41 protein-coding genes (2 of these 41 running past the window's edge) are annotated in these 57,671 nt (G+C 74.3%); 28 read left to right on the plus strand and 13 right to left on the minus strand.

The window, feature by feature from the left end; genetic code table 11:
* The 5 genes from ACIRBX_RS22495 to ACIRBX_RS22515 all read left to right on the plus strand — a co-directional run.
* A protein-coding gene (locus ACIRBX_RS22495) for a DUF3618 domain-containing protein (RefSeq protein WP_402298856.1) crosses the window boundary here: on the plus strand, window positions 1-349 show its 3' portion. 113 nt of this gene lie to the left of the window's left edge; 349 of the gene's 462 nt are visible here — the last part of the coding sequence; its start codon lies off the left edge, out of view; it ends in the stop codon at window positions 347-349.
* Entirely contained in the window at window positions 346-612 is a 267-nt protein-coding gene (locus ACIRBX_RS22500; protein ID WP_402298857.1) for a DUF4235 domain-containing protein, read from the plus strand. Before ACIRBX_RS22495 ends, ACIRBX_RS22500 begins: the two co-directional genes overlap by 4 nt.
* A gap of 146 nt (window positions 613-758) precedes the next feature.
* Entirely contained in the window at window positions 759-917 is a 159-nt protein-coding gene (locus ACIRBX_RS22505; RefSeq protein WP_402298858.1) for a hypothetical protein, read from the plus strand.
* Between the two features lie 323 nt (window positions 918-1,240).
* The gene (locus ACIRBX_RS22510; RefSeq protein WP_402298859.1) at window positions 1,241-2,443 is read left to right on the plus strand and encodes an aromatic acid exporter family protein; all 1,203 of its coding nucleotides are present in this window, start codon (window positions 1,241-1,243) and stop codon (window positions 2,441-2,443) included.
* Between the two features lie 37 nt (window positions 2,444-2,480).
* Window positions 2,481-2,972, plus strand: coding sequence for a flavin reductase family protein (locus tag ACIRBX_RS22515; RefSeq protein ID WP_402298860.1), 492 nt, complete (start codon window positions 2,481-2,483; stop codon window positions 2,970-2,972).
* A 247-nt stretch (window positions 2,973-3,219) separates the two neighbouring features.
* Here ACIRBX_RS22515 and ACIRBX_RS22520 read toward each other — a convergent pair whose 3' ends face one another.
* A complete protein-coding gene (locus tag ACIRBX_RS22520) occupies window positions 3,220-3,840 on the minus strand; it encodes a hypothetical protein (protein WP_402298861.1) in 621 nt (206 codons plus the stop codon).
* An 851-nt stretch (window positions 3,841-4,691) separates the two neighbouring features.
* Here ACIRBX_RS22520 and ACIRBX_RS22525 point away from each other — a divergent pair.
* From ACIRBX_RS22525 to ACIRBX_RS22545, 5 genes are all read left to right on the plus strand, one after another.
* Complete coding sequence (locus ACIRBX_RS22525; protein WP_402298862.1) at window positions 4,692-5,273, plus strand: hypothetical protein; 582 nt, start codon at window positions 4,692-4,694, stop codon at window positions 5,271-5,273.
* 210 nt (window positions 5,274-5,483) lie between these two features.
* Window positions 5,484-6,278 carry a ferritin-like domain-containing protein gene (locus ACIRBX_RS22530; RefSeq protein ID WP_402298863.1) on the plus strand — a complete coding sequence of 265 codons (795 nt, stop codon included), beginning with the start codon at window positions 5,484-5,486 and terminating at the stop codon, window positions 6,276-6,278.
* Window positions 6,275-7,120 (plus strand): ferritin-like domain-containing protein, encoded by an 846-nt coding sequence (locus tag ACIRBX_RS22535; RefSeq protein WP_402298864.1) that lies wholly within the window; start codon window positions 6,275-6,277, stop codon window positions 7,118-7,120. Before ACIRBX_RS22530 ends, ACIRBX_RS22535 begins: the two co-directional genes overlap by 4 nt.
* Window positions 7,121-7,209: 89 nt before the next feature.
* Window positions 7,210-7,623 carry a cupredoxin domain-containing protein gene (locus tag ACIRBX_RS22540; protein ID WP_402298865.1) on the plus strand — a complete coding sequence of 138 codons (414 nt, stop codon included), beginning with the start codon at window positions 7,210-7,212 and terminating at the stop codon, window positions 7,621-7,623.
* Between the two features lie 228 nt (window positions 7,624-7,851).
* On the plus strand, window positions 7,852-8,481 hold the full coding sequence (locus ACIRBX_RS22545; protein ID WP_402298866.1) for a sigma-70 family RNA polymerase sigma factor: 630 nt from the start codon (window positions 7,852-7,854) through the stop codon (window positions 8,479-8,481).
* Window positions 8,482-8,540: 59 nt separating this feature from the next.
* Here ACIRBX_RS22545 and ACIRBX_RS22550 read toward each other — a convergent pair whose 3' ends face one another.
* From ACIRBX_RS22550 to ACIRBX_RS22560, 3 genes are all read right to left on the minus strand, one after another.
* Window positions 8,541-9,476 carry a lysostaphin resistance A-like protein gene (locus ACIRBX_RS22550; RefSeq protein ID WP_402298867.1) on the minus strand — a complete coding sequence of 312 codons (936 nt, stop codon included), beginning with the start codon at window positions 9,474-9,476 and terminating at the stop codon, window positions 8,541-8,543.
* Window positions 9,477-9,779: 303 nt separating this feature from the next.
* Window positions 9,780-10,394, minus strand: a complete 615-nt coding sequence (locus tag ACIRBX_RS22555) for a hypothetical protein (protein WP_402298868.1) — start codon at window positions 10,392-10,394, stop codon at window positions 9,780-9,782.
* Between the two features lie 152 nt (window positions 10,395-10,546).
* Window positions 10,547-12,682, minus strand: a complete 2,136-nt coding sequence (locus ACIRBX_RS22560) for a glycosyl hydrolase family 18 protein (RefSeq protein WP_402298869.1) — start codon at window positions 12,680-12,682, stop codon at window positions 10,547-10,549.
* Window positions 12,683-13,259: 577 nt separating this feature from the next.
* Between ACIRBX_RS22560 and ACIRBX_RS22565 the strand changes: the two genes are divergently transcribed.
* From ACIRBX_RS22565 to ACIRBX_RS22575, 3 genes are read left to right on the plus strand one after another with little or no spacing between them, the layout of a single operon-like run.
* Entirely contained in the window at window positions 13,260-14,228 is a 969-nt protein-coding gene (locus tag ACIRBX_RS22565; RefSeq protein ID WP_402298870.1) for a lysostaphin resistance A-like protein, read from the plus strand.
* Window positions 14,225-15,469, plus strand: a complete 1,245-nt coding sequence (locus ACIRBX_RS22570; RefSeq protein WP_402298871.1) for a sensor histidine kinase — start codon at window positions 14,225-14,227, stop codon at window positions 15,467-15,469. The genes ACIRBX_RS22565 and ACIRBX_RS22570 overlap by 4 nt, the downstream gene beginning before the upstream one ends.
* The gene (locus tag ACIRBX_RS22575; RefSeq protein ID WP_402298872.1) at window positions 15,466-16,149 is read left to right on the plus strand and encodes a response regulator; all 684 of its coding nucleotides are present in this window, start codon (window positions 15,466-15,468) and stop codon (window positions 16,147-16,149) included. Before ACIRBX_RS22570 ends, ACIRBX_RS22575 begins: the two co-directional genes overlap by 4 nt.
* Window positions 16,150-16,267: 118 nt before the next feature.
* Here ACIRBX_RS22575 and ACIRBX_RS22580 read toward each other — a convergent pair whose 3' ends face one another.
* Together ACIRBX_RS22580 and ACIRBX_RS22585 are read right to left on the minus strand one after the other, a co-directional pair.
* Entirely contained in the window at window positions 16,268-19,444 is a 3,177-nt protein-coding gene (locus ACIRBX_RS22580) for an SNF2-related protein (protein WP_402298873.1), read from the minus strand.
* Window positions 19,441-21,018: a hypothetical protein gene (locus ACIRBX_RS22585; protein ID WP_402298874.1), complete on the minus strand. Its 1,578-nt coding sequence runs from the start codon at window positions 21,016-21,018 to the stop codon at window positions 19,441-19,443. The genes ACIRBX_RS22580 and ACIRBX_RS22585 overlap by 4 nt, the downstream gene beginning before the upstream one ends.
* 217 nt (window positions 21,019-21,235) lie before the next feature.
* Between ACIRBX_RS22585 and ACIRBX_RS22590 the strand changes: the two genes are divergently transcribed.
* Both ACIRBX_RS22590 and ACIRBX_RS22595 read left to right on the plus strand, forming a co-directional pair.
* Complete coding sequence (locus ACIRBX_RS22590; protein WP_402298875.1) at window positions 21,236-21,664, plus strand: transposase; 429 nt, start codon at window positions 21,236-21,238, stop codon at window positions 21,662-21,664.
* Complete coding sequence (locus tag ACIRBX_RS22595; protein ID WP_402298876.1) at window positions 21,661-22,029, plus strand: transposase; 369 nt, start codon at window positions 21,661-21,663, stop codon at window positions 22,027-22,029. Before ACIRBX_RS22590 ends, ACIRBX_RS22595 begins: the two co-directional genes overlap by 4 nt.
* Window positions 22,030-22,315: 286 nt before the next feature.
* Here the strand turns inward: ACIRBX_RS22595 and ACIRBX_RS22600 are convergent, their stop codons facing one another.
* On the minus strand, window positions 22,316-22,822 hold the full coding sequence (locus ACIRBX_RS22600; RefSeq protein ID WP_402298877.1) for a DUF6624 domain-containing protein: 507 nt from the start codon (window positions 22,820-22,822) through the stop codon (window positions 22,316-22,318).
* A gap of 304 nt (window positions 22,823-23,126) precedes the next feature.
* On the opposite strand from ACIRBX_RS22600, the gene ACIRBX_RS22605 reads away from it, so the two are divergent.
* The 3 genes from ACIRBX_RS22605 (at window position 23,127) to ACIRBX_RS22615 (ending at window position 28,155) form a co-directional block, all read left to right on the plus strand.
* Window positions 23,127-23,672, plus strand: coding sequence for a hypothetical protein (locus tag ACIRBX_RS22605; protein ID WP_402298878.1), 546 nt, complete (start codon window positions 23,127-23,129; stop codon window positions 23,670-23,672).
* A 215-nt stretch (window positions 23,673-23,887) separates the two neighbouring features.
* Complete coding sequence (locus tag ACIRBX_RS22610) at window positions 23,888-26,122, plus strand: SpoIIE family protein phosphatase (protein WP_402298879.1); 2,235 nt, start codon at window positions 23,888-23,890, stop codon at window positions 26,120-26,122.
* A gap of 485 nt (window positions 26,123-26,607) precedes the next feature.
* Window positions 26,608-28,155 carry a sigma-70 family RNA polymerase sigma factor gene (locus tag ACIRBX_RS22615; protein ID WP_402298880.1) on the plus strand — a complete coding sequence of 516 codons (1,548 nt, stop codon included), beginning with the start codon at window positions 26,608-26,610 and terminating at the stop codon, window positions 28,153-28,155.
* 144 nt (window positions 28,156-28,299) lie between these two features.
* On the opposite strand, the gene ACIRBX_RS22620 is transcribed toward ACIRBX_RS22615, so the two are convergent.
* Window positions 28,300-29,073 carry a glycosyltransferase family 2 protein gene (locus ACIRBX_RS22620; protein WP_402298881.1) on the minus strand — a complete coding sequence of 258 codons (774 nt, stop codon included), beginning with the start codon at window positions 29,071-29,073 and terminating at the stop codon, window positions 28,300-28,302.
* 130 nt (window positions 29,074-29,203) lie between these two features.
* Here ACIRBX_RS22620 and ACIRBX_RS22625 point away from each other — a divergent pair, with 130 nt between their 5' ends.
* A complete protein-coding gene (locus ACIRBX_RS22625; protein ID WP_402298882.1) occupies window positions 29,204-29,623 on the plus strand; it encodes an NTP pyrophosphohydrolase in 420 nt (139 codons plus the stop codon).
* A gap of 60 nt (window positions 29,624-29,683) precedes the next feature.
* Here the strand turns inward: ACIRBX_RS22625 and ACIRBX_RS22630 are convergent, their stop codons facing one another.
* Window positions 29,684-30,823, minus strand: coding sequence for a PucR family transcriptional regulator (locus ACIRBX_RS22630; RefSeq protein WP_402298883.1), 1,140 nt, complete (start codon window positions 30,821-30,823; stop codon window positions 29,684-29,686).
* 87 nt (window positions 30,824-30,910) lie between these two features.
* Here ACIRBX_RS22630 and ACIRBX_RS22635 point away from each other — a divergent pair, with 87 nt between their 5' ends.
* The 3 genes from ACIRBX_RS22635 (at window position 30,911) to ACIRBX_RS22645 (ending at window position 33,360) form a co-directional block, all read left to right on the plus strand.
* On the plus strand, window positions 30,911-31,966 hold the full coding sequence (locus ACIRBX_RS22635; RefSeq protein ID WP_402298884.1) for a ferredoxin reductase: 1,056 nt from the start codon (window positions 30,911-30,913) through the stop codon (window positions 31,964-31,966).
* A 7-nt stretch (window positions 31,967-31,973) separates the two neighbouring features.
* Entirely contained in the window at window positions 31,974-33,098 is a 1,125-nt protein-coding gene (locus ACIRBX_RS22640) for a fatty acid desaturase family protein (RefSeq protein WP_402298885.1), read from the plus strand.
* A 121-nt stretch (window positions 33,099-33,219) separates the two neighbouring features.
* Entirely contained in the window at window positions 33,220-33,360 is a 141-nt protein-coding gene (locus ACIRBX_RS22645) for a hypothetical protein (protein WP_402298886.1), read from the plus strand.
* A gap of 66 nt (window positions 33,361-33,426) precedes the next feature.
* Here ACIRBX_RS22645 and ACIRBX_RS22650 read toward each other — a convergent pair whose 3' ends face one another.
* The 4 genes from ACIRBX_RS22650 to ACIRBX_RS22665 form a co-directional block, all read right to left on the minus strand.
* Window positions 33,427-33,762: a hypothetical protein gene (locus tag ACIRBX_RS22650; protein ID WP_402298887.1), complete on the minus strand. Its 336-nt coding sequence runs from the start codon at window positions 33,760-33,762 to the stop codon at window positions 33,427-33,429.
* A 100-nt stretch (window positions 33,763-33,862) separates the two neighbouring features.
* On the minus strand, window positions 33,863-34,774 hold the full coding sequence (locus tag ACIRBX_RS22655) for a YihY/virulence factor BrkB family protein (protein ID WP_402298888.1): 912 nt from the start codon (window positions 34,772-34,774) through the stop codon (window positions 33,863-33,865).
* 108 nt (window positions 34,775-34,882) lie between these two features.
* Complete coding sequence (locus tag ACIRBX_RS22660) at window positions 34,883-35,200, minus strand: hypothetical protein (RefSeq protein WP_402298889.1); 318 nt, start codon at window positions 35,198-35,200, stop codon at window positions 34,883-34,885.
* A 121-nt stretch (window positions 35,201-35,321) separates the two neighbouring features.
* Window positions 35,322-35,765 carry an SRPBCC family protein gene (locus tag ACIRBX_RS22665; protein ID WP_402298890.1) on the minus strand — a complete coding sequence of 148 codons (444 nt, stop codon included), beginning with the start codon at window positions 35,763-35,765 and terminating at the stop codon, window positions 35,322-35,324.
* 168 nt (window positions 35,766-35,933) lie between these two features.
* Here ACIRBX_RS22665 and ACIRBX_RS22670 point away from each other — a divergent pair, with 168 nt between their 5' ends.
* The 6 genes from ACIRBX_RS22670 to ACIRBX_RS22695 all read left to right on the plus strand — a co-directional run.
* A complete protein-coding gene (locus tag ACIRBX_RS22670; RefSeq protein WP_402298891.1) occupies window positions 35,934-36,419 on the plus strand; it encodes a DUF427 domain-containing protein in 486 nt (161 codons plus the stop codon).
* Between the two features lie 155 nt (window positions 36,420-36,574).
* A complete protein-coding gene (locus tag ACIRBX_RS22675) occupies window positions 36,575-37,018 on the plus strand; it encodes an ATP-binding protein (protein WP_402298892.1) in 444 nt (147 codons plus the stop codon).
* A 242-nt stretch (window positions 37,019-37,260) separates the two neighbouring features.
* The gene (locus tag ACIRBX_RS22680) at window positions 37,261-37,677 is read left to right on the plus strand and encodes an SsgA family sporulation/cell division regulator (protein WP_402298893.1); all 417 of its coding nucleotides are present in this window, start codon (window positions 37,261-37,263) and stop codon (window positions 37,675-37,677) included.
* Window positions 37,678-38,165: 488 nt separating this feature from the next.
* Window positions 38,166-38,384: an MbtH family protein gene (locus ACIRBX_RS22685; RefSeq protein ID WP_402298894.1), complete on the plus strand. Its 219-nt coding sequence runs from the start codon at window positions 38,166-38,168 to the stop codon at window positions 38,382-38,384.
* A 187-nt stretch (window positions 38,385-38,571) separates the two neighbouring features.
* Entirely contained in the window at window positions 38,572-52,965 is a 14,394-nt protein-coding gene (locus tag ACIRBX_RS22690) for an amino acid adenylation domain-containing protein (protein ID WP_402298895.1), read from the plus strand.
* Window positions 52,962-57,671, plus strand: the 5' portion of a protein-coding gene (locus ACIRBX_RS22695; RefSeq protein ID WP_402298896.1) for an amino acid adenylation domain-containing protein. It continues 2,838 nt past the right edge of the window; only the first 4,710 of its 7,548 coding nucleotides appear in the window; its start codon is at window positions 52,962-52,964; the stop codon falls past the right edge of the window. Before ACIRBX_RS22690 ends, ACIRBX_RS22695 begins: the two co-directional genes overlap by 4 nt.

Here is a 57,671-nt window from a genome sequence, read left to right on the forward strand (position 1 = left end):
GGCCGACGTGAAGGCGAGACTGCACGAGCAGGCCGCCACCGTGAAGGAACGGGCCACCGCCAAGACCGCGCAGATCACCGACCGGATCCAGGAGGCGGCCGGGCACGGGGTCCAGCTCCTCAAGGACCGCACCCCCGACCCGGTCCTCGACCGGACCGCCCGCGCCGCGCTGCGCCTGCGCGACAGGACGGTCCGAGCCGCTCGCGGTGCGGACCCTACTCCCGACGTCGCGTGGGAGGACGGCGGCCCGGTGGCGGACCCCGCGCGCGCCCGGCGCCTTCCGATGCTCGCCGGGGCCGTCGCCGTCGTGGTCCTGCTCGCCGTGCTCAGGGGCAGGAGGCAGCGATGAACAAGTCCAGGATCGCCTACAAGCCGGTCGGTCTGGCCCTGGGCGTGATCAGCGGCATGGCGGCCGGCGTGGCGTTCAAGCAGGCGTGGAAGGTGATCGGGCACGACGACGACGCGCCCGACGCCACCGACGAGGACCGGACCTGGCGGGAGATCCTCCTCGCCGCCGCCCTCCAAGGCGCGATCTTCGCCCTGGTGAAGGCCGCCGTCGAACGCTCGGGTGCCACCGCCGTCCGGCGCGTGACGGGCACCTGGCCGGCCTGACCAGCCCCCTCCGACGCCTCTCGCCCGAACCGGATGCTTGACGGCCGGATGGCGGCACCGATGGCGGGATGCCGGGGTGGGTGGCAGCGTCTGACGGGTTACCTGATGCCCGCTCTGACGTCGCACCCACCCCTTGGAGGCTGGACATGGCCCTGTTCCTGTTCATCGTTCTGCTCGCCGTGATCTTCGGCTTCGTCGGAGCTCTGGTGAAAGGCATGATCTGGCTGCTGGTGATCGGAGCGGTGCTGCTGGTCCTTGCCCTGGTCCTCGGAGGCATGCGACTTGGCCGACGCAGCCGCCAGTGATCGCGCAGTGGTGAGCCGACCACCCGTACGTCCGGGACTCGCTGATGGTTCGACAGTCCTGGCCACTGAGGTGACTGCGCTTCAGCCGGGCCTGTGCCATGCGAGCGAGGAAGCTGGGCAGGCGGAACCGCCACGGGTGGGCCCGGCACCGCGCACGTCCTGCTGCCGAGCTGCTGCGAGCGAGCCGGGGTGGGACTGCCGGGCCCGTTGGCCGGCCGCCGCGTCGACGCCGGTCCGCCGGGCTCTGCCGGCTGGATGACAGGGGCCACAGCCGGCGACCCGCCGAAGGGATGAGCCGGGCTCCGACGGGACAGACGCGGAGAATGGCCGATGTACGAGCGACCGTGACTTCCAACCTGCGCCGATGCCTCCGCGACCCGGTGGTCCACCTCACCGTGCGCGCCACCCTGGCGGCGACCCTCTCCTACGCCGCAGCCGTCGCGCTGCACACCTCGCCCGCACCGCTCACCGCGCCGCTGACCGCCCTGCTGGTGGTCCAGGTGACGGTCTACACCACGCTGACCACCAGTGTCCGCCGGGTGAACTCGGTCGTGGTCGGCGTGCTGATCGCGATCGCGTTCAGCGCCGTCACCGGGCTGAGCTGGTGGAGCCTCGGGCTGGTGATCCTGACCTCGCTGACCGTCGGTCAGTTCGTCCGGGTCGGAGAGTTCGTGAACGAGGTCGCGATCAGCGCGATGCTGGTGCTCGGGGTGAGCCAACTGGCGGCCCAGGCCTGGGACCGGGTGCTGGAGACCCTGATCGGCGCGGCGGTCGGGCTGGCGTTCAACCTGCTGTTCGCGCCGCCGGTCTGGGTCGACACCGCCGGCGCATCGATCGAGGACCTGGCCCGGCGCGCCCGGCACCTGCTGCTCGGCATCGGCGAACAGCTGTCCGGTCCGACCCCGGTCGCCACCGCGGCGGCCCGGCTCCACGAGGCCAGGGCCCTGGACCAGGCCATCGCCGAGGTGGATGCCGCCCTCCGCCAGGCCGAGGACAGCCTGCGGCTCAACCCGCGCATCTCCGAGGGCGTGCTGTCCAGGCTGGTGCTCCGCACCGGCCTGGACACGCTGGAGATCTGCGTCGTCGTCATCCGGGTCCTGGCCCGCTCACTCACCGACCTCGCCAAGCACCGCGGCCGGGACGAAGCACTCTTCCGGCCCGACGAGGCACTCGCCCTCGGCGAACTGCTGGGCCACGTCGGGGACGCCCTGGTCAGCTTCTCGGTCCTGGTCACCACCCCGGTCAGCCGCAACGCCGAGGCCGCCGAGCTGCGCCTGACCGGCGAGCTGACCGCAGCGCACGCGGTCCGTGACCGAGTCGCCGCGCTCCTGCTGGCGCGCGTCCGACTCCAGCCGCACGCCTGGCAGTTGCACGGCGCGCTGCTCGCGGAACTCGACCGGGTGCTGGACGAACTCGACCTCGAACACCGCTCCCGCCGCCTGATGGAGGAGCTCGACCGGGAGAGCGCCGCCCGCCGCAGCAGACTCACCGCACCCCACCGCCTGCGCCGCCTGCTCGGCGGCTGACCCCGGACCGCCGCCGCCCTTGAGGAGTTGACGCAGGATGGACCGCTTCGAGGACTTCCTGGACCTGCTGGACTACCCCGTGTACGTGGTCACCGCAGCCGCCGACGGCGAACGGGCGGGCTGTCTGGTCGGCTTCGCCGGCCAGACCTCGATCGACCCGGCCCGCTTCACCGTCTGGATCTCCCGCGCCAACCACACCCACCGGATCGCCCTGCGCGCACCGGTGCTCGGCGTCCACCTGCTCGACTCCGGCCGGCCCGGCGGGCGGGCCCTGGCCGAGCTGTTCGGCGGACGCACGGGCGACGAGGTGGACAAGTTCGCCGCCGTCCCCTGGGAGCCGGGCCCGGCCGGCGTCCCGCTGCTCACCGGCGTCCCCGCCCGCTTCGCCGCCCGGGTGGTCGCCCGCACCGACGGGGGCGACCACACCGGCCACATCCTGGAGCCCCTCACCACCCTGGTCCGCGACGGCACGGCCCGGCCGCTCTCCTACCGCGACGTCGCCACCCTCGACCCCGGCCATCCGGCCTGAGAGGCGTCCTCCGAACCCGCCGGTCCGCAGGGGTGGCCGGCGGGTGTGCGCCCTGGACATCCGGGCAGGCGCGGACCGACCGTCTCTTCACCCCGACGGCGACCGCCACGCCCGAGCCTGAACCGACCGGACCGAGGGTCCTGGCCACCGGACGGGCGCGGGAGGTGAGCGAGGCCGATCGTGATCGCAGAGTTCTGTCCGGACCACATTCTTCCGGGCGGTCCTGGTAGCAGGAGTGGCAGCGGGGTCAGGCCTGCTTCTGCCGGGTGGGAAGGGTGTGCGACAGGAGGAACTCGGTCGCTCCTGCGATGGCCTCGGCGGAGGTGGCGTGGACGGCCTCGGACTCCTTCTCCTGCCGGTCCGCGGCGGTGGCAGTGAACCACCAGGCGTCGGCGTCCGGGTCGTGGTGGATGACGGCGGCGCCGCCGGCGTACTGGAGCGGGACGGACTCGCCGGCCGCCTTCCTGGTCACGGCGTGCGGCCACTTGAGGCGGGCCGACTGGCGCTTGATGCCGCCCCAGGCCGCGCCCAGCTGCGCGTAGTTGGCTCCGCTGCGGCCGGCGACGGTGGCGGCGCTCTCGGCCAGGCGGTCGACGGACAGCTTGGCTTCGTAGAGGGACCGCAGCATGGCCAGCTGCACATCGGGAGCGGCCACGAGCGCGGTGTCGAAGGGCTTGTCGGCGGCGCGGTAGGCGCGAGCACGGGTCGAGATCTCCTCGGCCAGTACCCGGACCGCCTCCAACACCTTGTCGTCCATGGCGAACGAGTCGTCCGTGCTGGGCTCACGCCAGGCGGGCTCCACCAGGGTCATCACGGTGGCCCAGAAGTTCTCGTCGTTCCTGTCGGGGGTAGGGATCACGTCGTCCATGCGACAAGGCTACCTGTCGACATCGTTGGCGACAAGAAAAACTGTCGATGATGTCGCGCGGGGAAGTCTGCGGCACCGCCCTGCTGCTCGCCCTGCTCCCGCTCGCCGTCACGGCGGCCCTGTGCCTGAGCGGGCATCCTCACCTTGAAGGACGAGGCGGGCGGGCGGTGGCGGGCGGTCGTGCCCAGCGTCGGGGGCGGGTGCGGAACTCGCCGCTCCCGCAACGGAAGTGACTCCCCATGAACAAGTGCATGTCCCGCTCCGTGGCCGCGACCGCTCTGGCGGCTGGGATCGTCGCCGTCCCGGCCGCCGGCTCAGCCTTCGCGTCCGCCCGGCGCTCGGAGCAGTTCTACGGCCACCAGGTGGAGGCGTCCGCCAGCAACGTGCACCACGGCGAGAGCGCCACCTCCTGCTCCGGAACCGACTGGAACGGCGGCTGGTCGGAGGACTCCCGGGGCGAGCAGGGCCCGTGGAGCCACGGCCACAACAGCCACGGGCACGATGGACACGGCCTGCTGGGCCTCGGGCTGATCGTCCTCCGACAGCACCGAGCACCCCGCGAACCTCCCGCCCGGCAGCCTGAGCCGGGTGGTGGGACCCGGCACCTCCTCCGGGCCCCACCCATGCCCGCCGTCCCACCTGAACCGAACGGCGCGCACACCATCACTTCGGCGATCGCCACGGTCCGGACTGGCCACCTCCCCCGGACGGACCTACGCGGACCGGCCACGCCCACCACCACGGTCAAGCCCTCGACTCCGGACCAAGCCGGCCGCGGTCCCATACCGAAGGCTCCCGCGAGCACCCCCACCTCCTAGCGCGGTGCGGCACCCCGCCGAGGAGTCCCTAGCGTGACGACCGCCCCCAGCACCTGTGGCAACCCCCACCGGCAGCAGTGCGCACTCCTGCTGCGCCGCTCCGTCATCGAGGGCACCGGTTGGACGGCGACCGGGCCGGTCCTCGCCGTCGGCGCCCGCGCCGCCGGCCTCGCCCGCCTGCTCGCCGAGCGCCACAGCCCTGCCCTGCTGCTCGCCGCCACCGATACCGATTCCGATACCGACCGGTCCGGCCAGGCGCAGCACACCACCACCCTCGCGGGCGACCCGCTGCTGCTGCCGACCCTCGGCCTGCCCGCCCTCTCCCTCGCCTTCGTCAGCAACCATCCGCCCGCCGAGGCCCCCCAACTGCTCCTGGATCTGGACGTGCTGCTGCGCCCGGGCGCGGTCGTGGTGTTCGTGCCGACCTGGCGGGCATCCGACCTCCTGCCCTACGCGGAGCCGGCGAGGATGTCGGCCTTCCACCAGCTTCAGGCGGTGCGGCTCGATCACGTGCGGTGCACCGGCCGTCTGAGGCCGCAGTCGACCGCTGTGTCCTCGCACCATGGGGTGACCGCCTTGGTGGCCACCCGTCCGGCTGGCGCCGGGCGCTCCTAGCCGTGCCGGAGTGGTGGACAGGTCGGACCCAACCCTGCGGGCCGACGGTTGCCCCGGGCCGTAACTCCCGTCAACAGCACGACCGTTCGCCCACCCGCTCGGGTGAACTCTGCGGCCGTTGGGAGGTCGGGACCAAGCCGGGCGGTGTGGTGGCCCGAAGGCTGGCTGACGTGTCCGCGTTGGGCGGGTGCCGGAGGAGATGGGGGCGTGATGGCTGAGGATCAGCGCATCGACACCCGCTTGTTGGACGAGTTGACCGAGCAGTCGCAGGATCTGAACAGTGACGCACTGCGGATCACCCGCAGTGCGCTGACCGACTTCGGGCAGGCGGCCGACCCGGTGGGCCGGCGGTGGTGGCAGCGCGGAGGCCTGCTGGCGGGTGCGGCCGGGGCGGTCGCGCTGTTCGGCTCGTCCCGGGCGTTCGCGGCGACCGCGACGGCGGACGACATCATGGCGTTGCAGACGGCGGCGTCGCTGGAGAACCTGGCGGTGAGCGTCTATCAGACGGCCGCCACGCTGCCGTTCATCAAGGACGGCAACAAGACGGTGGCCGCGTTCATCGCGAAGACCACCGAGCAGCACCAGGCGCACGCGAAGGCGTTCAACTCGGCCGCCACGCAGGCGGGTGGCAAGGCGCAGACCGGGCCGGACCCGAAGTACAAGGCGGTGGTGGACCAGGCGCTGCCGACCATCAAGGGGCCGGCGGACGTGGTGAAGCTGGCCATCACGTTGGAGGACGTGGCGGCGCAGACGTACACCAAGAACGTCGGGCAGGTCTCCAACGCGGACCTGCGCAAGCTGTTCGCCTCGGTCGCGCCGGTGGAGGCGCAGCACCGGGCCACCCTGCTGGCAGTTCAGGCGCTGTTGGCGGGCAACGCCGCCGACCTGATCGCCATCCCCGTGGACCCGGCGAAGCTCCCGGCGGCGGCCGGCAGCGTCGGCTTCCCCGACGCGTTCTACCCGACCAAGGACGCCTCCCCGATCAGCGAAGGAGCCGTCAAGTGAGCGGCAGCACGAAGGGCAGCTGGGAGCTGCCGATCAGCGAGGGTCAACTCGCGCGTCTCACCCGGGACATGGAGCAGGCGCACCGCGACACCCTGCCCGCGATGCGGGCGAGCGCGGTCGACCTGGCGGAGGAGATCCGCACCCGCCGCGCCGAGGACGGCAGCGACCGGGCTGATGCGGGGCGCCGGCGGTTCCTGCTCGGCGCGGGCGGGATCGGCGCTGCGCTGGTGCTGGCCGCATGCTCCAGTGATCCGAAGACCGGCAACGCGATGAGCACGCCGTCCGGGAGTGCCGGGATGAGCGGCTCCGGCTCGCCGAAGCCGTCCGCGTCCGGGCAGTACACCGGTGACCTCCAGGTGGTGGCGCTGGCCACGGCGTTGGAGAACCAGGCGGTCGGGGCCTACCAGGCCGCTCTCGACGCGGCGACGGCGGGCAAGCTCGGGACCGTGCCTGCGGCGGTGGCGACCTTCGTGACCACGGCGATGGCCCAGCACGCCGACCACGCGAAGGCGTGGAACTCGGTGCTGACCGGGGCGGGCAAGCCGGCCATCACCGACGTGCCGCTGTCGAACCAGCCGGCCACGCTGGAGGCGCTGGGCAAGGCCGCCACGGTGGGCGACGTCGCCAAGCTGGCCCTGCAGTTGGAGGACCAGGCCGCACAGACCTACCTCTTCGCGACCTACAACGTCACCAGCCCGGCGGGCATCACCACGGCCGCCACCATCGCCCCCGTCGAGGCGATGCACGCCGCCATCCTCCACTACGTCCTGGGCCAGTACCCGGTGCCGGACGACTTCCTGCCCGTCGACAAGGCCGCCAAGCCGAGCCTCCTGACGGTCTGACAGACCCCGGGGGCCGAGGCGGAGGGGAATCCCGCTCCGGCCCCCGGGACCCTCGCGCCCGATGCTTCCGGACCTGGAGAACACCGCCCGTGCACCTGTCCCCCTCCCGCGCCCTGATCGCCGCGACGGTCACCGCCCTGCTGATGCTCGCGGTGGGGTGCTCGGGCTCCACCGGGCCCGCGAACCCGTCGTCCACCGCCGCCGCACCGTCCGCCTCCGGCCCGGCCGGGTCCGGCACGGACACGTCCGCCGCGGCCGTGAACCTCACGATCAAGGACTTCGTGTTCGCCCCCGGCGACCTCACCGTCGCCCCGGGCACCCGGATCACCGTCGCCAACCAGGACAGTGCCCCGCACACCGTCACGGCCACCGACAAGGCCTTCGACACCGGCCGGATCGAAGGCGGCAGGTCCGCCACCTTCACCGCCCCCAGCAAGCCGGGCAGCTACCCCTACATCTGCGACGTCCACCCCTTCATGGCCGGCACCCTCACCGTCAAGTAGCCGTCCACGCCGCCGAAGCAGCCTCGGTGGCCCACCGCGCACCCGTACCGGCACCGGCCCCGTGCCCCGGCCGCCCTCCGACTCCTGCCCGGCCTCCGGATGCACCGCAGACCCGCCGTCTGCCCTCCCGGGCCGTGCCCGCCGCCGGCGGTGCCCGGGTCACCGTGACCGCCGCGCTCCGGTACTGCCTGCCGATCGAAGGGGACGGGACGGCCCGCAAGGGGAGAGATGACACGCCCGCCGCGAAACGCCCGGCCGCAGCCGACCCGGGCCGAGACCCTGGACGTACGGCTGGCGGCTGCTGCGGAGGGTGACGGGGAAGCGTTCCGCCTCCTGTACGGCGAGCTCCTGCCCTACGTCGAGGCGGTGGTGGTCGGTGTGCTGCGCGACCGGGCGCAGGCCGAGGAGGTCAGCCAGGAGGTGATGATCGAGCTGTGGCTGCACGCCGGCCGCTACCGTGCCGCCGTGGGTGGCGTGCGCCCCTGGGTGGCCACCATCGCCCGCCGCCGCGCCATCGACCGGGTCCGTCGGCTCGGCGTGCAGCGTCAGTCCGAGCAGCAGTGGGCGGCCGAGAAGCAGCGCCTCGAACGGCAGGAGGCCGCCGCGGCCCTGGGTGCGGATCAGCGTGACCACGACGCCGTCGCGCGGGCACTCGGCACCCTGACGGCCCTTCAGTTCGAGGCGGTCCACCTGGCCTTCCACGACGGCCTCTCCTACCCGCAGGTCGCCGCACGCCTCGGGATTCCCGTGGGTACCGCCAAGACCCGCGTCCGGGACGCCCTCGTGCGCCTCCGACGCGAACTCACCGTCGGCACGGCCCTGCCGCCCGCCCGCACCGGCAGTCCGCGCGGGCACTGAGTGGCGGCACGGCACGCTGTCGTGCACGTCCTCCGGCAGGGCAGGGACTCCGGCCCACGTCAGCGCTGCGGGTCGACCGGCCGGCCGGTTGTTTCGGAACCCGGGCCCGAACCCGTGGCCGTGGCCGGCTTCGGGCGAGGCCGTAGGCCTCCCCGACGCCGGGCCAGGACGAGCATCGGGACACTGAGCAGAGCGCTGAGGACGACCGGTACGACCGACGCCTCCAGACCGAAGGCGCCACCGGTGAGCAGGGTGGAGCCGTGGGTGGTGACGGTGAACAGGCCGTCGGGGGTGTGCCCGGACAGCGGGACCCCGGCCAGGTGCTGCACGGTGTTCCAGGTGAAGTGCAGGGCGATGACGAACCAGAGGCTGCGCCGCCAGAGGAAGGCCGCACCGAGCAGCACGCCCGCCTGTACGGCGAGTGCCAGTGCGCCCCAGAGGGTCGCGCCCGGTCCGCCCAAGTGGGCCGCGCCGAAGAAGAGCGCGGTCACCGCGATCGCGGCGGTGCTGCCCCAGCGCTGTTCGAGGGCCTGGAGGGCCAGCCCACGGAACATCAACTCCTCGGTGACCGAGGCGTTGAGCTGCATCGCCACGGCCGACCACAGCACCGGCAGGAAGCCGTGGCCCGCCCAGGAGTAGGTGTAGCCGCCGAAGAGCGTGATCAGCGCCAGCGTGACCAGGATGAAGGCCAGGCCGATCCCGCCCCCGAGCAGGGCCTCGCGCACGGCACCGTCCCGGGCGATCTCCGGGGTGGCGCGCCGCGCCAGACGGCGCATCACCGCGGCGTACACCGCGACGGCGGCGACGGCGCCCAGGACCGGGACCGGGCCCGGCCCCGTGGCGGTCAGTGCCGCGACGGCCGAGACGCCCACGAGCCCGCACACGGTCCGGCCGAGCGGGGCGCGTACGGCGCGCCCGAACCGGCCGGGTGCTCCGGCCGGTGAGTGGTCCGGGGCGGCCTGGGCGCCGGTGGTGGGCGGGGAGGTCGGGCTCATGGGGGGTCCTTCGGGTCGGAGGCGGTCGCGGTGCTGCGGCCTGACGCCACGTTAGGCAGCGGGCCGCAGCGGCGGATCACCCGTCGCGCGACAACTGCGGTAGCTCGCACGGGGGATGCGCCGACCGAGGGCGAGGTGGTCGGGTCGTCCGCCGCCGGGCACCTCCCCCCAGGAGGCGCCCGGCGGCGGCCTGCGTCCGCACACCGACCCACGACCGGCGAGGACTGCGGACGAGTTCGAGGACCGGCGCGCACCGGGCCGGTGGCCGGCGGGTGCGGGCTGGGTCAGGTCGGTGAGGGGGCGTCAGGCGGGCCGGGACAGCGGGGTGCGCAGGGCGTCGCCGAGCCGGGCGGCCGTGCTGGGGAACAGGCCGAGGCCGGCGACGTGCAGCTGGGTGGAGCAGGTCGCGATGAGGTCGAGATCGCGGACCTGGCGCCGGAGTTCGGTGGCGATGGCTTCGTCGATCCCGGGGATCTCGTGATCGGGCCACTCGGCTCCGTCGGGGTCGTGGTCGAGGGCCGCGACCGCGTGGCCGCTGACCCAGGAGGCGAAGTCCCGGCAGCCGAAGAGGTGGGCGTGCGCGGCGTCCAGGACCGCCGCCGCAGCGGGTTCGTGCTCGTCGCGCGGCCCGTACGGGCCGTACGGGCCGTCGTGGTGGCCGTGGTCGCCGAGCATGATCTCGGCGACGCCCCGCCGGACGGCCCGGGAGGCGGTGGCGTCGCCCAACGCGCCGGCCCAGACGTGCTCCAGGAGGGGGCGCAGGCTGAGGGTGAAGGGGTCGTGCTCGTGTGCGGGCAGGGCCTCGTGGCTGGCGAGCAGCCGCTCGGCGACACCGGCGGCGAACACCGCGCGCTCGCCCGAGGAGGCGGCGATCAGTCGGGCTTCCACGGCGGCGGCCAGGGGCTCCCACACGGTCATCGGTCCTCTTCCTCGGGGCGGTCGTACACGTCGGGTGGCCCCGGGACGGCCGCCGGGGGGCGGTGGCCGTCCCGGGGCCCCGGGCAGGGAGTCGCCCGGTCCCGGGTGGAGCCGGGGGAGGGGGCCTGGCCCGCCCCCGGCTCCGGTCGGTGCTACTGGAGGCCGGTGTGGACCGCGTTCGCGAGCTCACCGTTGGCGGTGTCGCCGCTGAACTCCCAGTAGAAGGCGCCGCGCAGGCCCTGCTGCTTGGCCCAGCCCATCTTGGTGACGATGGTGGCCGGGGTGTCGTAGCTCCACCAGTTGCTGCCGCAGTGGGCGTAGGCGGTGCCGGCCACGGTGCCGGTGGCGGGGCAGGTGTTCTTCAGGACCTTGTAGTCCTCGTTGCCGGCCTCGTAGGTGCCCGGGGCCGGGCCGGTGGCGGTGCCGCCGGGGGCGTCCTGGGTGACGCCGGTCCAGCCGCGGCCGTAGAAGCCGATGCCGAGGTTGAGCTTGGAGCCGGGGATGCCCTTGCCCTTGAGCTTGGTGATCGCCGCCTCGGAGGTGAACCCGGGGTTGGAGATGCCGGGGAAGGAGGTGAGCGGGGAGTGCGGGGCGGTCGGGCCCTTGGCGTCCCAGGTGCCGAAGAAGTCGTACGTCATGACGTTGTAGAAGTCGATGTACTGGGCGGCCCCGGCGTAGTCCGCCTGGTCGAGCTTGCCGCCGTTGTTGCCGTCGGCGGAGATCGCGGCGGTGACCAGGTTGGAGGAGCCGAAGCGGGCGCGCAGTGCCTGCATCAGGTTCTTGTACGCCGCCGCCCCGCTGGTGTCGCAGGACAGGCCGCAGGCGTTGGGGTACTCCCAGTCGATGTCGATGCCGTCGAAGACGTCGGCCCAGCGCGGGTCCTCGACCAGGTTGTAGCAGGAGTTGGCGAACGCGGTCGGGTTGGCCGCGGCCTGGCCGAAGCCGCCGGACCAGGTCCAACCACCGAAGGACCAGAGGACCTTGATGTTCGGGTACTGCTTCTTCAGCTTGCGCAGCTGGTTGAAGCTGCCGCGCAGGGCGCCGGTGTCCCAGGTGTCGGCCACGCCGTCGACGCTCTGGTCGGCGGTGAAGGCGCGGTCGTAGTCGGCGTAGGCGTCGCCGATGGTGCACTGGCCGTTGGTGACGTTGCCGAAGGCGTAGTTGATGTGGGTGATCTTCGCGGCGGTGCCGGAGGTCACCAGGTTCTTCACCTGGTAGTTGCGCCCGTAGGTGCCCCAGTCGGTGAAGTAGCCGAGCTTGACCGGGCCGCCCGGGTCGACCGTGCCACCGGTGGTGGTGACCGTCACGGCGCCGGAGGCCGGGCCGGTCTGGTCGGCGGTGTCGCGGGCCACGACCGTGTAGCTGTAGGTGGTGCCCTTGGTCAGGCCGGTGTCGGTGTACGAGGTGCCGGTGACGGTGGCGACCTTCACGCCACCGCGCAGCACGTCGTAGTTCTTCACGCCCTTGTCGTCCGCCGCGGCGGCCCAAGTCAGGCCCACGGACGTGTCGTTGACGCTGCCGGCGATCGGGGTGCCGGCGGCGCCGGGCGGGTTGTCGGTCGGATCGGTGCTGCCGTTGGTGGTGGTGACCGTCACGGCGCCGGAGGTCGGGCCGGTCTGGTCGGCGGTGTCGCGCGCCACCACGGTGTAGGCGTAGGCGGTGTTCTTGGTCAGGCCGGTGTCGGTGTACGAGGTGCCGGTGACGGTGGCGACCTTCGCGCCGCCCCGGTAGACGTCGTAGTTCTTGACGCCCTTGTCGTCCGTCGCCGCCGACCAACTCAGGGTCAGCGACGTGTCGTTGACGTTGCTCGCGACCGGGGTGCCCGGCGCGGACGGCGGGAGGTCCGTCGGGTTGGTGGTGCCGTCACAGCTGCCGCCGTTGAGCTTGCAGCCGCTCGGGGCGCCGGAGCCGGTGCCGTTGAAGCCGAAGCTGATGCTGGCACCGGGGGCGAGCGTGCCGTTCCAGCCCTTGTTCTTGCCGGTCCAGTGGGTGCCCGAGCTGGTCACGTCGGCGTCCCAGGCGGAGGTCACGGCGGTGCCGGCCGGGTAGTCCCACTCCACGGTCCAGCTGCTGAGGGTGGTGGTGCCGGTGTTCTTCACCGTCCACTTGCCCTCGAAGCCGGAGCCCCAGTCCGAGCCCTTGGTGAAGGTGGCGGTCGCGGACTCCGCGGCCTGGGCCGGTGCCGCGATGGCCACCAGTCCGGTGAAGGGAAGGGCGAGCGCGGCGACCACGGCCGCCACGCGGGTTCTTCTTCTGCTGCTGCGGAATTGCGGGGGGGAAGAACTCATCGGTCACTCCTCCGTAGTTTTACGGCGGCCGGTGGGACGGTCGCCGAAGTGGGGGTGAGGGCTGCACCTCCGTTGCGCCGGGAGCGCTCTCAATCCCGCCGCTGCAGCCACCTCGGGGAGGCTAGAAAGGTCTGGACCAGTCCGTCAATAGGTTCAGACCAATTGAGGGAGATTGACACTGATCCGCTGGCTGGGGCGGCTCCTGCCGTCGCCGATCCCCGCGCCTCCCGGCAGCCGACGGGGTGTCACGCGCCGTGCCCGCCTGAGGGTGACGCCGCAGGAGAATGGCCATCGGCCGCATAGGGAGCAATTCCCGGAAGTAGGCGTTCCGCGGAATCGATCCGGTCCGGGTGATTGTCAGGAAAGATTCCTGTCCCCCGAGGGCAGTCATGTCACATTCTGAGATTCTCCCTTCTCGCCGGGACCGGCCCGTCCAGTCTGGAAGGCCCGCCCGGGGCGGGGCATCCCCCGTGCGAGCTACCCGAGGTGTCCGAGGACGGGGGATTCGCCGCGCGACCCGTATTCCTACCGTGGTCGCCGAGGTCACCGATCGCCGTGGCCGCGAAGGGAGACCACGATGGACGCCAAGCCTGCCGCCCGATACCGCACCGACGCCGCTCCGGACGCCGTAGGAGCCGATCGGACGGCCGACAGGACGCCCGAGGAGACGCCCGACGGAACGGCCGACCGCCCCGGGGGCGCCGGACGGTTCGAGCGTGCCGCCCGCTCGCCGCTCGGCTGGATGGTGACCGGCCTGCTCGGCGTCGGCCTGGTCTCGGGCCTCACGGCGGCCGGCCCTGGTCCGCTGCCACTGGTGGGCGCGGCGGGGGCGGTGCTGGTGTACCGGTGGGTGATGCGACGTCAGGCGGGCCGCCCGGTACCGGAGATCGCCCGGCGCGGGGCCGGCCGCGAACTGCTGGTCGGCGGCGGGATCGGCCTGGGGTTCATCCTCGTCCCGGTCCTGCTCCTCCTGCTCTTCGGCGGCTACTCGCTCTCGTGGGCGGGCCGTGGACTTCTGCCGGTGCTGTGGACGACGGTGGTGGTGCAGCTGGCCGGTGCGGTGACCGAGGAGCTGCTCTTCCGGGGCGTCGCCCTGCAGGCCCTCGAACAGCTCTGGGGGAGCCGGGCCGCCGTCGCGGTCACCGCGCTGTTCTTCGGCGTCGCGCACCTCGGCGCAGCGGAGGCCACCCTCTGGAGCGCGGTGGCGGTCGCCGTGGAAGCGGGGGTCCTGCTGGGCGCCGCGTTCCTGTGGCGTCGTAGCATCTGGTTCGCCGCCGGGCTGCACTTCACCTGGAACGCAGCCGAACAGCTGCTCGGCATCCCGGTCTCCGGCCACACGCCCGAGGGCCTGTTCACGCTCGACGTCCACGGCCCGGCCCTGCTCACCGGCGGCGGTTTCGGCCTGGAGGCGTCGATCCTGCCCGTCCTGCTCGGCACGGCCATCGCCGTCCCGATGCTCCGCCGCGCCCACCGTGCGGGCGGCGTCAGGCCCCGGGCGCGAGCCGGCAACCGAGCGACCGACCCGTGGGGGAGGCACCGGAAGTGACAGCACGTCGACGACCCTGGAAACCGGTCTCGTGGCCGGCCGTCCGGCAGTGGTGGCGGGAGCGCGACGCACTCGCCAAGGACGGGTTCCTCGCCCTGACGCTGACCCTGCCGGCCTTCGCGCCGAACCTGTCCCAGATCGGGGCACAGATCGGCGACCTGCCGCTGCGGCCGGGGGACGCACTCGCCTCGGTCCTGATCACGGCCCAGGCGGCCCCGCTGGTGGCCCGGCGGCGGTGGCCCGCCGCCACCCTGGTCGTCGTCGCGAGCGCCTTCGCCGCGCACCAACTCCTGGGCTACGCCACCACCTTCGCCAGCTTGGGCCTCTATCTCGCGCTCTACTCGGCCGGCGCCCACCAGCCCCGCTCCCGGCCCGCTCCGGCGGCCCGGCCCGTGGCCCGCCCGCTGCTGGCCGCCGTGACGAGCACCGCCTACGTCCTGCTCGCCGCCGGGCTCCACCGGCTCGGCTCACCGCAGCGCCTCCTGGACTACCTCTCCTTCTACCTCGTGCTGGCCGCGTTCTGGCTGGTGGGGAGTGCCGTGCGCAGACGACGTGAACACGAAGCCGAACGGCGGCTGCTGGCCGCCGAGTTGGCCATCACCGCCGAACGGGCCCGGATCGCCCGGGAGTTGCACGACGTGGTCACCCACCACGTCACGGCCATGGTGATCCAGGCCGACGCCGCGCAGTACCTGCCCGCTGCCGCCCCCGAGCGCCTCGGCGAGGCCCTCACGGCCGTCAGCGACACCGGCCGCCGGGCCCTGACCGACCTGCGTCAGCTGCTCGGTGTCCTGGAGGCGACCGGCGAGCGCAGCCCCGCTGACCCGGCACCGGCCGACCGGGCACCCGTGCACGGGCGGGTCGCCGATCTGGTGGAGCAGACCCGCCGGGTCGGCCAGCCCGTGGAGTTCACCGAGGACGGGGCGCTCCGGTCGGCGGGCGCGGAGGCCGAGCTGGCCGTCTACCGGGTGGTGCAGGAGGCCCTCACCAACGCGCTCAAGTACGCCGCCGGGCAGCCGACCCGGGTGCTGCTGCGGCACGGCGAGGAGCACACCGAGATCGAGGTGACCACCGGCGCGGGCGGCACCGGTCCGGCGGTGGGCTCGGGCGGGCGGGGCCTCGACGGCCTGCGCGCCCGGATCGCCGTGCTCGACGGCCGCCTGGAGGCTGGCCCCCGGCCCGGTGGCGGCTTCCGGGTCCGCGCCACCATCCCGCTGCGACCCCGTCAGGAGCGACCGTGACCCACCCGCCCCAGCCGATCCGCGTCCTGGTCTGCGACGACCAGGCCCTGGTCCGGACCGGCTACGTCACCATCTTCTCGGCCCAGCCCGACCTGGAGATCGTCGGCGAGGCCGAGAACGGCCACGAGGCCGTCCTGATCGCCCGTGAGCAGCGCCCGGACGTGGTCGTGATGGACATCCGGATGCCCCTGCTGGACGGCATCCAGGCCACCCGGAAGCTGGCCGGCCCCGAGGCGCAGGACCCCCCGAAGGTGCTGGTCGTCACCACCTTCAACGTCGACTCCTACGTGTACGAGGCGTTCCGGGCCGGTGCCAGCGGATTCCTCCTCAAGGACGCCCCGCCGGCCGAACTCGTCCACGGGATCAGGACGGTGGCCCGCGGCGAGGCCCTGCTCGCCCCCAGCGTCACCCGCCACCTGATCGGCCACTTCGCCGAACGCCTCCGGCCCGCCGGCGCCGAACGCACCACGATCACCGGGATGCTGACTCCGCGTGAGCTGGAGGTGTTCGGGCACCTCGCCCTGGGACTCTCCAACGCCGAGATCGCCGTGGCGCTGTTCATCACCCCGGAGACCGTCAAGACCTACGTCTCGCGCATCCTGACCAAGCTCGACCTGCGCGACCGGGTCCAGGCCGTCGTCCTGGCCCATCGCACCGGGCTGGTCCCCGACCACTCCTGACCGTGCGGCGCGCGGCGTGCGCGACGGCGACGGCGAGGGCCTGCCGCCGTTGGTCGGGATCGTTGGGCGGGAACCCTGCGATGCGATGCCAACGGTGGACCACTACCGGGAGGATAGTTCAGGATCCTTTTCGGTGAGGGGTTTCGTGAAGCCAGGCAACGAGTTCGACCTGCCGAACGGTGTCGGATTTGCTGATGCCGTTGTGCTGTGCGACCAGTGCGCGGGCACTGTCGATGAGGCTGTGAAAGGTCTTGAGGCAGGAGGAGGGCATGGGGGTGCGAGTCGCACTGGGGGAGGGCAAGTTGGGGCGGCCAGCATTGCGGATCCAGTCGCTCGGGTCGAGGTGCGGCTCCGTCAGGCATCGCTGAGGATCCAGGGAGTAGGCACCATCGCGGTCGGCGGTGCTGACACGGACAAAGGCGGTCTTGGCACGGCTCGCCCCGGGGTGGACGAGACGAAAGCAGAACAGGACGCTGGGAGTTGCGACGTCGCCGGTACAGGTTCCGCCTGCCGCGGAGGGGAGATCGTCGAGGGCCTGTCGGAGCGCCGGAGTGCGAAGTGCCGTGCCCAGCCAGGCGTGCTGGCGGTCGCCCATATCGGGATCGGGGAGGAGCTGGGCCGGTTCGGTACTGGTGGGGTCCGGTACTGCGCGTGTAGGCGAGCCCGCGTACAGAGGAGTGGGCAGGCCGACTGTGGCGGCGGCGATCTGGGCCTTACGGGCGATGATCTCCATGAGGTGCAGGGCGACGTCCAGGCCCGCGTCCGGCTGGACCGTCCAGCAGGTGACTATCTCGTGGTGGCTGCCGAGGCGGTCGATGCGCCCGAACCGTTGGCCGAGGATCTGCGGGTTCCAGGTGAGGTCGTAGTGCACGCAGCAGGCGGCATCCTGCATGTTGCCGCCCAGGGCCATGATGTCGGTGGCGATGAGGACATCGAAGTCATCGCGTGGGGGAGGGGTGGTCAGCCCCTGGTGCGGGGGCCTGTTGTGGTGAGGGTCGAAGCGGGCGACGATGTCCTGGGTCTGCCTACTGTCGGGCGCCACGGCGGAGCCGAGGTTGGCGATGCGGCCGCGCAGAGAGGCCAAGCGCGGGTCGGTGTTGATCGTGTGCTCGAGCCAGGGGCCGAGGTCGGCGGTCGTGGTGCGGGCGCTGGAGAAGATGATGATCTTGCGGCTGCGGGGGTCGTTCACGAGGTCGAACAGGATGTCGCGCAGGACAGCTTTCTTGGAGTCGTCCGTGACGGCCTGCTCGGCGTCGGCTATCAGCCGGGTCATTCCTTCCAGGTCGTGGTCCAAGTCCGCGCGTAGGCGTTCGCTGTCGAACCGGCTGGCCGGCAGTTCGATGGTTTCGGGGATGGTTGCGTAGGCCGCGAGGAGGGCGTCGACATCCTCGGGTTCGAGGTCGGTACCGCTATCGCGTGCCAGGCTCTGTTTCAGGGAGAGGTTGAGGTGGTGGCGGGGCAAACGGACGATGCCACGGTCGAGGTCGGCCAGGGCCTGGACGACGACCTCTCGAATGCGTCGCAGGGTGCTGAGACAGGCCGCTGGGGACGATTCGAGGCGCTTGAGCAGCAGAATGCGGATGAGGGCCAACAGGGCGGGGTTGCGTGACTGGCTGTGTTCGGCGACTTGGTAGCGCTCGCGCTGGTAGACGGCAAGGGTCAGCGGCGAGGGCGGCCTGCTCTCCCCGACCAGGTTGTGGAGTTCACCTGCCAGGTCGGGTGGCAGGTGGGTGGTGTAGCCGACGGCGTGGATGACGTCGGCGAACAGGCGACGCATGGCTGGGGAGAGCTGGTAGGTGACGCGCTTGTGCTCGGGAGTGGGGAAGCGGCCGGGATAGGGGCTGGGTGGGTAGTGGGTGGCGAGGAAGGTGTGGTCGCGCCGCAGCATCCGCTCGCGCAGGCAGCGCGACATCCGCGCCTTTTCCACAGCGCACAGGGTGATCGGGTCGGCCAGGTAAGAGGTGAGCCGTTGGCCGGTGGCGGAGCGTTTGCTCAGGCGGGTGCGGCTGAAGGTGCCGCCGCGCTGCCACTGCTCTTCCAGGCTGGGGTCGATCAAGAGCAGGAGCTCCAGCAGGTCGCCGGCACCGTTGTTGACGGGGGTCGCGGTCAGGAGCAGAACCTTGGGGCGCGGCGTGTGGGCGTCGATCAGTGAGCGGATGGCGAGCATGCGCAAGGTGAGGGGATTACGCAGTTGGTGGGCTTCGTCGCAGATGATCAGTCCGTACCTGGGCCAGGTGTGTCCATGGTCGACGACGTCCTTGTAGTGGTTGGAGATTTGTTCGTAACTGATGATGTCGCAGCGCAGGCGCCAATCGGTCAGGTAGCGCTTCCACATGGGGACCAGGGATGCGAGGCAGACGATCACAACGGGACCCTGGCCGCGCTCGAGGAAGACCCGGGCGATGTCACCGCCGGCGAGGGTCTTGCCCAGTCCGACGGCATCCGCGTCGAGCGCTCCGCCGTACCGGTCGATCATGGCGAGCAGTTGTGCGACCCCGTCGCGTTGGAATCCCACCAGGCCGATGTCGGACGGTGAGGCGTCGACCTCGCCCCCGTACGCCTCCTTCAGCATGCGCAGGAGGATGAGTTCGGCGGGATACTGTGCGCGCCGGGCCCGGACGCATGCCCCTAGATCGTAGGGGAGAGCCCGCTGCCACCAGCGCTCGACCAGCTCGATGGCCTGTCCCACGGCTGACGCGTCCGCAGGGACGCTCAGCTCCTGGTTGAGGTGCAGCCCGGTGTAGGTGAGGTTCGCGGAGCCGACGATGACCTGCGGCTCGGGACCGTCTGCCACGGCTGCCTTGGAGTGCAGGAAACCATCCTCCAGGCGACGGCACTCCAGGACGTGATTGTCGAGCAGGCGCGCGAGGTCCTCCAGGAGCAGCCCGGTGCGGCGGGTGGCGGGAATCGTGTTCAGCTCCGCGTACAGCGCGCGGTCGCCTCGCCGACAGAGTTGTCGCACGGTGTCCTTGTTCGGGATCGCATCCGGTGCAGCGGTGATGCCGGCGAGTGTCGGCGCGGGCTCCTCGCTCATGGGCAGGAGCACCATCGCCTCGTCGTGCGGGGCAACGCCGATGAGCAGGTGCAGGGGACGAAGGTGGGCGGCCCGTTGCCTCAGGGCCGGAACGATCGACAGCAGGCCCCGCAGACTCACATAACCGCTCACCAGTGTCACGTTGCTGTCGGAGTGCTGGGCGCACCATGTGGCGAGGCTACGTGCGACGCTCCATCCGGCGGTGTTTGCCCAGATCTGCGGGGTGCCTCCGTCGGCGGTTTCCTTCTTGTTCGTCGTCATGCCGCCCCCTCGAGGAAGGCGTTGATGAGTGACAGGAGTTTCCGGTCGCGTTCCTTGATCCACATCTGGGTGGGCGCGCGCTCCTGTTCGCCGAGGGGCTGAGGGATGGACTGCGCGTCCAACACGGCGCGCGGGCACTGGAGCTCTTCGGCTGCGGCGGGCGTCCATCCCTTGTTGGCTCGCAGAACCCTGTGGGTGGCTTCGGTGGCGAGGATGTAGTTGCCGAGTCTTTCCGCTGGAGGGTTCGGGTCCCACAGTCGCACGAGCCGCATGGCGGGGTGCGGCGCGCGAAGGTCGGGCTGGGCGAGGTCGTGGACCGGGCGATGGCCGGGCCCGGACAGGGCCATGGCCATCAGGGCCGCGCCTGGGCCGAAAGTGCTGGCCCCCTGGCGGTGCAGGTCATTGGGCCCCACTTTCAGGCCGCTTCCGTTCAGCGCCTCGGCGAGCAGACTGGTGGCCTGCTCGTAGGTGCCACTGGCGGCTATGAGGGCACTGTCGGCGCGGGCCAGCTTAGGGGCGTCTCGATAGCGCTGAGACGCCAGGGCGCGGGCGAGCCAGCGCCAGGCGAAGTCGTCCTGGACGGCGTGAGGGAAGCGAGCGAAGAGCTTCATGAGGACGCGCACCGTTGAGGGCATGCAGACGAAGTCGGAGCCGGATATCCCGTGCCGCACGAGGTAGGCGAGGGTGTCCTCGCAGGCCTGCCCGGTGCGCTTGCACGCTGCACGCACGATGGCCGGGTCGGCGTTGACCACATTCCTGTGCCGGAACGTCTCCGGAAGTTCGGCCTGCACGACTTCGTTGAACGCCGTGGCGGTCACTGCCGAGGAGAAGCCCTTTGCAGCGGCGTCCTCGATGGCAGGGTCGAGGATCTCACTTCTCACACCGGGGCTGACCTGGGCCACCATGGTCGTCTCGATCTCGCCTGCGGTCATCACGGTGGTCGCGCCGCGCCGGCCGCGGATGCAGTACACCTCCGCCGCCTGCTCCGTCGTCCCGGACAGCCACTCGAGCAGAATCGGCGTGCGCGCGAGCCGCTCTTGGATCCCTACCAGAGAGCCGACGCAGGTAGCCAGCTCGCCAGTGCCGACTCCGCGGTCCACGGCCAACTGCTCCAGCGCGGCCGGGTCCGACGTCAGTAGCTCCCGCAGAGTGATCTGCGGGTATCGGCCGTGCTGGTGCGCCGTGATTCGAGGCCGCTGACCCGGCTCCAGCGCGACGGAAACCAGGAGCTCGTCGCCCTTGAGCTGATCCCACTGCTGCTCGGTGAACCACGCCGGCCTGACCCCGGCCCCGACTGCCAAGCCGAGGCACCGATGTTGGCCGTCCAAGATCCGCACCGACACAGCGGCCAGACCGTACCGGCCAGGACGTCCCCGTCCCTCAGAGTCCAGCAGCCACAGAACCACCGAACCGATCGGCCGCTGGGGGACGAGGAGCAGGGACTGCCAAAGCTCGGCGATCCAGAGGAGTTTCGGGACCCACATGCGACCGAAGTCCGCGACATCGATCCTCCCGTCCTCGATCTCACACAAGAGATCCGGCAGGTAGACGAAGGGCGTATTCGGGGTGGGCATCCGAGCTCCCAGAATGAGGCATGCTCCCTTTCCCACGCTACGCAGGTTGGGCGATTCCACAACATCTAGGGTTTAGGGTGCTGGGCGCGGTTCTTGTACGTTGCGGGCCGTTGAGGCCACCGGAGCGCCGCACCCACCTACCGCTCGGGCCGCCTGTACAGCAGTCACCGACTCTGCTGGTACGAGAGCTGGGGAGCTTGCGGTGTGGCGGGGTTGGTTGGAGGAGTTCGCTGCTGGGGTGTTCGCGTCTTTGGCCAGGTCTGATGAGCGGCTCAAGGGCGTGTTGTACCGGTGGGGGCTGTTACTGGAGGACCGGCGCAGGTCGATGGCCGAGCGCCTGGGGGTGGATTACCAGCGCTTGCAGCAGTTCATGACATCCTCGACCTGGCCCGACGGGGAGGCGGGGCTGCGGTTGGCAGGGCGGGCGGTTCGGGCGGCGCGGCCCCAGATGTGGGCGATGGACGACACCGGCTTCGCCAAAGACGGCGCCGCCTCGCCGGGGGTGGTCCCGGCAGTACTCCAGTACGTTGGGCGGGATCGGCAGTACCAGATCGGTCTCAGCGTCCATGCCGTCTCCGACACAGCCTTCTGCCCGATGGCCTGGCGCCTGTTCCCGCCCGAGGCCTGGGAGGGGCCCAGGCCGTGAGTCGGCGGGCGGCCTGCCGTATCCCCGATGACGTCCACCACCAGACAAAACGGCACCTGGCCCTGGACACGCTCGACGAGCCCGCCGACACGGGTCTACGGTCTGCGGTAGTCGTAGCCGGTGCCGCCTACGGCGCGAACTCCGACTTCCGCTGCGGCCTTGAGGACCGCTCGTTGGCCTATGAGCTGAAGGCCAGAGCCGAGATGACCGCCCGCTGCCAGGACGAGGAACCCCACCAGCTCGCCCACGGCGGCTTAGGCCGACGCCCGCTGCCCCGCGCCTGGCCGCTGCTCCTGTGCGAGCACGTGCCGGCCGCCAGGTGGGGCGGAGTATCACTTGGCGCAAGGGCTCGAAAGGGGCGATGAGCTCGCACTTCGTCCTGCTGAAAGTGCGCTTGGCCAGGCGGCGTCCCAGGTCTCCGACGGTACCGGCTCCCTGTCCTGGCTGATCGCGCAGTGGCACCGCCACGTCACCCTCGTCAGTGCTACTCGTCTCTTCCTCGCCGAACAGCGCACCCACCCAAGAGCCCCGTCCAGGATCTGACCTTTCATCAGACCCTGGACCTCCTCCGACATCTCATCGCAACCTTGATGAGAGGACGGCGCGGCGGCGGTGGCTTCCGGTGGGCGGTGTCCGCCGCGTCTCGGGGCGTCAGGCGATGGCGAACCGGGCGACGTACTCGGCGAAGGGCGGGATCCCCACCTCGGCGCGGAGCTCGTCCATGCGCTCGGGTTCCGCGCAGGGCCACGGGACCGGGGCGCCGTCCTTCACGCCGGCGATCTGCGTGCCGTAGACCTGCTCCCGTCCCTCGTTCACGAGGGTGCGGTCCCGCAGGAAGGCGAGATCCCGCGGGTTGGCGGTGCCGTCGGCCACCGTCTGCCCCATCAGTCGCAGCGCGCGCCGCTGGACGTCGAGCTGCCGGTCGGCGTGCTGGGCGATCAGCCACGCGGCCCGGGCCGCGTCCTCGCCGACCAGTTCCGCGGTCGGCCATCCGTGTGCGTCCATGATCTCGCCGAGGCGGTCCGCGTGCTGTGCGGTCAGGCGCCGCCAGGCCAGCTGCTCGGCCGGGTCGTCACTGTTCGCACCGCGCGTGCCCCGGTGATCGGCCGCGGCCATCGCGTTGAGCTCGGCTGCCACTGCGGTCAGGTCGGATGGCATGTTGACTCCAAATCAGATCGGGCTTCTCGCCGTTCATCCGAAACCCTAGGCGTGCAGAGCACCACGGAATCTCCTCCCGCAGGACGGTGACAGGCCCGTCCGGGTCCGGGGATACTTGATCTACTCCCGGAACCGGAGCGGCGCAGTGTCGGCGGTCCGGTGGAGGACGCGGGCCCTCCGGTGGAAGCGCGGCACCCGCCCACCCGGGCCTGATCGGGCGTCACACTGCGCCTGCCACCGCCAGGGTGCGCCGGATTCGGGACCGCCGTTCCGTCTGCCCGCCGCTGTGGTCATCCTGGGACGCATGAGCGGACGCGAGGGGGCGGACGTCTTCCGCTGGGAGACGTACCGGAGCGGGACGAAGACGGCATCCGACCGGAGCACGACCACGGTGGTGGTCCTGGCACACGTGCTGCTGATCGGGCCGGTGCTGCTCGCCGAGCCGTGGGCGGGGCTGGTGATCGGCGGGGCCCTCGGGCTGTTCTGGGGAGCACTGCTGATCCCGCCACGGCTGCGCGAACGCGCAGCCGTGGAGTGGGCGGAGATCCGGCCGGGCCCGCCGGGGGTGCTGGTGCTGGCCCGGGCGAACGGGGCGGAGACCCACCTGCCCCTCGACTCGGTGAGCCGGCTGGGCCTGTTCCGGGTCGGCTACCGGTCCGCCGACAACCCCGACGGGGGCAACCGGGTGCTCGAACTCCGGGCCGGGCGCCGGACCTACCGCACCCGGGCCACGTTCAACCCGCCGCCGAACGACCCCGAGCTGCTGGCGGAGGCGCTGCGCCGGGCCTGCCCGGACGCGGAGGTGACGGCGTACCGGAACCGGACGCAGTGGGTCTCCGAGAGCGAGTGATCCACCCGAGGGGGACGGGTGGGGCGCGCAGGGGATTGCGGAGCGGTCGCGCGGGGCAGACGGGAGGCGCGTGACAGCCGTCGGGTGGCGCGGGGCCGGCTCGAATGATCACCGTTCACCCCAACGGGGAGCGGGTCTTGGCGGCGGGCTCGGGCGGCATGACATCGTGGGGGTCGAGATCAACGGTCCCGCACGGACCCGGAGAGGCTGAGCAGATGACGCGCGTACCGGGGTGGCAAGCCCCGCAGCCCGCCTTGACGGCGGGACCGCGCGGCACGGCCGGCGCGGGGGAGGAGCACGACCTCCGGATGCTGTTCGGGCAGTCCACGGCGGTGTTCGCCTCCCTGGCGGGCCCGGCCCACATGCTCCAGGCCGCCAACGACGCGTTCCTCCGGGCGATCGGCGGCGACCGGGCCCGGACCGGCCTGCCGATCGCCCGGATCGTGCCCGAGCTCGTCGAGCAGGGTCTCGTCGCCCTGCTGGACCGGGTCTACCGCACCGGCGTCCCGTACACCGGCCGCGACACCCGGATCGTCCTCGGGGAGGGCGCCCGCTCGCGCGAGGCGTACTTCGACCTCACCCTCGAACCCCGGCACGACGCGGGCGGCAACACCACGGGCGTACGGGTGATCGGCGTCGAGACCACCCAGGTCAAGCAGGCCCAACGGCTGACCGCCGAGCACCGGGCGCTGCTGGAGCAGATCGCCCGTCAGGCGCCGCTGGCGGACGTGCTGGAGGGCATGGCCCGCGCGATCGAGCAGTTGGCGCCCGAGGAGGTGCTGGTCTCCGTCCTGCTGGCCGATCCGGACGGCCGGCACCTGCGCCACGGCGCCGCGCCCAGCCTTCCGGAGTTCTACAACCGGGCCATCGACGGCATCGCCACGGGCGAGGGCGTCGGCTCCTGCGGCACCGCCGCCCACCGCCGGCAGAGCGTGATCGTCACCGACATCGGCACCGACCCGTTCTGGGACGACTTCCGCGCACTCGCCGACGAGGCACGCCTGGCGGCCTGCTGGTCCACCCCGATCCTGGCCCGGGACGGTGCGCTGCTGGGCACCTTCGCGATGTACCACCGCACCCCGCGCGCCCCGCAGGACGCCGACCTCGCGCTCGCCCAGATCTTCGCCGGCACCGCCGCCCTCGCCATCGAACGCCACCAGGCCGACCTGGCCCGTCAGGCCGCCGAGGCCCGCGAACAGGCCGCCCGCGACGACCTCGCCTTCCTGCTCGCGGCGAGCACCGCGCTGACCGCAGGGCTGGACGCCGACCAGACGCTGCAACGCCTGGCCGAGTCCTGCACCCCCAAGCTCGCCCCGTTGTGCGCGGTCGACGTCGTCGAGAACGGGCGGGTGCGCCGCATCGCCACCAGCGCCCCCACCGAGGACCAGCGGGTCCTGCTCGCCGCCCACTTCCCACCCCACGGCGCCGCCCGCACCGATGCCGGCATCGACGCGGTGGCCCGGGTCCTGGCCACCGGCACCAGCGAGGTCGCCCGCCGCACCCCCGCCGGCCCCGGCCGGTGGCAGGAGCTCGGCGTCACCGGCTACCTCTGCGTCCCGCTCCTCGACCGGGGGCGGGCCTTCGGCACCCTCACCCTGTACTCCACCGGCGAGCACGCCTTCGACGGCCACACCGTCGCCCTCGCCGAGGAGCTCGCCCGCCGCGCCGCCTCCACCGCCCACAACGCCCTGCAGTACACCTACCGCCACACCCTCGCCCGCGACCTCCAGGCCGGCCTGCTGCTGCCCGACCTCCCGCAGCTGCCCGGGGCCGACATCGCCACCCACTACCACCCGGCCGGTGAGGGCCTCGACGTCGGCGGCGACTTCTACGACGTCTTCCCGCTCGACGACGGCCGCTGGGCGTTCCTGCTCGGCGACGTCTGCGGCCGAGGTGCCCACGCCGCCACCACCACCGCGCTGGTGCGGCACACCGCCCGGGCCGTCGCCCCCCTGCTCCCCGGCCCCGAGGAGGTGGCCGGAGCCGTCAACCGGGCCCTGAACAACCGTCCCGCCAGCCACGGCACCGGCTTCGTGACCCTGGTCCACGGCCACCTGACACCCACTCAGGAGGGGCTGGAGGTCGCACTCGTCCGGGCCGGCCACACCCCGGCGCTGCACCTCGCCGCCGACGGCGCCGTCCACCCGATCGCCCCGCCCGGCCTCCTGCTCGGCGTCACCGACGACCCGGTCCTCACCACCCACCGGCTCCACCTCCGCCCGGACGAGTCGCTGGTCCTCTACACGGACGGCATCACCGAGGCCCGGGACGCGAGCGGTGACCAGTTCGGGGAGCGCCGCCTCGCCGCCGCAGTGGCGACGGCGTCGGGCACGCGGACCGCGCGGGGCGTCATTGACGCGGTCGTCCGGGCCGTGCACGCCCACACTGGCGGTGCCGTCATCGACGACGACCAGGCCGTGCTGGTCATCACCGCCACTGCGGGTCCGTAGCGGCGGCGTTCTCCGGGGAGAAGTACGACGCGTCGGAGCGCGCTGTCCGACCTGACCGACGTCGGTGCGGTGCGAGGCCGTCGGAGCGCCCTGATCTGAGGAATCCCTGCACGCGATGGCCGTCCGCATGGGGTGCGGTCCGGCGGCCAGCCAGTGGGGGCAACCTCGTCGCGTACCAGGGGGGCCGCACCGAGGTCGTCCGCCGGGGCGTCATCGACGCCTACACCGTCACGGACCGGGAGGTCGTCGCGCTGACCGACCGGGGCGTCCTGGAGACGGTGCGCTCCTGCTCGGCCGGGACCGGGACCGGGACCGGGACCGGGAGCGGCTGAGAGCTGCGGAGAAGAGGCCTGCCCGGGCCGGTGGCCCCCGCACCTGGTGCCGCTCACCCCGCTCACCCGGATTCCCGGTGGAATTCCTGATATCCGGGTGCGCGCCACGGGTCTCCGAACCGGACGGGTCGGGCAATCCCAGGAGGCGCAGCGATGCAGGCAGAGCACACCGTCGATCCGGAGGTGGTGAGCGCGGCCCGGGCGGGGAGCGACGCGGCGCGGGAGCGGCTGGTCGCCGAGCACCTGCCGCTGGTCTACAACGTGGTCGGCCGGGCGATGAACGGTGACCCGGAGGTGGACGACGTGGTCCAGGAGACCATGATCCGGGTGGTCGGCGGCCTGGCCGACCTGCGTGACCCCGCCGCGTTCCGGTCCTGGCTGGTCGCCATCGCGATGAACGAGGTACGGCGCGCCTGGGCCGCCCGCCGTGCGCGTCCCACCGTCTCGCCCGACCACTCGCTGGAGCAGGTGGTGGACCCGGCCGGGGACTTCGTCGGCCTGACGGTCCTTCAGCTCGGGCTCTCCGGTCAGCGCCGGGAGGTCGCCGAGGCCACCCGGTGGCTGGACGAGCGGGACGCGGACCTGCTGGCCCTGTGGTGGCAGGAGGTGGCCGGCCGGCTCACCCGGGCGGAGCTCGCCGCCGCGCTGGACCTCTCGCCCGCGTACGCGGCGGTGCGGGTCCAGCGGATGAAGGAGCAGCTGGAGGCCGGCCGCCTGGTGGTCCGGGCACTCGCCGCCACCCCGGCCTGCCCGGAGCTGGCCGCGCTCACCGTCGGCTGGGACGGCCGGCCGAGCGCCCTGTGGCGCAAGCGGATCGTCCGGCACGGCCGGTCCTGTGCACGCTGCGGGGCGGACGCGGGTGACCTGGTCCCCGTCCAGGGGCTGCTGGCCGGGCTGGGGCTGGTCGTGCCGCCGCACGGGCTGGTGCCGCACGACCTGCTCGGCGCGGCCGTCTCCTGGGCGCACCGGACGGCCGACGCCCAGGCCGTGACTCCGCCGCACCCGGGCGGCGGCGCGGGCGGGAGTGACGGGGGCGGGACGCTGCTCGGGGCGAAGTCCGCCGTCGCCGGTACGGCCGTCGTCGTGGCGGCCGGGCTGATGGTGCTGATCCCGTACGTGTCCACCAACCCCGGCAGCACCCCCGGCGCCGCGCCGGCCCGGCCGGAGTCCGGCCCGACGAGCGCGCCGCCGGCCCGCCCGTCGAGCGGCGAGCCGTCGGCACCGCCGCCCGTGCCGGTGTTGAGCACGCAGGCCGCACCTCCGACCGTCCCGACGGCACGGCCGACCCCGACCCGGAGCGTGATCAGCTCGCCGCCGCCGGCCTCCGAGCAGCAACTCGTCGACCTGGTCAACTCCGCCCGGGCCAAGCAGGGTTGCCGCCCCGTCCGGGTCGATCCACGGCTGCGGACGGCGGCCCGCCGGCACGCCGCCGACATGGCCGCCCAGCACTACTTCGGCCACCGCGACCCCGCCGGGGCGGACACCGGGGACCGCATCACCGCCGCCGGCTACCGGTGGACGAGGCTGGGGGAGAACCTGAACCAGCACCGGAAGACCGCAGCCGAGGTGCTGAACGACTGGCTCGGCGGCCCCAGCTCCCTGCAGAACGTCATGGACTGCCGGTTCACCGACGCCGGCGTCGGCATCGCGCAGACGCCTGACGGCCCGCTGTGGACGCTGGACCTCGCGGCCGGCGAGTGACCGGGGGACCGGGGCTGCGGCGGACGGCGGCGGACGGGGGCGGGAGTGCGCGCCGCGTCCACCGCCAAGGCCCGGAGGCGGTGGTGACGGATCGTCACCGCCCGCCGGGGCCCCGGTGCCTGGGACCCGGCGGGCGGCGGGAGCCTAGATCTTGCCCTTGCGGACCGAGTGCCACGCCGCACCGGCCAGCGCGCGGGTCGAGCGCACCAGGGACAGGTGCTCGTGCTCGCGGTAGAGCCGCCAGTTGTGGCCGACCAGGTTGAGCTTGTTCGAGGACAGCGACCCCGCCCGTCCGGCCCGGTAGACGGCCAGCGGCTCCTGGAGGCCACGGGCGGGGTGGCCGTCCCGCATGATGTCCAGCCAGAGCGCGTAGTCCTGCCGCTTCGGCATGTCCGGCATCAGCCGGGTGCCGAGCGCCGAGCGGTCGTACATGGCGGTCAGCGCGCCGATGTGATCCTGCGTCAGCATGTCCCGGTACGTCACCCGCTGCCGGGCCTCGACCACCCGGCCGTTCGGGACGAAGTCACGGGCCTCGCCCTCGTGGTCGCCGTCGACCTTGTAGTACGAGGTGAAGGTCAGCGGTGCGTCGCCGGCGGCGGCGAAGGCGAGCTGCCGCTCCAGCTTCTCGGACAGCCACATGTCGTCGCTGTCCAGGAAGGCCACGTACTCGCCACGGGCCCGGGCCAGCGCGAGGTTACGGGCCCGGGCGGCGCCGCCCTGCTCGGGCGCGGCCTCCACGAGCACCCGCTCGTCCTGGCGGGCCAGGTCCTGCAGCAGGTCCATGGAGCCGTCGGCCGAGGCGTCGTCGGTGATCAGGAGTTCGACGTCGGCGTGGGTCTGGGCGAGGACGGAGCGCACCGACGCTCCGAGGGTGGTCGCCGAGTTGTGGACCGGCATGACCACGGAAACCAGGGGCACGGCAGTGCTTCCTCACTCGAAGGGGAGTCGTCGCTGTTCAGGGCCAGCACGTTGATCAGAACCGTACCAAGCGGACGGACCCTGCTGTACCGGGCAGTGGCAGCTGCGGTCCGTGGCAGGCTTGTCGGTCATGGAAGAGGACTACGGCGGACCCGGGCTGCCGCTGCTGGTGGTGGACGCCGCGAACGTGGTGGGATCGGTCCCGGACGGCTGGTGGCGGGACCGCCGGGCTGCGGCGGAGCGGCTGCGCGACGCGTTGGCTGCGGTCGCGGAGCACGGGCTGGAGACGAGCGGGCCGTGGCACGGCGGCCCGCTGGAGGTGGTCCTGGTGGTGGAGGGGGCGGCCCGGGGAGTGCCGGGAGTGCCGGAGGTGACGGTGGTCGAGGCCCCGGGGAGCGGCGACGACCGGATCGTCGAGGTGGTCGGCGCGGCCCTGACCGCCGACCCGGAGCGGGCCTGCCTGGTGGTCACCGCGGATCGCGGGCTCCGCGCGAGGGTGACCGCGCTGGGCGCCGAGGTGACCGGCCCACGCGCCGTCCGCCGGGCCTGAGCCCCGGCCGGGCCCCGGCCCGAGCGACCGCCCCCGGCCCGAGCAGCCGTCCCCGAGCCGTCAGCAGGCCCGGGGCCCCAGGGCCAGGGTGAGTTCGAGGACGCGACCCGGTGAGGTCAAGTCCGGGAAGAGATCCCGGAGTTGGGACATCCGGTAGCGCACGGTCTGCGGGTGGACGAACAGCGCCGCCGCGACCTCCTCCCGCCGCCCCTGGTGCAGCAGCCAGGCCCGCAGGGTCTCCTCCAACCGCCGTGCGGTGGTGGCCGGCAGGGCGCGCAGCGGGGCGAGCGCCCGGGCCCGCAGGTCCGCGAAGGCGTCGGCGTCGGCGGTCAGGACCAGCTCGGGCAGGTGGTCCTCGGTGTCCCGGATGCCGGGGGAGAGGGCCCGCGCCCGCAGCGCCCGGGCGTACGAGGCGGACGCCCGGGGCCACGGCCGGGCCGGGCCGACCACGGCGGCGCGGTCGGCGAGTCGGCGCAGCAGCTGGGGCCGGTCGGCGTCGGGGACGAGCAGCAGGCCGGTTGCGTCCGGGAGGTCGTCGAGGACCAGGGTCGCCGGGTCGAGCGAGCGGTACGCGGCCCGGGCCTGGGCGGCCGGCAGCAGGACGGCGGTGAGCGAGTCCGGCGGCTGCCAGCCGGCCCGCTGTACGGAGGCCTGGAGCTCCTCGGGGGTGGCGTCGGCGAGCAGGTCGCGGGCCAGCTGCTCCAGGTGGCGTTCGTGGGCCCGGCCCCGGGCGGCGAGTTCGTCGGCGTGGCCGGCGGCGCTCGCGGCGGAGAGTTCGTCGATGTAGGCGAAGGTCAGCTCGGCGAACCGGGCCACCTCGGCGGCTGGCAGGCCGGCCGGGACGGCGCCCGCCGCCAGGTAGCGCCAGGCCACCCGGGCACCGACCCGGTAGGCGCTCAGCAGGGCGTCCATCGAGCGCCCGTCGCGCACCTCGCCCCGGCCCAGCTCGTAGGCCGCGTCGCCCGCGTCGCCGCCCGTGGTGTGCCCGCTCGCCAGGTCGAGGTAGTGCCCCAGGGCGGTGCGGACGGCCCGCCGGATGGTGCCGCCCATCCGGCCGGAGAGGGCGTTGGCGTAGGAGGGGACCTCGTCGATGATCGCCCGGACCACCTCCTCGGCGGTGGTGGTCAGCTCGGCCCGGAGGGCGGCGACGGTGGTCTCGTCCAGGACCGGTTCGGCGGTCCTGCGGACTGCGTGGCTCATGTGCTTGTTCCCTGCGAACAATTCGACTGGTCAGATTCACGTCCTACGGTCAGGACATTACGCCCATACGCGCAGCAAGCTGGGGCCATGACGAGCACAGCCCTCCGTGGCAGAGCCTGGAAGCTCCTGGAGCTGGTCACGACGCCGCTGCTGCCGTCGGACTACCTCGACCTGGTCAGCCCGCTCCGGGCCGGAGCCGCCCTGCGCGGCCGGATCGAGGCCGTGCACCCCGAGACGGCGGACGCCGCGACGGTGGTGATCCGGCCGGGCCGGGGCTGGCGCGGCCACACGGCTGGGCAGTACCTGCGGATCGGCGTGGACGTCGACGGCGTCCGGCTGTGGCGCTCGTACTCGATCACCTCGCCGGCCGGCCGCCGGGACGGCCGCGTGACGATCACCGTCAAGGCCGTCCCGGACGGCAAGGTCAGCAGTCACCTGGTCCGCCGGGCGGCGGTGGGCACGCTGGTCCACCTCGACCAGCCCGCCGGTGAGTTCGTGCTGCCGCGCCCCCGGCCGGCCAAGGTGCTCTACCTGACGGCCGGCAGCGGCATCACGCCGGTGATGGGCATGCTCCGGGACGGCGGGGCGGCCGACGTGGTGGTGCTGCACTCCGCGCCCCGGCCGCAGGACGTGATCTTCCGCGAGGAGCTGCACGCCCTGGCGGCGGACCGCCGGCTGCGCCTGGTCGAGGTGCACACCGAGGCGGACGGCCGGCTCGACCTGGCCCGGCTCGACGAGTTGGTGCCCGACTGGGCCGAGCGTGACACCTGGGCCTGCGGCCCCGGCGGCCTGCTCGACGCCGTCGAGGCGCACTGGGCCGGGCACGGCCTCGGCGGGCGGCTGCGCACCGAACGCTTCCGCCCGGCCGTCGCCGTGGTCGGCGACGGCGGTGCGGTCACCTTCGGCGTCACCGGCCGGACGGTCCAGGCGGACGGCGCCACGCCGCTGCTGGAGGTCGGCGAGGAGGCGGGCGTGCTGATGCCCTCCGGCTGCCGGATGGGCATCTGCTTCGGCTGCGTCACCCCGCTGCGGTCGGGCGCCGTCCGCGACCTGCGCACCGGCGAGATCACCGAGGCCGAGCCGGGCGTCCTCATCCAGACCTGCGTGTCCGCCGCGGCGGGCCCCTGCGACATCGAACGGTAGGAGCACCGTGACCGCCATCGACCCCGCCGCCCATCTGACCGCCAATCAGATCGAGGAGCTCGGCCGCGAGTTGGACGCGATCCGCGACGAGGTGATCGCCGCGCGCGGCGAGCGGGACGCCGCGTACATTCGCAAGGTCATCTCGGCCCAGCGCAAGCTGGAGCTGGCCAGCCGGGGCGTGCTGCTCTTCTCGCTCTTCCCGCCCGCCTGGGTGGTCGGCACCGCCGGACTGTCGGTGGCGAAGATCATGGAGAACATGGAGATCGGCCACAACGTCCTGCACGGCCAGTGGGACTGGATGCGGGATCCGAAGATCCACTCCACCACCTGGGAGTGGGACCACGTCTCGCCGGCCGACCAGTGGAAGCACTCGCACAACGAGCTGCACCACACCTACACCAACGTGATCGGCAAGGACAACGACCTCGGCTACGGCATCATGCGGGTCGACGAGGACCAGAAGTGGCACCCCTTCCACCTCGGCCAGCCGGTGTGGAACCTGGTGAACGCCTGCTTCTTCGAGTACGGCATCGCCGCGTACGACCTGGAGCTCGGCAAGAACCTCCAGAAGCGCCGCCGCAAGGACCCGGAGTTCCGCGCCCGGGCCCGGGCGGTCGGCCGCAAGATCCGCCGCCAGGTGGTCAAGGACTACGTGGTCCACCCGCTGCTCTCCGGCCCGTCGTTCCTCCCCACCCTGGCCGCCACCTTCACCGCGAACCTGGTCCGCAACCTGTGGACCCACTCGGTGATCATGTGCGGGCACTTCCCCGAGGGCGTCAAGGTCTTCGAGCGCCGCTCGATCGAGGGCGAGACCCGCGGCCAGTGGTACCTGCGCCAGATGATGGGCTCGGCGAACATCAGCGGCAGCAAGGCCATGCACTTCATGACCGGCAACCTGTCGCACCAGATCGAGCACCACCTCTTCCCGGACCTGCCGAGCAACCGCTACGCCGAGGTCGCGGTGAAGGTGCGCGCGCTGTTCGAGAAGTACGAGCTGGAGTACGTCACCGGCCCGCTGCCGAAGCAGGTGTTCTCCGCCTGGCGCAAGGTGGTCCGGCTCTCGCTGCCGAACCGGCGGACCGGGGCCGGGGCGGGCCCGGTGGAGCGCGAGCGGGAGCTCGTCGCGGTCTGAGACCGGGGTGAAACCCGGGCCGGGCGGGCGGTACCGGATCGGGTGAACGGTGGTGTGGTTCCCGGGCGTCGGGGGCAGACGGGCGGTACCGGATCGATCCGTTGACCTGGAGGGCCTGCCCATGTTGCTCCTGCTGTTGGTGGTCCTGATCGCGGCGGCCGGCTTCGAGGTGGCGAACGCCCCGGAGGGCCGCCACCGAGGGGTCCACCGGCCGGTGCCCGTCGAGAGCGAGCGGCGCGGTGCGGCACGGCACCGCCGCTGACGTGACGTCAGGAACGCCCGGCCCGCGAGGGCCGGGCGTTCCGCCGTCCGGCGCCGGACCCGGCCGTCAGCAGTAGTAGGCGTCGGCCTCGTGCCGGAGCAGCGGATCGTGGGCCCGGCGCGGTGCGACCTCCGGCGAGCCCTCCACCACGGCCAGGGTGCGGTTCAGCCGGACCGACTCGTCCTCGACGTCGATCCGGGCCACCACGGAGGGCGGGAGCGGCAGGTGGTCGCCCGAGACCGGCGCACCGGCTGCCACCGGCAGGTGCGCCCAGGCCCCGTCCTCGATGTGCCGCTCCACCCGGCCCGGCCGGGCGTCCAGCGCCTCCCCCCGGAAGCCCGTCGGATCGACACCGACGACCTGGTGGCCGCCGCCGTCCTGGTCGCACGTGTCCGTCGTCATCACGGTCCTCCTCCGATCGCAGCCGGCTACCCCGGGACTCCCCCGTCTGCCCGGACGGAGCCGTCCCAGTCACCGCCGCCGGGAGCCCGCTGACGCTGCGTCAGCCCTCGGCCGGCCGGGGGTCGTCGGCGGGCCGTGCGGTGGCGGGTGCGGCCGGGGCGCCCGCCGGGGCTGCGGCACGGCGCAGCTCCGCCGCGTACTGCGCACCCGCCAGCAGGGCCAGGTTGGAGAGCCAGAGCCAGATCAGGAACACCACCGTCCCGGCGAGCGGCCCGTAGAGGCGGCTGTAGGTGCCCAGGGCGCTGGTGTACAGCGCGAAGCCGGCCGAGAAGGCCAGCCAGAGCGCCGCCGCGAGGGCGCCGCCGGGCAGGCCGGCGGAGCGCCGCCAGGCCGCTTCGGGGCCGGTCCGGAAGACGATCAGCACCAGGGCCACCACCACCAGCAGCAGGACGGGCCAGCGGACCAGCGACCAGACCAGCGCCACCGTGCTGCTCAGGTGCAGCGCGCGGCCGGTGGCCTCGGCGGCCGGGCCGCTCAGGATCAGCGCGAGGGCGCTCACCGCCAGCAGCACCAGTAGCGCCGCCGCCGTGGCCACGATCCTCGGGACCTTGCGCAGCGGGGAGCGCCGGTCGGTGGTGCCGTGCATCCGGTGCAGCGCCCGGCGGAACACCGCCAGGTAGCTGCAGCACGACCAGAGCGCGCTGCCGGCCCCGGCCGCCAGCAGTGTCCAGCCGGTCGAACCGTCGCTCAGCGCCTTGGTCAGCACCCCGCCGACCTCGGCCCCGGCCTGGCCCGGCACCAGCCCGGCCAGGTGTGCGGCCGCCTCACGGGCCGCCGTCGGGCTGATCAGTGCGAAGCCGACCACGGTGGCCAGCAGTGCCGGGAGGACCGCCAGGACCGCGTAGTAGGTCAGGGCGGCGGCGACGTCGGTGACGTCCTCGTCCCACATCGTCAGCGGCGTGCGCCGCAGGGCCCGCCACCACCGACGGTCGCCACCCGAGGACCGAGCCACCGCACACCCCCACCTGACCACGAGACCGACGGCGTCCGACCGGACGTCCCGCCCGTCTGCCCGCCCCGGGCGCCGGCAAACCCGCGCGCCGGGGTGAACGGGACGCGGTCAGCGCCGCCCGGGGCCGACCCCGACGGTGACCGCCCACTGGTGCTCGCGCAGGAGCGCGAGGGCGTCCAGCAGGTCACCGGTGTTGGTGACGTGCTTCCCGCTCCGGTCGTGCACCTCCCAGGCGCCGGGCGCGGGGTGCGCCGTGCCGAGCGGCAGGGGGTGGGTGGGGTCGGTGACGTCGTTGAGCTGGACCGCGTCGCCGCAGGTGGCGGCGGTGTACGTCCGGCCCATGCACTTGACGACGGTGGCCTGCTGGGTGAGGTCCCCGAGGAACGGGACCTGGTCCACCGGGGGCCGGGGGGTACCGGACTGCATGGCTGCGACTCTCCGTGGTGCCGTCATTTCGAAGAGTGACTGTACCCCTGCGTGTCCGTACGGTGCCCCGCGCGCGGGTTTCCTTACGAATCCTTTGCCGGATCGGGAAACTGACATTCCGTCATGTACGACCGGGGCCGGTGGCGAGGACCTCCGGCAGGCGGTCCGCCACCGCGTCGGCGAGGCGTTCGAACTCGCCCCGGAGCAGGGGAGCGGCGAGTCGGGCGAGCCCGTGGAAGCGCAGCTCGGCGTGGTACGTGAGGGTCGAGCCGCTGCCGGTGGGCCGGACGGTGATGTCGTCCGTGGCCGTGACGGTGCGGTTGCGGCCGACGAAGACCAGCCGGTCGGGGCTGAGCCGCTCCAGCCGGTAGACCAGCTCGCTCTCCCGGCCCCGGAAGCGGGAGACGTTGCGCCAGGTCGATCCCTCGGCGACCGGGCCGTCGTCGAGACGTTCGCAGCGGACGGTCCCCGGGTCCCACTCCCGGGTGTTCCCGAAGTCCGCGAGGTAGCGCAGCACCTCCTCCGCCGGCCTGTCGGTCACCATCGTGCGTTCCACGCCGATCATGCGGTTTTCCCGTCCCTCGTCTGCCGACCTGCCCTGGCTTCGGACCGGAGGGCGGGCCCGGATTGGCCCACCGGGGGAGCGGATTCGATGCACGGACGCTCCGGGTACAGCTGCGCGGCGCGGTGGTGCAGGCTCGGAGGTCCACGGCGGGGCGGCGGGAGGAGTGTCATGGCGGATCCGGGTGGCGTCCCCGAGTCGGTGTGGGACTACCCGCGCCCGCCGGCCGTCGAGGCGGTGCCCGGCCGGCTGGTCGAGGTCTGGTTCGGCGGAGCGATGATCGCCTCCTCCCGGTCCGCGCTGCGGGTGCTGGAGACGAGCCATCCACCGGTCTACTACCTGCCGGCGGCCGATGTCCTGGAGGACCTGCTGGCACCGGCCGAGGGGGTGAGCGTCTGCGAGTGGAAGGGGCTCGCCCGCTACTGGGACCTGACGGTGGGTCATCGCCGGGCGGCGCAGGCGGCCTGGAGCTACCCGGCCCCGCTGCCCGGCTACCGCGCGCTGCGCGACGCCTACGCGTTCTACCCGGGCCGGGTGGACCGCTGCACGGTGGACGGGGAGACGGTGCGGCCGCAGGAGGGCGGCTTCTACGGCGGCTGGATCACCGACGGGATCGCCGGCCCGTTCAAGGGCGCGCCGGGGACCTCCGGCTGGTGACGAGGAGTCAGGAGCGCGCAGGAAGGGCCGGTGAGGGCCCGGGCGTCCCGGCGGGCGGTGCCGGAAGGGTGACGATCACCGGTCGTCCCGTGTCATCCGCGCCGGAGGGGGAAGCCGGGAGGCGTGTGACGACGTCGAAACGGAGGGTTGATCGAATGGGTGCGCCCCGGGGGATTCTGAACGACCGGCCGCCCCTGCCGGGTCCGGTCCTGCCGCCGGGCGGTCAGCTGCGCCGCCTCGGGCTGGCGGAGCAGCGGAAGCCGGTCTCGGCCGCGCGCCGCTTCACCGTGGCCGCCCTGGAGGACTGGGCGTGGCCGGAGCGGGACGACGTGGTGCTCGTGGTGGCCGAGCTGGTCGCGAACGCGGTGCTGCACGCGGGTGGTGCCGTGCACCTCACCCTCGACGCCACCCCCGACCGGCTCCGGATCGAGATCGCCGACGGCTCGGCGGTGCTGCCCGCACCGAGCCGTCCGCACAGCCCGAGCCTGCCCGGCGGGCACGGGCTGCACGTGGTCGACCGCACCTGCGACCGCTGGGGCGGCACCCGGCAGCCGTGGGGGAAGACCGTGTGGGCGGAGATCGACCTCCACCGCTCGTGAGGCGCAGTCCCGAGCCCGCTCCTGGGCTCGACGGGAAGCGGGAGGCGGGAGGCGGGCCGGGAACGGGCCGCAGGGTGACGTGGCGTCACGGCCGGGGGTGGCCGCGCGGATGCGCTGCGCCGCCGCGGCCCGCGCCGACGACGTGAGCGGGTTCATCCCGACGGCGGAGCATGCCTGCCCGGGCGGGGGGAACACGCAGCTCACCTCGGCCACCCGCGCCGCCAGTTCCCAGGAGTGCCCCCATGCCGCACGATTCGGTCGTCCACCCGCTCTCCGGGCTGCTGGTCGTGCCGCTGGAACCGGTCCCGTTCACCGCACGGATCGAGTACCGGCGTGACGACCCGTTCGCGGTACGCCTGCACTTCGGTCCCGAGCACACCTTGGACGGCGCCCCGATCGTCTGGACCTTCGCCCGTCGGCTGCTCGCCGACGGGCTCTCCCTGCCGGTGGGCGACGGCGACGTGGGGGTCCGGCCGCACGGCGCGGCCCGTACGGCGGTCGAGCTCCGCACTCCCGACGGCTACGCCCTCCTGGTGCTGCGCACCCGGGAGTTGGAGGCGTTCCTGGACGCGAGCGAGCGGGTGGTGCCGACCGGCTCGGAGGGGCGGCTGATCGCCTGGGACGACGAGCTGGCCGCGCTGGTCCGGGGGGCCTGCTGAGGCGTCCACCCCGATCCGGCCGCCCGTGCGGGCGCTGATCGCGGAGCAACGCAGGGGCGTCGGAGGGGCGCAAGGGGGGCGCACGGAGGTGCCGTGGTGGTGAAGGGGGCTCGGGCGGGCGGACGTCGTGCGGCCCCGATGAGCTTGGCGCGGTCTGGTCAAAACCGGACAGAGAGGGGTGAACCGATCGCCGGGTGATCCATCCGCAAGCGATATGCGCCAACGGCATATGACGAAGGTACGTCTTTATTCGCATGTATGAGTGATTACCTCTCGGTAGTTGTCGAAGGGTGGATGGTGCTCGGTATTAATCTTCATAAGTGACAGGCGTAGGTATGTTTTTCGAGGGAAGCTGTACGCCGTCGCGGTGTGCCGGAAGGCCCGCGCGCCGTGGTGCACATGCGTTTCGGGGGATGTGTGCACCGGCTCACTCGAGGACGCCGCCCGGCGAGGGCCGGCGACCTGACCATGGACAGAGGGTGGGGACCATGAGCAATCCGTTCGACGACGAATCCGGGCGCTTCTTCGTGCTGGTGAATTCCGAGGCCCAGTACTCGCTGTGGCCCGCGCGCCTCGACCTCCCCGGAGGGTGGGACCGAGTCGGCCCCGAGGGGTCGCGGCAGGAGTGCCTGGACCGGATCGAGGCAGCCTGGACGGACATGCGTCCGGCGAGCCTGGTGGCGGCGATGGAGGCCGGGACGGGCTGACGCCCCGTCGGGTCCGGACGGGCGTCCGGGGTCGGGGCCGGTGGAATCGGCGGCCTCGAACGCATTTTCGCCCGTCGTGCTATTCGCCGGTCCGGGGTGGTGACCGGTCAGCCGTGTGCGGCTGACCGGTGCCTCGCGGCCATTCTCCATTCACCCATTCGAAAACCTCATCGGAGGTGTCGTCGGCATGCCCGAAAACAGCCCTGCCCGCCCGGCCGGAACCGCTGCGGACCGCTTCGCCCTGACCGCCGCTCAAGAAGGTGTGTGGTACGGCCAATCCGTCGACCCCGGCAGTCCGAAGTACAACATCGCGGAGCGCCTGGAGATCAGAGGAAAGCTCGACGGGAGACTCTTCGCGGCGGTGCTGAACCGCGTGGTCCACCACTGCGACAGCCTCAACGCCGTGTACGGGAGCGAGGACGGGCGCCCCTACCAGCGGGTGGCCCGCCCGGCCGAGGTGGCCGACCGGCTGCGCCTGGTCGACCTCACCGACCGGCCGGACCCGCTCGCGGCGGCCGAGCGGTACATGGCCGAGGACCTGGCCTCCGTCGACGACCTGACGGCGCCCGTGCACCACTTCGCCCTGCTCCGGCTCGGGCCGGAGCTTCACCACTGGTACACCCGCTACCACCACCTCGGCATGGACGGCATGAGCGGTGCGCGGGTGGCCCGGACGGTGGCCGAGGTGTACACCCGGGTGGCGGCCGGCGAGGACCTCGATGCGATCGCGCTGCCCGACGGGTCGCTGCGGGCGCTGGTGGCGGAGGAGGCGGAGTACCGCGCCTCGGCCCGCTACCAGGCCGACCGGGCGTTCTGGACGGAGCGGCTGGCCGGGCGGACGGGTGCCCCCGGCCGGGAGGCGGCGGACCCGGAGGACGGCGGCTTCCCGCTGCTGCGCCGGCGGACCGACCTGCCCGCCGGGGGCACCCGTCCGCCCGGCCAGGCTCTGCACACCGGCGAGACGCTGCCGCTGCCGGTCTTCGACGGCCTGCGGCGGCTGGCCACGGCGGGCCGCACCACCTGGAGCGCCGTGCTGGTCGCGGCGCTCGCCGCGTACACCGGGCGGGTCACCGGCCGGCGCGAGGTGTGCGTGGGCCTGGCCTCGCACGGGCGGGCCGCCGGGCTGCGGGAGGCGATCGGCATGACCGCCACCGTGCTCCCGGTGCCGCTGGTGCTCACCCCCGGGCAGACCGTCGAGGGCCTGGTGCGCGCCGTCGCCGCCGAGATGCGCGGGGCCCTGCGGCACCGCCGCTTCTCGCGCGAGCAGGTGGCCCGTGAACTGCACCGGGGCGACGGCGCGGCGCAGTTGACCGACCTCGTGGTGAACGTCATGGGGTACGAGTACGGCCTCGACTTCGCGGGCAGCCCGGCCACCTCCCGGGTGCTCTCGATCGGGCCGGTGGACGACGTCTCGCTGTTCCTCGCCGAGCGGGCCGAGGGCACCGGGCCGCTGATCGGCTTCGACACCGATCCCGAGCGCTACCACCCCGAGGACGTCCGGCTGCACCAGCAGGCCGTGATCGGCTTCCTGACCGCCTTCGCCGCCGCCGACGCCGACACCCCGGTCGACGACCTCCCGCCGGCCGACGCCGCGTCCGCGGCGGCCCTGCTCGACCTCGGCCGGGGCACCGCGCTGCCCGCCACCGCGACGGCTGGCAGCCTGCCGGAGGCGTTCGCGGCGCGGGTGCGCAGCGCGCCCGAGGCGCCGGCCGTGGCCGACGGCCCGCTGACCCTGACGTACCGTCAACTGGAGCTGGCCGCCGCCGACCTGGCCGGCCGGCTGACCGGCGCGGGCGTGGGCCCGGAGGACGGCGTCGGCGTGCTGCTCGGCCGCTCGGCCGCCGTGGTGACCGCCTCGCTCGGGGCGGTCACCGCCGGGGCCGCCTACGTGCCGATGGACGCCGCCTGGCCGGCGGACCGGCTGGACCGAGTCACCGGGATCGGCCGGGTCCGCGCGCTGGTGGTGGACGAGGAGACGGCCGGCAGCGACTGGGTCAAGGGCGCGGCCGAGCGGCTGCCGGTACTGGTGGTCAACCGGCTCGGCACGGTGCTGCGCGGCGCCCCCGACCGCCCGGGCCCGCTGCCCGGCCCGATCCACCCCGCCCGGCTGGCCTACACCGTCTTCACCTCCGGCTCCACCGGCCTGCCCAAGGGCGTCGGCGTCACGCACGCCGACGTGCTCGCACTGGCCGCCGACGCCGCCTGGACGGACGGCGCCTGCGCGGCCGTGCTGATGCACTCGGCCTACGTCTTCGACGCCTCCACCTTCGAGATCTGGGCCCCGCTGCTGACCGGCGGCCGGGTGGTGGTCGCCCCGCCCGGAGTGCCGGACGCCCGGGCGCTGGCCGGGGCGGTCGCCCGGGACGGCGTGAGCGCGGTCTTCCTGACCACGGCCCTGTTCAACGAGATAGCCCGGACCGACCCGGCCGCCTTCGCCGGCCTGCGGGTGGTCGCGGCGGGCGGCGAGGCCGCCTCGCCGGAGCTGATGCAGCGCACCGCCGCAGCCGCCCCCGACACCCGGGTGCTGCACGTCTACGGCCCCACCGAGACCACCACCTTCGCCAGCCGCCACCCCGTCCACCCGGACGCCGCCGGGGTGCCGCCGATCGGCGGGGCCCTGGACGGCGTGCGCCTGTACGTGCTGGACGACGCGCTCCGCCCGGTGCCCGCCGGGGTGGTCGGCGAGCTCTACGTCGGCGGCACCGGCGTGGCCCGGGGCTACCTGGCCCGGCCCGGCCTGACCGCCACCCGCTTCCTGGCCGACCCGTACGCGCCCGACGGCGCCCGGATGTACCGCACCGGCGACCTGGTCCGGTGGACCGGGGAGGGCGCCGTCGAGTACGTCGGCCGGGGCGACGGCCAGGTCAAGCTGCGCGGCTTCCGGATCGAGCCTGCCGAGATCGAGAACGCGCTGCTCGCCCTCCCCGGCGTCCGGGACGCCCGGGTGCTGGTCCGCGAGGACGTCCCGGGCAACCCCCGGCTCGTCGGCTACGTGGTGCCGGCCCCCGGCGCCCACCCGGACGCCGCCGGACTCGGGCGCTCGCTCGCCCGGGTGCTGCCCGCCTACCTGGTGCCCGCCGCCTACGTGCTGCTGGACGCCCTGCCGCTGAACGCGAACGGCAAGCTCGACCGGCAGGCGCTGCCCGCGCCGCAGACCCCCGCCGCCGGGTCCTCTCGGCCGCGCACCGCGCGGGAGGAGGTGCTCGCCGGCCTGTTCGCCGAGGTGCTCGGCCTGCCCTCGGTGGGCGTCGATGACGACTTCTTCGCGCTCGGCGGCCACTCGCTGCTGGCCACCCGCCTGGTCGCCCGGATCCGTACCGCCACGGGCGCCGAGACCGCCCTGCGCGAGGTCTTCGAGCACCGCACGGTGGCCGGCCTGGCCGCCGCACTGGAGACGGCGGGCCCGGTCCGCCCGGCCGTCACCGCCGGCCCCCGGCCCGATCCGGTGCCGCTCTCCTCCGCCCAGCGCCGGCTGTGGTTCCTCAACCAGGCGGAGGGCGCGGACGCCACCTACAACCTCCCGCTGGTGCTCGCCCTGGACGGGCCGCTGGACACCGAGGCACTGCGCGGTGCGTTCGCCGACCTGCTCGCCCGGCACGAGAGCCTGCGCACCCTGCTGCCCGAACGGGACGGCACCCCACGGCAGTCGGTGCTCGACGCGCGGGCCGCCGCGGTGCTCCTCCCGCTCACCGTCGAGACGCCCCCGCCCGGCGAGCCGGCCGAGGCCTGGGCCGAGGCCGAGGCCGCCCGGCTGGCCGCCGCGCCGTTCGACCTCACCACCGACCTCCCGGTGCGGGCCCGGCTGCTGCGGACCGGGCCGGACCGGCACGTGCTGGTCCTGGTGCTGCACCACGTCAGCGCGGACGGCTGGTCACTGGCCCCGCTCTGCCGCGACCTGGCCGCCGCCCACCGGGCCCGGACCACGGGCACCGCCCCGGACCGGCCGGCCCTGCGGGTGCAGTACGCCGACTACGCCCTCTGGCAGCGGGAGCTGCTCGGCGGCGCGGACGACCCGCAGAGCCTGACGTCGCGCCAGCTCGCCTTCTGGCAGGGCGCCCTGGCCGGTGCGCCGGAGCTGCTGCCGCTGCCGCTGGACCGGCCGCGCCCGGCCCAGGCCGGCCACCGGGGCGGGACGGTCCCGTTCGAACTGCCCGCCGAGACCCACGCGGGCCTGCTCCGGGTGGCCCGGGAGTCCGGCTGCACGCCGTTCATGGTGCTCCAGGCCGCGCTCGCCGTCACCCTGCACGCGCACGGCGCCGGGACGGACGTGCCGATCGGCACCGCGCTGGCCGGACGCACGGACCAGGCACTGGAGGAGCTGGTGGGCTTCTTCGTCAACACCGTGGTGCTCCGCACCGACCTGGGCGGCGATCCGAGCTTCCGTCAGCTCCTGGGCCGGGTGGCCGCGTTCGACCTGGCGGCCTTCGACCATGCCGACCTGCCGTTCGAGCGCCTGGTCGAGCACCTCAACCCGGAGCGCTCGGCCGGGCACCACCCGCTGTTCCAGACCATGCTGGTGCTGCAGAACCAGCAGCAGGCCGGGCTCGACCTGCCGGGCGTCACGGTCCGGGACCTGACCCGGCACCCCGGGACCAGCAAGTTCGACCTGACCTTCTCGCTGACCGAGACGGCCGGCGCGGGCCTCGGCGGGTACCTGGAGTACGCCACCGACCTGTTCGACCGCCGCACCGCCCGCGCCTTGGCGGACGGCTTCGTGCAGGTGCTGGCCGAGGCGGTGGCCGATCCGGACCGGACGGTCGGCGCGCTCGACCCGCTCACCCCGCAGGACCGGGCCCGGGTGCTGGCGGCCGGCCGGGGCCAGGACCGCCCGCTGCCCACCCGGACGGTGCCCGAGCTGATCGCGGACCGGGCGGCCCGCACGCCGGACGCACCCGCCGTCCGGGACGCCGAACGGCGGCTCGGCTACGGCGAGTTGGACACCCGGGCCGATGCGCTGGCCCGGGTGCTGCGCGGGCGCGGCGCCGGGCCGGGCACGCTGGTCGCGCTCGCCGTCCCGCCGTCCGTGGACACGGTGGTCGCCATGCTGGCCGTGCTGCGCACCGGCGCCGCGTACGTCCCCGTCGACCCCGACTACCCGCCCGCCCGGGTGCGGCAGATGCTGGCGGACGCCCGGCCGGTGCTGCTGCTCACCGGGGCCGGAGCGGAGGCCGTCCCGGCGCACGGCACCCCCCGGCTCTCCCTCACCGAGGCCTTCGAGGCGGCCACCGGGACCACCGAGGCCTTCGAGGCGGCCACCGGGACCACCGAGGCCTTCGAGGCGGCCACCGGGACCACCGAGGCCTTCGACGCGGCCACCGGGACCACCGAGGGCCGACCGGTCCGCCCGGAGCCCGGGGACCCGGCCTACGTCATCTACACCTCCGGCTCGACCGGCCGCCCCAAGGGCGTGGTGATCCCGCACCTGGCGCTGGCCAACCACATGGCCTGGCTCGCCGACCACCTCGAACTCACCTCCGCCGACCGGGTGCTGGCCCGGACCTCGACCAGCTTCGACGCCTCGGTCTGGGAGCTGTGGCTGCCGCTCACCCGGGGCGCCGAGGTGTGCGTGACCCCGGCCGGGGCCAACCGCGAGCCGCGCGAGCTGCTCGCCTGGATGCGCCGCTTCGACGTGACGGTGGCTCAGTTCGTGCCCTCCCACCTGGCCCTGCTGCTGGCCGACGCCCCGGTGGACGCCGCACCGGCACCGGGACTGCGGGCCGTGCTGTGCGGCGGCGAGGCCCTGCCGCGTGCCCTCGCGGAGGCCGTCGCCGACCGCTGGGACGCGCAGGTGCACAACCTGTACGGGCCGACCGAGGCGACCATCGACGCCACCGCCCACCGCCTCGACCACCCCGGCACCCCGGGCGCGTCCGGCGGCTCGGTGCCGATCGGACGCCCGGTCGACACCATGCGCGCCTACGTGCTGGACGCTCGGCTGCGCCCCGTACCGCCGGGCGTCACCGGCGAGTTGTACCTCTCCGGCCCCAACCTCGCGCTCGGCTACCTCGACCGCCCGGGCCTCACCGCCGCCCGCTTCGTCGCGGACCCCTTCGAGGCGCCCGGCACCCGGATGTACCGCACCGGTGACCTGGCGCGGTTCGACGCCGACGGCCTGCTCCACCACGTGGCCCGGGCCGACGACCAGGTCAAGCTGCGCGGCTTCCGGATCGAGCCCGGCGAGGTGGCGGCGGCCCTGCTGGAGCTGCCCGGGGTGGCAGCCGCCTGCGCCGTGGTCCGCGAGGACCACCCCGGCCGGCCCCGCCTGGTCGCCTACGCCGTGCCGGCCGAGCCCGCGCCGCCCACCACGGCCGCCCCGACCACCGCACCCGCCCCGACCGCCACCGCCCTGCGGGACGCGCTCGCCGCCGTGCTGCCCCACCACCTGGTGCCCGACACCGTGGTCCTGCTGGCCGGGCTGCCGCTGCTGCCCAACGGCAAGGTGGACCGCCGCGCCCTGCCCGCACCGGACGACACCCCGGCGCCGCCCGCCGGGCGGCGCCCGCACACCCTGCGGGAGGACCTGCTCGCCGGGATCTTCGCCGAGGTACTGGAGCGCCCCTCGGTGGGCGCCGAGGAGAGCTTCTTCGACCTCGGCGGGCACTCGCTGCTGGCGATGCGAGTGGTCAGCCGGATCCGCGCCGTGCTCGGCGCGGACCTCGCCGTCCGCACCCTGTTCGAGCACCCGACCGCCGCCGAGCTGGCCCGGGTGCTGGCCCCGGCGGCGCCCGCCCGGCCCGCCCTCGCCCGGGCGGCCCGCCCCGATCCGCTGCCGCTCTCGGCCGCGCAGGGCCGGCTCTGGTTCCTCAACCGGATGGAGGGCCCCGGCTCGACCTACAACCTCCCGCTGGTGCTCGAACTGCGCGGCACCCTCGACCCGGACGCGCTGCGCGCGGCACTGCGCGACGTGGTCGAGCGGCACGAGGCCCTGCGCACGGTCTTCCCCGAACAGGGCGGCGCCCCGTGCCAGCTGGTGCTGCCCGCCGAGACCGCCGCGCCCCGGCCGCCGGTGGAGAGCACCGCCCCCAAGGACCTGGACGCGACCGTGCTGGCCACCGTCGCCGAGCCCTTCGACGTGCTCACCGACCCGCCGCTGCGGGCCCGGCTGCTGCGCGCCGCGCCCGAGCACCACGTGCTGGTGCTGGTGCTGCACCACATCGCGGGCGACGGCTGGTCGCTCGGCCCGCTGACCCGGGACCTGGCCGCCGCCTACCGGGCCCGGCTGGCCGGTCCGGACGCCCCGGCACCGCTCCCGGCGCTGCCGCTCCAGTACGCCGACTACACCCTCTGGCAGCGCGAACTGCTGCGCGAGGACGGCGAGCTGCTGCCCCGTCAGCTGGACCACTGGCGCACCGCGCTGGCCGGCCTGCCGGCCCTGCTCGACCTGCCGCTCGACCACCCCCGCCCGGCCGTCGCGGACCCGCGCGGCGCGGTGGTGGAGTTCGAGCTGCCGCCCGCCCTGCACACCGCGCTGCTCGACCTCGCGCGGACGGCCGGCAGCACCCTGTTCATGGTGCTCCAGGCAGCGGTGGCCGCGCTGCTGCACCGGCACGGCGCGGGCGAGGACGTGCCGCTCGGCACGCCGGTGGCCGGGCGCACCGAGGAGGCGGTCGAGGACCTGGTCGGCTTCTTCGTCAACACGCTGGTGCTCCGCACCGACCTCGGCGGAGACCCGACCTTCCGCGAACTCCTGTGCCGAGTACGGGAGTTCGACCTCGCCGCGTTCGCCCACCAGGACGTGCCGTTCGAGCGGCTGGTGGAGGCGCTGAATCCGGCCCGGGCCACCGACCACCACCCGCTGTTCCAGACCATGGTGGTGCTGCAGAACCAGGGGACGGCCCGTCCCGAACTGCCCGGCCTCACCGTCGAACAGCGCCTGGTGCACAACGGCCTGAGCAAGTTCGACCTCACCTTCTCGTTCGGCGAGGATCCGGACTCCGGCGGTGTGCTCGCCGGGGGCATCGAGTACGCCACGGCGCTGTTCGACCGCGCCACCGCCGAGGCGCTGGCCGCCCGGCTGGTCCGGCTGCTGGAGCAGGCGGTGGCCGCACCGGACGACCGGGTCTCCGGCTACGACCTGCTCACCGCCGAGGAGCGCCGCCGGGTCGCGCACTGGAGCGCCGCGCACCCACTGCCGGTGGCCGACCGCACCCTGCCCGCACTGTTCACCCGGCAGGCCCACCGCACCCCCGGCGCGACCGCCGTCACCGACGGAGCACTCACCCTCACGTATGCCGAACTCGGCCTGCTGTCCGCCGAGTTGGCCATGGTCCTGGCCGCCCACGGGATCGGCCCGGAGGACGCCGTCGGCGTGCTGCTCGGCCGCTCGGGCGCCGTGGTGACGGCCTCGCTCGGCACCGTCCGGGCCGCCGCCGCGTACGTCCCGCTGGACGCCCGCTGGCCCGTCGAGCGGCTGGACCGGGTCGCCGCGGTGGCCCGGCCCCGGCTGCTGCTGGTCGACGAGGAGAGCGCCACCGCCCCGTGGGTGGCCGCGCAGGCCGCCACCCTGCCGGTGGTGGTGCTGGACCGGCTCGGCCGGGTGCTGCGCGGCGGGCCCGCGCGGCGTGGCCGCCCGGCGGCCCTTCCCGGCCCGGAGGCGCTGGCGTACGTGATGTTCACCTCCGGCTCCACCGGCCTGCCCAAGGGCGTCGGCGTCTCGCACGCCGACGTGGCCGCGCTGGCCGCCGACACGGCCTGGGCGGACGGCGCCGCCGACGCGGTGCTGATGCACTCCGCGTACGTCTTCGACGCCTCCACCTTCGAGATCTGGGCGCCGCTGCTGAACGGCGGCCGGGTGGTGGTCGCCCCGGACGGGCCGCTGGAGGCCCGCACCCTGGACGCCGCCGTGCACGACCACGGGGTGACGGCGATCTTCCTGACCACCGCCCTGTTCAACGTGATCGCGGAGACCGACCCGGGCGCCTTCGCCGGTCTGCGGGTGGTCTGCGCGGGCGGCGAGCTGGCCTCCCCGGACGCCATGCAGCGGGTCGCCGCCACCGCCCCCGACACCCGGGTGCTGCACGTCTACGGCCCCACCGAGACCACCACCTTCGCCACCCGGTACACCGTCACCGCCGGGCTGCCGGCCGGGCCGCCGCCGATCGGCCGCCCGCTGGACGGCATGCGGCTGCACGTGCTGGACGCCGCGCTGGCCCCGGTGCCGCCCGGCGTGGTCGGTGAGCTGTACCTCGCCGGCCGGGGCGTCGCCCGTGGCTACCTCGGCCGGCCCGGCCTGACCGGCACCCGTTTCGTCGCCGACCCGTTCGCCGCCGACGGCAGCCGGATGTACCGCACCGGCGACCTGGTCCGCTGGACCCCGGACGGGCAGATCGCCTACCAGGCCCGGGCCGACGGCCAGGTCAAACTCCGCGGCTACCGGATCGAGTTGGGCGAGGTCGAGGGGGCGCTGTCGGCCCACCCCGAGGTGGCCGACGCCTTCGCCCTGGTCCGCGAGGACCTGCCCGGCGACCGCCGGCTGGTCGCCTACGTGGTGCCCGTGGCCGGAGCCGCCCCCGACCCGGCCGCGCTGGCCGGGGAGCTCGCCCGGGTGCTGCCCGGCTACCAGGTGCCGTCCGCGATCGTGCCGCTGGCCGCGCTCCCGCTCACCCCGAACGGGAAGGTGGACCGGGCGGCCCTGCCCGCCCCCGCGCAGGCCGCCACCGGCCGGGCGCCGCGCACCGTCCGCGAGGAGGTGGTCTGCGCGGTCTTCGCCGATCTGCTGGGCCGTCAGGCGGTCGGCGCCGACGACGACTTCTTCGCCCTCGGCGGCCACTCCCTGCTGGCCACCCGGCTGGCCGCCCGGCTGCGCGCGGTGCTGGACGTGGAGACCGAGGTGCGCACCGTCTTCGAGCACCCCACCCCGGCCCGGCTGGCCGCCGCGCTGGACGCCGCCGGGACGGCCCGGGCCCGCCTGACGCGGGCCGCCCACCGGCCGGACCCGATGCCGCTCTCGGCCGCCCAGCGGCGCCTGTGGTTCCTGCACCGCTTCCAGGGCCCGAGCGCCACCTACAACGTGCCGCTGGTGCTCCGGCTGGACGGCCCGCTGGACGCCGACGCCCTCGCCTCGGCGCTCACCGACGTGGTCGGCCGGCACGAGAGCCTGCGCACCGTCTTCCCGGACACCGGGGGAGTGCCGAGCCAGCGGGTGCTGGACGCGGCGGGCGCCGACCTCGACCTGACGCCCCGTCCGGTCGATCCGGCCGGCCTGGCCGCCGCGCTCACCGCCGAGACCGCCCACGCCTTCGACGTGAGCGTCGAGCGCCCCGTCCGGGCCCGGCTGCTGCGCCTGAGCCCCGACGCGCACGTGCTGGTGCTGCTGCTGCACCACATCGCCGGGGACGGCTGGTCCCTGGAGCCGCTCGCCCGCGACCTGGGCACCGCCTACCGGGCCCGCACCGGGGGAGCGGCCCCCGACTGGCCCGAGCTGCCCGTCCAGTACGCCGACTACACCCTCTGGCAGCAGGCCCTGCTCGGCGAGGAGGACGACCCGGCGGCCCCGGCCGCCCGCCAACTCGCCTTCTGGCGCGAGGCGCTGGCCGGTCTGCCGGACCTGACCGACCTGCCGCTGGACCACCCGCGCCCGGCCGTCGCCTCCCACCGGGGCGAGGCGTTCGCCTTCCCGGTTGACGCGCGGGTGCACGGCCTGCTGGCCGAGCTGGCCCGCTCGCGCGGCAGCAGCGTCTTCATGGTGCTCCAGGCGGCGCTGGCCGTGCTGCTCCGGGCGCACGGCGCGGGCGAGGACGTGCCGCTCGGCACGCCGGTCGCCGGACGCACCGACGAGGCGCTGGACGACCTGGTCGGCTTCTTCGTCAACACCCTGGTGCTCCGCACCGACCTGAGCGGTGACCCGACCTTCGACGAAGTCCTGGAGCGGGTGCGGGAGTTCGACCTCGCCGCGTACGCCCACCAGGACGTGCCGTTCGAGCGGCTGGTGGACGCCCTGGAGCCGGAGCGCACCGAGAGCCGGCACCCGCTCTTCCAGACCATGCTGGTGCTGCAGAACCAGGCGGGCGCGGCGGTCGAGCTGCCCGGCCTGACGGTGACGGAGCAGCAGGTGCGCACCGGCATCAGCAAGTTCGACCTCACCTTCACCTTCACCGAGCGCCGCGACGACCACGGGCGGCCCGCCGGGCTGGACGGCACGCTGGAGTACGCCACCGACCTGTTCGAGCCCGCCACCGCCCGCGCGCTGGCCGCCCGGCTGGTCCGGCTGCTCGGCGAGCTCTGCGCCGACCCGGGCCGACGGGTCGCCGAGGCCACCGTGCTCGGGCCCGAGGAGCGGGCCGCCGTGCTGGCGGACGGCCGGGGCCGGATCCGCCCGGTGCCGGAGCGCACCGTGCCGGAGGCCTTCCGGGCCCAGCGCGACCGCACGCCCGACGCGCTCGCGGTCCGGGACGGCGAGCGCAGCCTGACCTTCGCCGAACTCGACGCCCGCTCCGACGACTTGGCGCGGCTGCTGCACGGCCGGGGGGTCCGGCGCGGGGACGTGGTGGCACTCGCCCTGCCCGGCACCGCCCACCAGGTGGTGGCGATGCTGGCGGTGGCCAAGGCCGGTGCGGCCTGGCTGCCGCTGGACCCCGAGCACCCCGAGGCCCGGCTCCGGTCGGTGGTCGAGGACGCCCGGCCGGTCCTGCTGGTCACCACCGTCCGGGGGCTGGCGGGGCTGCCCGCCATGCCGCTCCCGGTGCTCACCGTGGACGGCACCCACCCGGCCCCGCCGCTGGAGCCGACCGCCGCCGACCGCCCCGGCCCGCTGGACGCCGCGTACGTCATCCACACCTCCGGCTCCACCGGCCGCCCCAAGGGCGTGCTGGTCACCCACGCCGCGCTCGTCAACCACATGGCCTGGATCGCCGACCACCTGGAACTCGGCGAGCAGGACCGGGTGTTGGCCCGGACCTCGCCGAGCTTCGACGCCTCGGTCTGGGAGACCTGGCTGCCGCTGCTGCACGGCGGCGCCACCTGCCCGGTGCCGCCGGAGCTCACCCAGGACCCGGCCGCCCTGCTGGCCCGGATGCGGGCCGAGGAGGTGACGGTGGCCCAGTTCGTGCCTTCGCTGCTGGCCCTGGTGCTCGGCGAGACCGAGCGGCAGCAGCCGCCGGCCGCGCTGCGGGCCGTGCTGTGCGGCGGCGAGCCGCTGCCGGTGGCGCTGGCCGAGCGCACCGCCCGGGCCTGGAACGTCGAGGTGCACAACCTCTACGGGCCGACCGAGGCCACCATCGACGCCACCGCCCACCGCTACCGCGCCGACGACCCGGCCGGGTCGGGCACGGTGCCGCTGGGCCGGCCCGTCGACAACACCCGGGCGTACGTCCTGGACGGCGCCCTGCACCCCGTACCCGCCGGTGTGGCGGGCGAGTTGTACCTCGCCGGGGACGGCCTGGCGCGCGGCTACCTCGGCCGGCCCGGCCTGACCGCGGGGCGGTTCGTCGCCGACCCGTTCGCCGCCGACGGCAGCCGGATGTACCGCACCGGCGACCTGGTGCGGCGCGCTGCGGACGGCCGGCTCGGCTATCTGGGCCGGGCCGACGACCAGGTGAAGCTGCACGGCGTGCGGATGGAGCCCGGCGAGATCGAGGCCGCGCTGACCTCGGTCGAGGGCATCGGCGCCGCCTGCGTGCTGGTCCGCGAGGACCGGCCGGGGGAGCACCGCCTGGTCGCCTACACCGTGCCCGCCTCCGGTAGCACCGCCGTCCCCGGGGACGCCGAGCTGCGCGCCCGGCTGGCCGCCGCGCTGCCGCCCACCATGGTGCCCGCCGTCTTCGTCCGGCTGGACGCCCTGCCGCTGCTGCCCAACGGCAAGACCGACCGGCGGGCACTGCCCGCCCCGGCCCAGCCCGCCGCCCCCGCCGACCGCCCCGGCGGCCTGCCCAGGACGGAGCGCGAGCGGGTCCTGTGCGCGGCCTTCGCCTCGGTGCTGCGGCTGCCCGCGGTGCGCACCGACGACGACTTCTTCGCGCTCGGCGGCGACAGCATCCTCTCCATCCAACTGGTCAGCCGGGTCCGGGAGTCCGGGCTGCGGATCACTCCCCGGGAAGTCTTCCGGGACCGTACGCCCGAGGCGCTCGCCGCAGTGGCCGAGGAGGCTTCCGCACCCGCCGCCGCCACGGCCGACGACGGGGTGGGCAGCATGCCGCCCACCCCCATCGCGGCCTGGTTCCTGGACCGCCCCGGCCCCACCGACGGCTACCACCAGTCCGCCGTGCTGCGCACCCCCGCCGACGCCGACCAGGCCCGGCTGACCGCCGCGCTGCAGACCCTGGTCGACCACCACGACGCGCTCCGGCTGCGGGTGGTCCGCACCGCCGGGCGGGCGCCCGTCCTGGAGACCCTGCCCCGGGGCACCGTGCGGATCGCGGCCCGGCTCACCCGGATCGACACCGCCGGCTACGACGAGGAGAAGGTCCGCACCGTCCTCACCGAGGCGGGCGAGCGGGCCCGGGACCGCCTGCGGCCCGCGCACGGCGAGGTGGTGGAGGCGGTCTGGGCCGACGCCGGCCCCGGGGTGCCCGGTCGGCTGCTGCTGCTCGTCCACCACCTGGCGGTGGACGCGGTGTCCTGGCGGGTCCTGGTGGAGGACCTCGCCACCGCCTGGCGCGGCGGCGCGCTGCCGCCCGTCACCACCTCCTACCGGGCCTGGGCCCGCCTGCTGGCCGACGCCGCCGAGCAGGGCACCCGGGCCGCCGAGCTGCCCCGCTGGGAGGCCCAGGCGCGCGCCGTGGCCCCGCCGCTCGGCCGTGGTCCGCTGGACCCGGCCCGCGACACCGCGGCCCGGGCCCGGACCCTGACGACCCGTCCGGCCGGAGCCGCCACCGAGGCCCTGCTCGGCGCCGTCCCCACCGCCTTCCACGCCGGGGTGGACGACGTGCTGCTCGCCGCCCTGACCCTGGCCCTGCGCCGGGCCCTGCTCGGGGAGCACGGCGACGGCGTGCTGATCGACCTGGAGAGCCACGGCCGGGAGCAGCTCACCGCCGACCTCGACCTCTCCCGCACGGTCGGCTGGTTCACCAGCCTCCACCCCGTGCTGCTCGACCCGGGCCCGGCGGACCCGCGCCACCCGGACGGCCTGGACGCCGCCGTGCTGGACCGCGCCGTCAAGCGGGTCAAGGAGCAGTTGCGGGCCGTCCCCGACCACGGCGTCGGGTACGGCGTGCTGCGCCACCTCGACCCGGTGGCCGGGGCCCGGCTGGCCGGTGCGCCCGAGCCCCGGGTGGGCTTCAACTACCTGGGCCGGTACGCCGCCGGGGCGGACGACGGCGCCGACTGGGCGGTGCTCCCGGACGGCGGTGCCCCGGCCCCGCAGGACCCGGAGATGGCGCTGCACCACGTGCTGGACATCAACGCCCACACCGAGGACGGCCCGGCCGGCCCCCGGCTGGTGGTGCGCTGGACCTGGGCACCCGACCTGCTCGACGAGGCGGAGGTCACCGCCCTGGCGGAGACCTTCGACCGGACCCTGCGCGCGATGGCCGACCACGCGCGGCAGCCCGGCGCGGGCGGCCTGACGCCGTCCGACCTCCCCCTGGTCAGCCTCGACCAGGCCCAACTCGACCGACTGAAGACCAAGTGGGGTGGACGCGCATGACCGGCTTCGAACTCGAGGACGTCCTTCCTCTGACGCCCCTTCAGGAGGGCATGCTCTTCCACGCGCTGTACGACCGCGCCGCCGTGGACGTCTACACCGCGCAGTTCGTCCTCACCCTGGAGGGCACCGTCGACCCGGCCGCCCTGCGGGCCGCCGTCGCCGCGCTGCTGCACCGGCACGCCAACCTCCGGGTCGGCTTCCTGCACGAGGACCTGGACCAGCCGGTGCAGGCGGTGGCCGCCCGGGTGGCCGCGCCGCTGCACACCGAGGACCTGACGGCCGGCGAGGGCGGCGCGGAGGGCGCCGCCGGGCGGCTGCGCGCCTTCCTGGCCGCCGACCGGGTGCGGCGCTTCGACCTGGACGACCCGCCGCTGATGCGCTTCGCCCTGCTGCGCACCGGCCCGGAGCAGCACCGGCTGGTGCTGACCAGCCATCACCTGCTGCTGGACGGCTGGTCGGTGCCGCTGCTGCTGCGCGAGCTGTTCGAGCTCTACGCGCACCACGGGGACGACTCCGGCCTGCCGCGCGTGACGCCGTACCGGGGCTACCTCGCCTGGCTGGCCGGCCAGGACCGGGCCGCCGCGCTCGACGCCTGGCGCACCGCGCTGGCCGGCCTGGACGGCCCCACCCTGCTGGCCGGGCCCGCCCCCACCCGGCCGTCCGGCTCCGGCCCGGACTCGGACGGCCGGGCCGGAGAGCTGCCGCAGACCGTGGTGGTGGAGCTGGACCAGGCCGCCACCGAGCGCCTGCGCGCCACCGCCAGGGCCCACCGGCTGACCCTCAACACCCTGGTCCAGGGCGCCTGGGGGCTGCTGCTGGCCCGGCTCACCGGCCGCGCCGACGTGGTCTTCGGCACCACCGTCTCCGGCCGCCCGCCCGAGCTGCCCGGCGTCGAGTCGATGATCGGACTGTTCATCAACACCGTGCCCGTCCGGCTCACCCTGCGCCCCGGCGAGACCCTGACCGAGCTGCTCACCAGGTTCCAGGACGAGCAGGCCCGCCTGCTCGGCAGCCAGTTCACCGGCCTCACCGAGATCCGGGGCACCACCGGGCTCGACACCCTCTTCGACACCCTCGCGGTCTTCGAGAACTACCCGCTGGACCAGGAGGGCCTGGCCGCCGCCGGCCGGTCCCTGCCCGGCCTGGCCGTCACCGGCATCGAGGGCCAGGACGCCGCCCACTACCCGCTGACCCTCACCGTCGCCCCCGGCGCCACCCTGCGGCTCACCCTCGCCCACCGCCCCTCCCTGCTGGACGGCGACCGGACGGCCCGGACCGCCACCCGGCTGCTGAGGCTGCTCACCACCCTGGCCGACGGCCTCGACGCCCCCGCCGACACCCTCCCCGTCCTGCTGGACGGCGAGGCCGAGGCCCTGCTCGCCGAGGGCACCGGCCGGGCCCTGCCGCCCGAGGTGGACCGCACCGACCTGGCGGAGGCCGTCGCCCGCCGGGCCGCCGCGCACCCGGACGCGATCGCCGTCACCGGCCCGGACGGCAGCCTGACGTACCGCCAGCTCGCCGACCGGGCAGACCTGCTGGCCCGCGCGCTGACCGGCCTGGCGGTCGCCCCCGAGGAGGGGGTCGGCCTGCTGCTCGGCCGCTCGCCCGCCCAGGTCACCGCCCCGCTCGGGGTGCTGCGGGCCGGCGCCGCCTACGTCCCGCTGGACCCGCGCTGGCCGGCCGAGCGGCTCGCCAGGGTCACCGCCGAGGCCGCGCCCCGCCTGCTGCTGGTCGACGCCGCCCACGCCGACCACCCCTGGGTCCGTGAACTCGGCCCCGGAGTCCGGGTCCTGACGCTGGACCGGACCGGCCGGGTGACCAGCGGGGGGCCGTACGCGCCCGGCCCGCTGCCCGGCCCCGCCGGGGGCGAGCGCCTGGCCTACGTGATGTTCACCTCCGGCTCCACCGGCCGCCCCAAGGGCGTCGGCGTCACCCACCGCGACATCGCCGCGCTGGCCGCCGACCGCACCTGGGAGCAGGACGGCGCGGGCGACGCGGTGCTGATGCACTCCGCCTACGCCTTCGACGCCGCCACCTTCGAGCTCTGGGTGCCGCTGCTGCGCGGCGGCCGGATCGTGCTCGCCCCCGACGGCGTGCTCCAGCCCGAGCAGCTGCGCGAGGCCGTCACCCGCCACGGCGCCCGCGCCGCCTTCCTCACCACCACGCTGTTCAACGTCTTCGCCGAGACCGACCCCGGCGCGCTCGGCCTGCTCCGGCTGGCCGCCGCCGGCGGCGAGGCCGCCGCCCCCGGCGTGCTCCAGCGGCTGGCCGCCGCCCACCCCGGCACCCGGGTCCTCAACGCCTACGGCCCCACCGAGGCGACCACCTTCGCCCTGCTGCACCACGTCCCGTCCGACGGCGCCCCCGACGGCGTCCCGCCGATCGGCCGCCCGCTGGACGGCGTCCGGGCCTTGGTCCTGGACGGCGCGCTGCGCCCCGTCCCCGACGGCGCCGAGGGCGAGCTCCACCTGGCCGGCCCCGGCGTGGCCCGCGGCTACCTCGGGCAGCCCGGCCCGACCGCCGCCCGCTTCGTCGCCGACCCGTTCGCCGCCGACGGCAGCCGGATGTACCGCACCGGAGACCTGGTGCGCCGTACCCCGGACGGCCGACTCGCCTACGTCGCCCGGGCCGACGCCCAGGTCAAGCTGCGCGGCCACCGCATCGAGCCCGGCGAGATCGAGGCCGCCCTGCGCGCCCACCCGTCCGTCCGGGCCGCCTGCGTCCTGGTCCGCGAGGACCGCCCGGGTGACCGCACACTGGCGGCGTACGTCGTCCCCGCCGCCGGCCGCACCGCCGACCCGGCCGAGCTGACCGCCCACCTGGCGGCCCGGCTGCCCGCCCACCTGGTGCCGGCCAGCGTGCAGCCGCTCCCGGCCCTGCCGATGACGGCCAACGGCAAGCTGGACCACGCCGCCCTGCCCGCCCCCGAGGCCGCCGCCGAGCCCGCCTCCCGGAGCCCGCAGGGGGCCCGGGAGGAGATCCTGGCCGGCCTGTTCGCCGACACCCTCGGCCGGGCCCGGGTCGGCGCCGAGGACAACTTCTTCGCGCTCGGCGGCAATTCGCTGCTCGCCACCCTGCTGGTCGGCCGGATCCGCGCCGCGCTCGGCACCGAGGCGCAGATCCGCACGCTCTTCGAGCACCCCACCGTCGCCGCCCTCGCCACCGCGCTCCAGGACGCCGACCGCCCGGCCCGCCCTGCCCTGACCGCCCGTCAGCACCCCGAGGAGCTGCCGCTCTCCTTCGCCCAGCAGCGGCTCTGGTTCCTGCACCGGCTGGACGGCCCCTCGGCGACGTACCACATCCCGTTCGCCGCCCGGCTCGACGGAGCGCTCGACCCGGACGCGCTGCGCCTGGCCCTGCACGACGTGCTCGCCCGGCACAGCGCCCTGCGCACCGTCTTCCCGGCCGGCCCGGCCGGGCCGGTGCAGCAGATCCTCACCCCCGAAGAACTCCGGCTGCCCTTCCTGACCGAGTCCACCGACGAGGACAAGTGCGCCGACCGGATCGCCGCCGCCGTGGCCGAGCCGATCGACGTCGAGCACGAACTCCCGCTGCGCGCGGTGCTGCTCCGACTCACCGAGCACAGCCACGTGCTGGTCCTGGTGCTCCACCACATCGCCGCCGACGGCTCCTCGCTCGCCCCGCTGCTCCGCGACCTCGGCGCCGCCTACCGGGCCCGGCTCGGCGGCGCCGCCCCCGCCTGGCACCCGCTGCCGGTCGACTACGCCGACTACACCCTCTGGCAGCGCGAGCTGCTCGGCGACGAACACGACCCGGACGGACCGGCGGCCCGTCAACTCGCCTTCTGGCGGCAGGCGTTGGCCGGCCTGCCGGAGCGGGTGGAGCTGCCCCGGGACCGCACGCAGCCCGCCGCACCCCAGCACGGGGGCGCCACCCACCACTTCACCGTCGGCCCGGACACCGCCGCCCGGATCGCCGCCCTGGCCCGGACCGGCCGGTGCAGCACCTTCATGGTCCTCCAGGCCGCCCTGGCCCTGCTGCTCTCCCGGCACGGCGCGGGCGAGGACGTGCCGCTGGGCACCGCCGTGGCCGGCCGCACCGACCAGGCCACCACCGACCTGGTCGGCTTCTTCGTCAACACCCTGGTGCTGCGCACCGACCTCAGCGGTGACCCGACCTTCGGTGAACTCCTCGACCGGGTCAAGGAGTTCGATCTCGCCGCGTACGCCCACCAGGACCTCCCGTTCGAGCGGCTGGTCGAGCTGCTCAACCCGGCCCGGGCCCAGCACCACCCGCTCTTCCAGACCATGCTGGTGCTCCAGAACCACACCCCGGCCGCGCCCGTGGACCTCCCCGGCCTCGCCGTCCGGCCGGTGCCGCTCGACCTCGGCGCCAGCAAGTTCGACCTCTCCTTCACCTTTGCCGAAACCCCGGGGACCTCGGGCGACGCCGACGGGCACGGCGCCCTGCTGGGGAGCGTCGACTACGCCACCGCGCTGTTCGACGCCGGGACCGTCCGCACCCTCGCCGACCGGCTGGTCCGCCTGCTCGACGCCGTCACCGCCGACCCGTCCCTGCCGCTGAGCGCCTACCAGGTGCTCGACCCCGCCGAGCAGGCCCGGCTCACCCGCTGGGGCACCGGCCCGCGCCCGGCCGAGGCCGCCACCGTCCCCGAGCTGTTCGCCCACTGGGTCCGCCGCACCCCCGACGCCCCGGCGGTCCGCGACCCGCACGGCACCCTGACG

It is taken from the genome of Kitasatospora sp. NPDC096147, assembly GCF_044763225.1.
In the GTDB taxonomy this organism is placed as follows: Bacteria; Actinomycetota; Actinomycetes; order Streptomycetales; family Streptomycetaceae; genus Kitasatospora.

Bases quoted from the DNA above. Each gene is read 5' to 3' on its own strand.
- ACIRBX_RS22660 (WP_402298889.1), bottom strand. From the start codon at position 35,200: ATGCAGTCCGGTACCCCCCGGCCCCCGGTGGACCAGGTCCCGTTCCTC.
- ACIRBX_RS22635 (WP_402298884.1), top strand. From the start codon at position 30,911: ATGACGAGCACAGCCCTCCGTGGCAGAGCCTGGAAGCTCCTGGAGCTG.
- ACIRBX_RS22560 (WP_402298869.1), bottom strand. From the start codon at position 12,682: ATGAGTTCTTCCCCCCCGCAATTCCGCAGCAGCAGAAGAAGAACCCGC.
- ACIRBX_RS22510 (WP_402298859.1), top strand. From the start codon at position 1,241: ATGGCCGATGTACGAGCGACCGTGACTTCCAACCTGCGCCGATGCCTC.
- ACIRBX_RS22555 (WP_402298868.1), bottom strand. From the start codon at position 10,394: ATGACCGTGTGGGAGCCCCTGGCCGCCGCCGTGGAAGCCCGACTGATC.
- ACIRBX_RS22645 (WP_402298886.1), top strand. From the start codon at position 33,220: ATGTTGCTCCTGCTGTTGGTGGTCCTGATCGCGGCGGCCGGCTTCGAG.
- ACIRBX_RS22585 (WP_402298874.1), bottom strand. From the start codon at position 21,018: ATGCCCACCCCGAATACGCCCTTCGTCTACCTGCCGGATCTCTTGTGT.
- ACIRBX_RS22500 (WP_402298857.1), top strand. From the start codon at position 346: ATGAACAAGTCCAGGATCGCCTACAAGCCGGTCGGTCTGGCCCTGGGC.
- ACIRBX_RS22520 (WP_402298861.1), bottom strand. From the start codon at position 3,840: ATGGACGACGTGATCCCTACCCCCGACAGGAACGACGAGAACTTCTGG.
- ACIRBX_RS22615 (WP_402298880.1), top strand. From the start codon at position 26,608: ATGCAGGCAGAGCACACCGTCGATCCGGAGGTGGTGAGCGCGGCCCGG.
- ACIRBX_RS22680 (WP_402298893.1), top strand. From the start codon at position 37,261: ATGCCGCACGATTCGGTCGTCCACCCGCTCTCCGGGCTGCTGGTCGTG.
- ACIRBX_RS22665 (WP_402298890.1), bottom strand. From the start codon at position 35,765: ATGATCGGCGTGGAACGCACGATGGTGACCGACAGGCCGGCGGAGGAG.
- ACIRBX_RS22600 (WP_402298877.1), bottom strand. From the start codon at position 22,822: ATGCCATCCGACCTGACCGCAGTGGCAGCCGAGCTCAACGCGATGGCC.
- ACIRBX_RS22650 (WP_402298887.1), bottom strand. From the start codon at position 33,762: ATGACGACGGACACGTGCGACCAGGACGGCGGCGGCCACCAGGTCGTC.
- ACIRBX_RS22625 (WP_402298882.1), top strand. From the start codon at position 29,204: ATGGAAGAGGACTACGGCGGACCCGGGCTGCCGCTGCTGGTGGTGGAC.
- ACIRBX_RS22670 (WP_402298891.1), top strand. From the start codon at position 35,934: ATGGCGGATCCGGGTGGCGTCCCCGAGTCGGTGTGGGACTACCCGCGC.
- ACIRBX_RS22530 (WP_402298863.1), top strand. From the start codon at position 5,484: ATGGCTGAGGATCAGCGCATCGACACCCGCTTGTTGGACGAGTTGACC.
- ACIRBX_RS22690 (WP_402298895.1), top strand. From the start codon at position 38,572: ATGCCCGAAAACAGCCCTGCCCGCCCGGCCGGAACCGCTGCGGACCGC.
- ACIRBX_RS22630 (WP_402298883.1), bottom strand. From the start codon at position 30,823: ATGAGCCACGCAGTCCGCAGGACCGCCGAACCGGTCCTGGACGAGACC.
- ACIRBX_RS22550 (WP_402298867.1), bottom strand. From the start codon at position 9,476: ATGAGCCCGACCTCCCCGCCCACCACCGGCGCCCAGGCCGCCCCGGAC.
- ACIRBX_RS22545 (WP_402298866.1), top strand. From the start codon at position 7,852: ATGACACGCCCGCCGCGAAACGCCCGGCCGCAGCCGACCCGGGCCGAG.
- ACIRBX_RS22675 (WP_402298892.1), top strand. From the start codon at position 36,575: ATGGGTGCGCCCCGGGGGATTCTGAACGACCGGCCGCCCCTGCCGGGT.
- ACIRBX_RS22505 (WP_402298858.1), top strand. From the start codon at position 759: ATGGCCCTGTTCCTGTTCATCGTTCTGCTCGCCGTGATCTTCGGCTTC.
- ACIRBX_RS22565 (WP_402298870.1), top strand. From the start codon at position 13,260: ATGGACGCCAAGCCTGCCGCCCGATACCGCACCGACGCCGCTCCGGAC.
- ACIRBX_RS22605 (WP_402298878.1), top strand. From the start codon at position 23,127: ATGAGCGGACGCGAGGGGGCGGACGTCTTCCGCTGGGAGACGTACCGG.
- ACIRBX_RS22515 (WP_402298860.1), top strand. From the start codon at position 2,481: ATGGACCGCTTCGAGGACTTCCTGGACCTGCTGGACTACCCCGTGTAC.
- ACIRBX_RS22580 (WP_402298873.1), bottom strand. From the start codon at position 19,444: ATGACGACGAACAAGAAGGAAACCGCCGACGGAGGCACCCCGCAGATC.
- ACIRBX_RS22610 (WP_402298879.1), top strand. From the start codon at position 23,888: ATGACGCGCGTACCGGGGTGGCAAGCCCCGCAGCCCGCCTTGACGGCG.
- ACIRBX_RS22685 (WP_402298894.1), top strand. From the start codon at position 38,166: ATGAGCAATCCGTTCGACGACGAATCCGGGCGCTTCTTCGTGCTGGTG.